The organism is Pseudomonas sp. LS-2 (assembly GCF_003605735.1).
Lineage (GTDB): Bacteria > Pseudomonadota > Gammaproteobacteria > Pseudomonadales > Pseudomonadaceae > Aquipseudomonas.
Genome location: NZ_QXTJ01000039.1, coordinates 537090 through 594207, shown reverse-complemented (window position 1 = coordinate 594207; position 57118 = coordinate 537090). Strand labels below are relative to the sequence as shown.

The following is a 57118-nucleotide window of genomic DNA, read 5'->3' as shown; positions in this document are numbered from 1 at the left end:
GTCACCTACGCCTTCGCACTGGAGCATCTCGCACTGTGGCGGCTCTCTGCCGAGAGCGCATGGGTCTGGCTGTTCGCTTTTATCTTTTACGACTTCTGCTACTACTGGCTGCATCGCATGGGGCATGAGCGCAACATCCTCTGGGCAGCGCATTCGGTGCATCACCAGAGCGAGGACTACAACCTCTCCACGGCATTGCGTCAGACCAGTACCGGTTTTCTTCTGAGCTGGATCTTCTACCTGCCGCTGGCGCTGATCGGCGTGCCATTGGCGGTATTCGTCGCGGTGGCATCGCTCAATCTGCTTTATCAGTTCTGGGTGCATACCCGACACATTCCCAAGCTTGGCTGGTTCGAGTGGTTCTTCGTCACGCCGTCCAATCACCGAGCGCACCATGCGCAGAACCTTGTCTACATGGATCGCAATTACGGCGGGGTGTTCATTGTTTGGGACCGGCTGTTTGGCACCTTTCAGGAAGAGCTGGACAGCGAGCCGCCGATCTTCGGCGTAACAACGCCCTTGAGAAGCTGGAATCCGCTGTGGGCCAATCTTCAGTTCTACGCACAACTTGCTGCGGATGCGCGGCACGCCGACTCAAGGTGGGACAAGCTGCGGATCTGGTTCATGCCCACTGGCTGGCGACCTGCCGACGTGGCGCTGCGATACCCGATCAACAAGCCTGATCCTGGCCAGTTCCGAAAATTCGAGGTGCCACTGAGCCTGACGCAGCAGATGTATGTCGGCGTGCAATTTTCGCTTTACACCTTGCTGGGCAGCTATTTGCTGTCGAACGGGGAGATTCTGCCGTGGCCGGCGCTGATACTGGGATGGGGTTGGGTCGCGTCGGGCTTGTTCGTGTTTGGTATGGCACTGGAGAACAGGCCGTCAGCGTTGAGGCTTGAGGGCGTGAGGCTGGCCGCGAATCTGCCGCTGGTGGCGCTGGCCCCGATAGCCGGTTTGTGGCCGGCGAACTCACTGGTGTGGGCTGCCTTGCTGGTCTACACCCTGCTGAGCACAATTGCGGTGTATTGCGCTCGAGGGCACTTCACTCGTCTGGCCGGTCCTTGACCTCGACATTGACCGGTAAAGCGAGCTTCGCTTGCCGGGCAATGCGTGCATTTTTGATCCTGCGCCGGATCCACAACAGAACGCCAATTACCAGCAACGCGCCGAGCACCCACAGCTCGTACTTCTTGACGTTGCCCAGCAGGCCTTCCAGAACCGCGCCGAATTTGTAGGCAGCAGCGCCCAGCGCCGCCGCCCACACCGCTGCGCCGATGCCATTGAGCAGCAAGTACCGCCCTGGTGGGTAACCGGAAAGCCCGATCGCCACAGGCATCACGGTTCGCAGGCCATAGACGAAACGGAAGCTCAGCACCCAGATGTCCGGGTGCCGGCGAATGTGCTCCAGCGCGCGATCGCCCATCATTTGCCAGCGCGGTTTGCGTGCCAGAAGCTTGCGGCCGTGTTTACGCCCCATGAAGTACCAGAGCTGGTCGCCAGCGTAGCTGCCGAAGAAGGCAACGACCACGACCAGATTGATGTCCATGTACCCACGAAACGCAAGAAATCCAGCGAGCACCAAGATGGTCTCACCTTCAAAAAAGGTCCCGAGGAAAAGGGCGAAGTAGCCAAATTCTTGTAAAAAATGCTGGAGCATCATTTGGGTGCTGGCGAAATGAACGCGCAGCCTAACTCGCCCAAGGCATTCAGGAAAGTGTGGAAATGTGTCTCGGCGTTAAAGTTTCCTACAAGGCGAAGGGATTCGTCGTCTAGGAAGCGGCTTTGCGTCCTGCGTCATTTGTCGAAAATGATACTGTCACGCAAGCGTCATAATGCAGGCTTATAAATGTCACGCTTGCCCGTCTGCATGGGCTCGGGAGCATTCCGTGCGCGTTGCCCTCACTTTTCGATCACGGTCTTTCCAACGGTCAGACCGCTCCGATCCCCCCTGTCGAACGGTCCGAGATGACTCGCCGTTGGCACACCCTTCGTTTTTTCGTGATTTGCCTCCTGCCCTTGTCGTGATGGGTGCCACCACGCTTGCCATCACGCGATGCATTGATTCGGACTTGCAGGACGCTGAGAAATGCGTAGCGTGGGGAGTCAAAGCGCGTACAGCATCGTGTCTCGGGTCTGTCAGAAAATTCGCTCACCACAGTCCGGGCGTTCGTCGACACAACAACGTGTCTGGCGTGACTGTCTCAGGGTGCTGGACGTCACCACTGTTGTGGCGCACACGGCATGCCGACTTCATTCGCCGTTCGCGCGGCCCAACTGTTACAAGGGCAATACCCTTACAGGATTATTCATGAGTACCGAAGGAATTATCGAATCTGCAGTTGAAGCTGAGCCTCAGGCCCTGACCCAGGAAATCACCGCCATGGTCGAGCCGACCATCGAAGTGGTGCCGGCCCTCGAGCCGCATCACCCCGTTGCGCCGGCCATCGTGATTCCCAACCTGGATGACAGCAGCCTTTACATCCATCGAGAACTGTCGCAACTGCAGTTCAACATTCGCGTGCTGGAACAGGCGCTGGATGAATCCTATCCGTTGCTCGAGCGGCTCAAGTTCCTGCTGATCTTCTCCAGCAATCTGGACGAGTTCTTCGAAATTCGTGTCGCCGGCCTCAAGAAGCAGATCACCTTCGCCCGTGAACAAGCAGGCGCAGACGGGCTTCAACCGCATCAGGCGCTGGCGCGCATCAGTGAGCTGGTACATGGTCATGTCGACCGCCAGTACGCCATCCTCAACGACATCCTGCTGCCGGAGCTCGAAAAACATCAGGTGCGCTTCATCCGCCGTCGCAACTGGACCACCAAGCTGAAAACCTGGGTGCGTCGCTACTTCCGCGACGAGATCGCGCCGATCATCACCCCGATTGGTCTGGACCCGACCCACCCGTTCCCGCTGCTGGTGAACAAGTCGCTGAACTTCATTGTGGAGCTGGAAGGTATCGACGCCTTCGGTCGTGACTCAGGCCTGGCGATCATTCCTGCACCGCGCCTGCTGCCACGTATCATCAAGGTGCCGGAAGACGTCGGCGGCCCTGGCGACAACTATGTGTTCTTGTCGTCGATGATTCACGCCCATGCCGATGACCTGTTCCAGGGCATGAAGGTCAAGGGCTGCTATCAGTTCCGTCTGACCCGTAACGCCGACCTCGCGCTGGATTCAGAAGATGTGGAAGACCTTGCCCGTGCACTGCGTGGCGAGTTGTTCTCCCGCCGCTACGGTGATGCTGTGCGCCTGGAAGTGGCGGATACCTGCCCCAAACACCTCTCCGACTATTTGCTCAAGCAATTCAACCTGAGTGAGACCGAGTTGTATCAGGTCAACGGTCCGGTCAACCTGACCCGCCTGTTCAGCATTACCAGCCTGGACAGTCATCCAGAGCTGCAATACGCGCCGTTCACTCCGGCCATCCCGAAGCTTCTGCAGAACAGCGAAAACATCTTCAACGTGATCAGCAAGCAGGACATCCTGCTGCTGCACCCGTTCGAGTCGTTCACTCCTGTGGTCGATCTGCTGCGCCAGGCCGCGAAAGACCCGCACGTCCTGGCGGTGCGCCAGACGCTGTATCGCAGCGGTGCCAACTCGGAAATCGTCGACGCGCTGGTCGATGCCGCGCGCAACGGCAAGGAAGTGACGGCTGTCATCGAATTGCGTGCGCGGTTCGACGAAGAGTCCAACCTGCAACTGGCCAGCCGTCTGCAAGCGGCGGGTGCGGTGGTGATCTATGGCGTCGTCGGGTTCAAGACCCACGCCAAGATGATGCTGATCCTGCGTCGCGAAGCGGGCGAGATCGTGCGTTACGCCCATTTGGGCACCGGTAACTACCATGCCGGCAACGCGCGCCTGTACACCGACTACAGCCTTCTGACCTCCGATGACGCGCTGTGCGAGGACGTCGGCAAGCTGTTCAGTCAGTTGATCGGCATGGGCAAGACGCTGCGCATGAAAAAGCTGCTGCATGCGCCGTTTACCCTGAAAAAGGGCATGCTCGACATGATCGCCCGTGAAACCCAGTTCGCGGCCGAAGGCAAGCCGGCGCACATCATCGCCAAGTTCAACTCACTGACCGATCCGAAGATCATCCGGGCGCTGTACAAGGCCAGTCAGACCGGGGTGAAGATCGATCTGGTGGTCCGCGGCATGTGCTGCCTGCGTCCGGGCGTACCGGGCGTGTCGCACAACATTCAGGTTCGGTCGATCATCGGGCGTTTCCTGGAGCACACACGGGTTTTCTACTTCCTCAATGGCGGCGACGAGCAGATGTTCCTGTCCAGTGCCGACTGGATGGAGCGCAACCTCGACAAGCGCGTCGAAACTTGCTTCCCGGTCGAGGGCAAGAAGTTGATTCTGCGGGTGAAGAAGGAGCTGGAAGGGTATCTGACCGACAACACCCATAGCTGGCTGTTGCAGCCGGACGGGCGCTACATCCGCAGCACGCCGACCGGCAACCAGAACGCTCGCAATGTGCAGGCGGCGCTGCTGGAGAAGCTGAGCAATCCGGTCCTCAGCGTACGCTGAGGATGATCCCGACTCGGGTCAGCCAGTCGGCCTCCAGGCCGAAGTCGGCCTGAGTCAGCTGGTTGTTTTCCAGCCAGCCATCCGGGAACAGGATGTCGAGGTTGTTCCCATCGGCGGTCAACACAGGTTGCGGCATCTCCTGGGTGCCGCGAATGTGGTGGAACAGGATCGCAAAGCGCAACAGCACGCACAGACGAATCAGCTTCACCCCTTCATCGCCGAATTCGGCGAACTTGTCCTTGGGAATGTTGCGACGATGGCCACGCACCAGCAGCGCGAGCATCTGTTGGTCTTCGCGGGAGAAACCGGCCAGGTCGGAGTGCTCGATCAGATAGGCGCCGTGCTTGTGGTAGTGATAGTGGGCGATGTCCAGACCCACCTCATGCACCTTGGCAGCCCAGCTCAGCAGTTCGCGATACAGGTCGTCTTCCAGATCCCACGCCTTTGCTACCTGCTCCAGTGCTGAGAGTGCCTTGCGCTCGACCCGCGCAGCCTGTTCCAGGTCGACGTGATAACGGTCCATCAGCGAGCTGAGAGTGCGCTCACGCACGTCTTCGTGATGATGGCGACCCAGCAGGTCGTACAGCACGCCTTCACGCAGCGCGCCTTCGCAGTGATCCATGCGCTTGAGTTCCAGCGCGTCGAAGATCGCTTCGAGAATCGCCAGACCTGCCGGAAAAATGGCCCGGCGATCAGGTTTGAGGCCTTCGAAGTCGATCTTGTCCACTTCGCCCAGTTTCATCAGCTTGCGTTTGAGCCACGCCAGGCCTTCGGCGTTGACCTCGCCGGTGCCATGGCCGCCCGCTTTCAGGGCCAGGCCGATCGCGCGGATAGTGCCAGACGAACCGATGGCTTCATCCCAGCTCAGGCGATGCAGGGCATGCTCGATGCTCATGATCTCCAGCCGCGCCGCTGTATAGGCCTGGGCATAGCGCGCCGGGGTAATCTTGCCGTCTTTGAAATAGCGCTGCGTGAAGCTGACGCAGCCCATTTGCAGGCTCTCGCGCAGCAGCGGTTCGAAACGCTGCCCGATGATGAACTCGGTACTGCCGCCGCCGATGTCGGCGACCAAACGTTTGCCTGGCGTGTCGGCCAGGGTGTGCGAGACGCCGAGATAAATCAGACGCGCTTCTTCACGGCCGGAGATGACCTCGACCGGGTGGCCCAGGATTTCTTCGGCGCGATGGATGAATTCGTTGCGGTTGCGAGCTTCGCGCAGGGCGTTTGTGCCGACGATCCGCACGGCGCCGGGCGGCATACCGTTGATCAGTTGGGCGAAGCGCTTGAGGCAGTCGAGCCCGCGCTGCATGGATTCTTCGCTGAGCTTGCGCTCGTCGTCGATGCCGGCGGCCAGCTGCACCTTCTCGCCGAGACGCTCAAGAATGCGGATTTCACCTTGATTAGCTTTGGCAACAACCATGTGAAAGCTGTTGGAGCCCAGGTCGATCGCGGCGATCAGCGAGAGGTTTTTGGCTGTGGATGGCGGCATGGTCAAAGGTCTCGGTCGATAACCCCGACATCGTGCCACGATCCATCACTGCCGCCAAACGCGAAGACGTCAAAACCTGTAGGAGTGCGCTTGCTCGCGATTCGTCCGCTCAGGCGGTGCAGTGTCGACTAATCTACCGCCATCGCGAGCAAGCTCACTCCTACAGTGGCCTGCGATGTTCAGGCCTGCTCCACCGACCCAATGAAGTTCGCCAGCTCTGGCGTCTTCGGGTTGGCCATCAGTTCGCGCGGATCGCCCACTTCATGGACCTTGCCCTGATGCATGAACACCAGCTTGTCGCCGACTTCGCGGGCGAAACGCATCTCGTGGGTCACCATGATCAGCGTCATGCCGTCTTTGGCCAGCTCTCGAACCACGCTGAGCACTTCGTTGACCAGTTCAGGGTCCAGGGCCGAGGTGATCTCGTCGCAGAGCAGTACCTTCGGTGACATTGCCAGGGCGCGGGCAATCGCGACGCGTTGCTGCTGACCCCCTGACAAGCGATCAGGGAAGGCATCGAACTTCTCGCCCAGACCCACGCGGTTGAGCATTTCCTTCGCCAGCCTGGTCGCTTCGGCTTTCGAGACCTTCTTCACGACCTGTGGCGCGAGCATCACGTTCTCGCCGACAGTCAGGTGCGGGAACAGGTTGAACTGCTGGAAAACCATTCCGACTTTCTGTCGCAAGCTACGCAGGTCTGCGCGTGCAGCGTCCAGGTACTCGCCATCGACTTCGATTACGCCGTCGTTGATCGACTCCAGCCCATTGAGCGTGCGCAGCAGCGTGCTTTTGCCCGAGCCGCTACGGCCAATGATCGCCACGACCTGACCTTCCTCGACACTCAGGTCGATGCCTTTGAGAACGTGGTGGTCACCATAGTATTTGTGCAGGGCGGAAATTCTAAGCAGAGGCATGAAGTCTCCTTTCCAGGTAGCGCGCGCTGAGCGACAGCGGGTAGCAAAGCAGGAAGTAGCCCAGGGCGACGAAGCCATAGACCATGAAAGGCTGGAACGTGGCGTTGGCAAGCATGCCGCCGGTCTTGGTCAGCTCGGTGAAGCCGATGATCGAAGTCACCGCCGTGCCTTTGACCACTTGCACCGAGAAACCCACTGTCGGCGCGACCGCGATACGCAGCGCTTGCGGCAGGATCACGTAGCGCAGTTGCTCGAAAGGGGTCAGCGCCAGACTGGCCGAAGCCTCCCACTGACCGTTGGAAATCGATTCAACGCAGCCGCGCCAGATCTCGGCCAGATAGGCGCTGGTGAACAAGGTCAACGCCAGTGCCGCCGCCAGCCATGGCGAAATGTCCACACCCAGCAGCGCCACGCCAAAGAACACCAGAAACAGCTGCATCAGCAATGGCGTGCCTTGAAACAACTCGATGTGGCAACGAGCAAGCCGGCGAAACAAAGCCTTTTCAGAGATGCGCATCGTCATCACCAGCAGCCCGATTACGCCGCCGCCGATGAACGCCACCAGCGACAGCGCCAGCGTCCATTGCAGGCCCGTGAGCAAGTTGCGCACGATGTCCCAGAGAGTGAAATCCATCAGCGGCTCCTTGCGATGTAGCGACGACCGATCCAGGCCAGCAACTGACGAATCAGCAGCGCCATGCACAGATAAATCAGCGTGGTGATGATGTAGGTCTCGAACGCACGGAAGTTGCGCGACTGGATGAAGTTCGCGGCGAAGCTCAGTTCTTCGGTCGCGATTTGCGAACAGACCGCTGAGCCGAGCATGACAATGATGATCTGACTACTCAGCGCCGGCCAGACCTTGCCCAGCGCCGGGACCAGCACCACATGGCGGAACGTTTCGAAGCGCGTCATCGCCAGCGCAGCCGAGGCTTCCAGCTGCCCGCGAGAAATCGCCTGAATGCCGGCACGAATGATTTCTGTCGAGTAGGCTCCCAGGTTGATCACCATCGCCAGCACCGCCGCCTGCCATTCGGAAATCTGCAGCCCCAGTGACGGCAGGCCGAAGAAGATGAAGAACAGTTGTACGAGAAACGGCGTGTTGCGTATCAGCTCGACATAGACCCCGAAGATCGCCGAGAACGGCTGGATCTTCCAGGCTCTGACGATCGCGCCGACAATCCCGACGCTGACGCCGAGCAAGGTGCCGATAGCGGTCAGTTCCAGCGTGAACAGGGCGCCGCGCAGCAGCAGGTCAGCGTTTTGCAGGACTGGAATGAAGTCGAACTGATAAGCCATCTAAGCCTCGGATCGCATGCGGTGAACTGGGGAGCAACGATCAGAGATCGGCAGGCAGAGGCTGCTTGAGCCAGGTCTGCGAGTTCTTCTCCAGCGCACCGTCTTTCTTGGCGGCTTCAAGGATTTCATTGACCTTTGCCAGCAGCTCAGGCTGACCCTTGTTCACGCCGACGTAGACTGGCGAGTCCTTGAGTTTCACTTTCAGCGCCGGGATGCGCTTTGGGTTCTTCTCGCTGATCGCAACCATCACCACGTTGCCGCTGGCGATCAGGTCGGTCTGGTTGGCCAGGTAAGCAGCGATGGTCGAGTTGTTGTCTTCGAAGCGCTTGATAGTGGCTTCTTTCGGGGCCACGGCAGTCAGCTCGATGTCTTCGATGGCGCCGCGGGTCACGCTGATGGTCTTGCCCTTCAGGTCGTCAACGCCGTTGATCGCAGCATCAGGCGGACCGAACACCGCGAGGTAGAACGGCGCGTAAGCGCGAGAGAAGTCGATGACTTTCTCGCGATCCGGGTTTTTGCCCAGGCTTGAGATCACCAGGTCGACCTTGCCGGTGGTCAGGAATGGAATGCGGTTGGTGCTGTTGACCGGAGTCAGTTCAAGTTTGACCTTCAGTTGATCGGCGATCAGCTGCGCGGTGTCGATGTCCAGGCCGCGTGGCTTCATGTCCGGACCAACCGAGCCGAATGGCGGGAAGTCTTGCGGTACCGCGACTTTCAGAGTGCCGCGTGCGGTCACATCGTCCAGGCCGTTGGCATGGGCAGGGGCCTGGCCGAGCATGAGGCTGGCAAACAAGGCGGCGAGCAGAGCGCTGTAACGCTTGGTCATGTGACGTCTCCGAAATCAGGGCGAGTCGTGGGTGATGGCGAAGCTTCAGTGCACAGCTCATGCCAGCCGCTGATTCGCGACCACGAAATGCGGGTTGCAACCGGTATGCGGTCTAACTGGTCTGAACAGTTGGTGCATTGTTCGCCCCGCTTTGGCGCGCCTGGAAGGCCCGGCGCCCCGTGCTTGGGCGTCACTTGCCGAATCTTCGGGATGGCTATACAAGAGGATTTTTTCCACGGTTATTGCGCCTGAGTCGCCATGCATCCGAGCCCGATTGCAGTACCTGAAGCCGCCTTTCAAGCGATCCGAAAACTGATTGCCGACCAAGGCTATGGCCCCGGCGACAGCTTGCCTTCGCAGCGAGATCTGGCGGTGCGGCTGGGGGTCAGTCGAGCTTCATTGCGCGAAGCATTGTCTTCATTGAGTGCCCTCGGCGTGGTCAGCGTGCAGCCGGGGAAAGGTGTTTTCGTTCAGGCGATTTCTGAACCACAACAGAGCACGAGTGGTTTTTCCTGGCCGTATGCGGCCCACGCGTCGCCTTCAGAGACTTTTCAACTGCGCTATGCACTGGAAGGCTTCGCGGCAGGGCTTGCGGCCGTGACGCTGACCGCCGACGAGCGCGATGTGCTGGAAGACAACGTCGAAGCCATGCGCCTGGAGTTGAAGGCGGGTGATTTCGACTGCGCGGCAAAACTGGATTTCGATTTCCACCGACGAATTCTGGTCGCCAGCGGCAATCAGGCGATCCTCGGGATCATCACCGCCAGCGCCGACATCTTTCTGGAGAGCCAGAAATTGCCGTTCATTCGCGCCGGCAGGGCGATGGAAACCTGGCAAGAGCACCGCAAGATATTGCGCGCACTGGCACGCAACGCCTCGGGTCCTGCGCAGAAGGCCATGCAAGAACACATCAGAGGGGCTGCGTTGCGGACCGGAATCGTGTTCGTCGCGCCTGGAGCATAGCTGCTTCTGGCCGGAGGCCGTGGGAGCCCTGCTTGCAGGCGATCTGCCGGGTACTGGCAGTGAATACGGCTACCGCGTTGTGTCTGACCCAGCAAGGTCGCATGATTTTATTGCCGGTTTCCGGCAAATCGCTGGCAAGCCAAGCTCCCACGCCCTCTGGCCAGAAGCGGGCGCTAAGTGAAGTCGGGGTCACTTCAATAAAGCTAGTCATGTAGGTTCATAGCAAGAGACAATCGCCCGCGCCTTCCTGTCACGGCGTGACACAGTTATGATGGTCCACGTTTTTTTGCCTATGACCTCGGAGACATCTCATGAGTAGCGACCTTATCAAACACGTCAGCGACGCGAGCTTCGAAGCCGATGTCCTGAAGGCTAGCGGTCCTGTACTGGTTGATTACTGGGCTGAGTGGTGTGGCCCGTGCAAAATGATCGCTCCGGTTCTGGACGACATCGCCGGCACGTACGAAGGTAAGCTGACCATTGCCAAGCTGAATATCGACGAAAACCAGGAAACCCCGGCCAAGCACGGCGTTCGTGGCATTCCGACCCTGATGCTGTTTAAGGACGGTGAAGTCGCGGCGACCAAGGTCGGCGCACTGTCCAAGTCCCAGCTGCAAGCGTTTCTCGACGCCAACATCTGATGGCGCTAAAGCCCCGCAAATAGCGGGGCTTTTTTCTGGCGTTGCACTAGACGCTTGGAAAATCAAGTGGTACATTCGGCCCCGCAACGGCTTCTCCGTTGCCCCCTGCTAGCCGTCGCCGACGCTCTCCTTTCGATTTGTACGCGATCCTGTCGCCTTCTCTGCGGCGCGGCCTCATTAAGCCAAAAGCTTAATTTCCCCCTCCATACATGATTACGTCATTCCTATATGAACCTGACTGAACTCAAGCAAAAGCCTATTACCGATCTGCTCGAAATGGCCGAACAGATGGGCATAGAAAATATGGCCCGTTCGCGCAAGCAGGATGTGATCTTCTCCCTGCTGAAGAAGCACGCGAAAAGCGGCGAGGAAATCTCGGGTGATGGCGTGCTGGAGATCCTCCAGGATGGCTTCGGCTTCCTCCGCTCTGCAGACGCCTCTTACCTCGCCGGCCCAGACGACATCTACGTCTCGCCGAGCCAGATCCGCCGCTTCAACCTTCGCACCGGCGACACCATCGTTGGCAAGATCCGCCCTCCGAAGGAAGGCGAGCGTTACTTCGCACTGCTCAAGGTCGACACCATCAACTTCGACCGTCCAGAAAACGCGAAGAACAAGATTCTGTTCGAAAACCTGACGCCGCTGTTCCCGACCGTTCGCATGAAGATGGAAGCCGGTAACGGTTCCACCGAAGACCTCACCGGTCGCGTCATCGACCTGTGTGCCCCGATCGGCAAAGGTCAACGTGGTCTGATCGTTGCGCCGCCGAAGGCGGGCAAGACCATCATGCTGCAGAACATTGCGTCGAACATCACCCGCAACAACCCTGAAGTCCATCTGATCGTTCTGCTGATCGATGAGCGCCCGGAAGAAGTGACCGAAATGCAGCGCACCGTGCGCGGCGAAGTGGTTGCCTCCACCTTCGACGAACCACCAACCCGTCACGTGCAAGTCGCCGAAATGGTGATCGAGAAGGCCAAGCGCCTCGTCGAGCACAAGAAGGACGTGGTCATCCTGCTGGACTCCATCACCCGTCTGGCTCGCGCCTACAACACCGTGATTCCAAGCTCCGGCAAGGTATTGACCGGTGGTGTCGATGCCCACGCGCTGGAAAAACCAAAGCGCTTCTTCGGTGCCGCTCGTAACATCGAAGAAGGTGGCTCGCTGACCATCATCGCCACCGCACTGGTTGAAACCGGTTCGAAGATGGACGAAGTGATCTACGAAGAATTCAAAGGCACCGGCAACATGGAGCTGCCTCTGGATCGCAAGATCGCTGAAAAGCGCGTCTTCCCGGCCATCAACATCAACCGTTCCGGCACTCGCCGCGAAGAGTTGCTGACGGCCGACGATGAGTTGCAGCGCATGTGGATCCTGCGCAAGCTGCTGCATCCTATGGATGAAGTGGCTGCCATCGAGTTCCTGGTCGACAAGTTGAAGCAGACCAAGACCAACGATGAGTTCTTCCTGTCGATGAAGCGCAAGTAACTCGCTGAACGGCTGTAGAAAAGTGGTGTCCCTTGGGGCACCCTTTTTTTTGAAAATTTTTCTGTCGCAATGACTCGGGACAAGGAGCGTCATGCATACCTTTGGCAATCGTCGTGACATCGACGGGCTGCGGGCTCTGGCCGTTATTCCGGTGGTCTTGTACCACTTCGGCTTCGGCGCCTTCGGCGGCGGTTTCGTCGGCGTCGACGTGTTTTTTGTCATTTCCGGCTACCTGATCACCTCGATCATCTTTCGAGAAATCAGCGCGGGACGCTTCAGCTTCGTCGATTTCTGGGCGCGTCGTGCCCGTCGCATCATTCCCGCCCTGAGCGTGTTGATCCTCGCCGTGCTGCTGGTGGGGTGGATCATCATGCCCGCCAACGATTACTCGCAGCTCGGTCGGGCGGTGCGGTATCAGGCGATGTTCATCTCCAACATCCTGTTCATGCGCCAGGATGGCTATTTCAACCCGGCCTCGGACTTCAAGCCGCTGCTGCACACATGGTCGCTATCTGTTGAAGAGCAGTACTACATCCTGTTTCCGTTATTGATGGTGTTGTTGACCCGTTTTCTGCGGCATTGGCGCTGGATGTTGTTCGGTCTGCTGATCGTGTCGTTCGCGCTCAATGTCTGGGTGATCAAACGTCAGCCTGATGCAGCGTTCTTTCTGCTGCCAATGCGCGCATGGGAGTTGTTGTGTGGCGCGATGCTGGCGGTGATTCCAGTCTCCGGTCGCAAGCTGCCGTCATGGACGCATCAAGCGGTGAGCCTTGCCGGCCTTGCGGCAGTGTTGTACGCGATTTTCGGGTTCACCAAATACACGCCATTTCCCGGCTGGGCTGCGTTGTTGCCGGTATTGGGCGCGACGGCAATGATCTGGGCGCAAGGCCAGTCGCCCACGCTGGTCGGGCGGCTGCTAAGCCTGCGCGGGATGGTCGGCGTCGGTCTGATTTCCTATTCCTGGTACCTGTGGCATTGGCCGGTTTTCGTCTATGCCAACGCGATTTCCGTCGATGGCATGCAAGGGTGGGAGGCTGCCGGTTGGGTTGTGCTGAGTCTGGCGCTGGCCTGGTTGAGCTGGCGTCTGGTCGAGCTGCCGTTTCGTGAAAAGCGTTTTCTGGCGGGGCGCAAACCCGTCTTGGCTACGGGTTTGGCAGCGCTGCTGGTGATCGGTCTGGCCGGTCAGATTGTTCGAGAAGCCGATGGCGTGCCGGGCCGTTTGTCCGGACAGGCGATGCAATACGCACAGGCACGGGACTGGCAGCAGGGGCAGATGGATTGCCTGTTACAGCGCAACAGTAAAGACCTGTCCAAAGTTTGTCGTTTCGGTGGCGACGAGCAGACTCCGCCCGTTCAACTGGTATGGGGCGACAGTCACGCGGCCGCCTTGAAGCCCGCGATCGAGGCCGACGCCGAGCGTTACGGCATCCCGGTCTGGCTTGCCAGTCTGTCCGGTTGCCTCCCGGTTCTGGGGCATGAAACCCGTCAGCAGTGCCAGGATTTCAATCAGGCTACGCTGCAATCCATTCGCGAACACAAGATCCGCGATGTGGTGCTGGCGGCGCGCTGGAGTCTGTATCTGTATGGCGAAGAGGACGGCGACATGCAGCACGTTCTCTACCGCGAGGACAGTCGCCCCGTCGCTGAACAGGCAGTGGCCAAGGATCTGACGGCGATGGTTCACACCTTGCGAGAAGCGGGCGCGCGGGTGTGGATTTTCAAGGAAGTGCCTTTGCAGCGACAGGGCACCGTGGCGCGCCTGGCAAGCCTTGCGATGGTGGGGCGATCTGCCGAGCGACTGGGTCGCCCGATTGCCGAGCATCTGGCGCGTCAGCAGTTTCTGAACTCACTGTTCGATCAGTTGAGTGAGCAGGACCCCCAAGTGCGCATCATCGATCCGACTGCCCTGATGTGCCCGGCCGGTATTTGCCGCGCGGAGTTCGATGGATACTCGCAATACATGGACGAAAATCATCTGTCGGATAAGGGTGGAGAGCGCATGAAGCCCTTGCTGGCGCCGATCTTCCTCAGCGAAAACGCCAATCAAGGCGGATGATTGAGCGCTCGACAGCTGCTGTCGGCCGTCAGAGCAGGTAGGATGTGCATCTATTTGTTAAGTGGCCGGGTTAATGAAATTCAAGGATCTACGGGATTTCGTGCAGCAGCTTGAGCAGCGCGGAGAGTTGAAACGCATTCAGGTGCCCATTTCTCCTGTGCTGGAGATGACCGAGGTCTGCGATCGGACCCTGCGCAACAAGGGGCCGGCACTGCTGTTCGAAAACCCGACCGGCTTTGACATTCCGGTGCTCGGTAACCTGTTCGGTACCCCCGAGCGTGTCGCAATGGGCATGGGCGCCGAGTCCACTGAGGAATTGCGCGAAATCGGCAAGCTGCTCGCCTTCCTCAAAGAGCCCGAGCCACCGAAAGGCCTGAAAGACGCCTGGTCGAAGCTGCCTATCTTCAAAAAAGTCATCTCCATGGCGCCAAAGGTCGTCAAGGACGCGCCCTGCCAGGAAGTGGTCATCGAAGGCGATGATGTGGACCTTGGCATGCTGCCCGTACAGACCTGCTGGCCGGGGGATGTCGGTCCTTTGATCACCTGGGGACTGACCGTCACCAAAGGCCCGAATAAAGAACGGCAGAACCTGGGCATCTATCGCCAACAAGTTATCGGCCGCAACAAGGTCATCATGCGTTGGTTGAGCCATCGTGGTGGCGCGCTTGATTTCAAGGAATGGTGCGACAAGCATCCCGGCCAGCCTTTCCCGGTTTCGGTGGCCCTAGGCGCTGACCCTGCAACCATCCTCGGCGCTGTGACACCTGTGCCGGACAGCCTCTCCGAATACGCATTCGCGGGTCTGCTGCGCGGCAACCGCACTGAATTGATCAAATGCCGTGGCAACGATCTGCAGGTGCCATCCAGTGCCGAGATCGTTCTGGAAGGCGTGATTCATCCGGGCGAAATGGCCGATGAAGGCCCTTATGGCGATCACACCGGTTACTACAACGAAGTCGACAGCTTTCCGGTCTTTACTGTCGAGCGCATCACCCATCGGATCAAACCGATCTACCACAGCACCTACACGGGCCGTCCGCCAGATGAGCCGGCGATTCTTGGCGTCGCGCTGAACGAGGTGTTCGTGCCGATTCTGCAAAAGCAGTTCCCGGAAATCACCGACTTCTATCTGCCGCCTGAGGGCTGCTCGTATCGCATGGCCGTCGTGACCATGAAGAAGCAGTACCCCGGCCACGCCAAGCGCGTGATGCTCGGCGTCTGGTCGTTTTTGCGACAGTTCATGTACACCAAATTCGTTATCGTCACCGACGACGACATCAATGCCCGGGACTGGAACGACGTCATCTGGGCAATCACCACGCGCATGGACCCCAAGCGCGATACGGTGATGATCGACAATACGCCGATCGACTACCTGGACTTCGCCTCGCCGGTTTCAGGGCTGGGCTCGAAGATGGGGCTCGATGCCACGCATAAATGGCCGGGCGAGACCACCCGTGAATGGGGTCGCGCCATCGTCAAGGACGAAGCCGTCACTCGCCGGATCGACGACATCTGGAATCAGCTGGGAATAGATTGATGCGCGTAACCTTGCAGCCATCGGGCGCGGTACTTGAGACATTGCCTGGAGAGCGGATTCTGGACGCCGCACAGCGTCTGGGCTATGAGTGCCCGCAAAGCTGTCGCAATGGCAATTGCCATATCTGTTCGGCGCTTCTGGTCGAAGGCAGCGTCGTGCAGAACGGGCAGGTCCTGAGCCATGGCGAGATATACACCTGTCTGGCCGTGCCTGAGGAAGATTGCGTGGTGCTTTGGGACAGCGTGCTGCCTCTGGGAGAGTTGCCGGTGCGCAAGTTCGCCTGTCAGGTCACCGAGTGCGCGGACGTGGGCGGGGATGTCTGGCGGGTGATGCTGCGCGCCCCCGCTGGCAAGCCGCCGCGCTACCACGCCGGCCAATACCTGATGATCGCCCGCGATGATGGCGAGAAGTCGGCCTTCTCCATGGCGTCATCCCCTGAAAGCGGTCGGGATCTGGAATTCCACGTGCTCGCCCGCGAAGCCAGTGCGCAGAACCTGATTAAACAGTTGCAGCGTGACGGCATGGCCAGTGTCGAGCTGCCCTTTGGTGATACCCACCTCGGTGAGCTTCCCGACGGCCCGCTGGTATTGATCGCCGCCGGTACAGGGATGGGGCAGATGCACAGCCTGATCGAACATTGCCGCTCGAAGGGTTTCCCCTATCCGGTGCATCTTTACTGGGGAGTGCGTCGCCCCGAAGATTTCTACGAACTCAAGCATTGGGATGAGTGGAAAACGCTGCCCAATCTTCACCTGCACAAAATCGTCAGCGACCTGTGCGGTTGGGAAGGGCGTTGCGGCATGTTGCATGAAGCGGTTTGCGAAGACTTCGCCGATCTGAAGTCGATTCAGGTGTATGCCAGTGGTTCGCCCAACATGGTGTATGCCACGCTAGACGCGTTGGTCGTCGCGGGAATGGATGCGCACCAGATGCGCGCTGACGTGTTCGCCTACGCCCCACGCTCCTGAGGGATCTCTCGGGAAACCGACAAATGGTAGCGCGTCCGCACGCCACGTCCTGCCGGGCGGCGCGGGGCGTGGAGTGCAAATTGCATCGCAGATCGGGCCCAGGCTGCTTTTCTGACGTGACGGATCACGTCATGGTTGAGTCTGATAGGCATGCGGTCGTGACCTCAAAGCGCCTGAGCGGCACGGCCTGTTTTACATGTTATGAGCGCTACGCTGACCTTGATAAGGTCGGAAGGAAGCCTGATGGGGAATCAAATCAATAACTTGGTGGCGGCCGTCCATGATGGTTTAGGCCTGGCTTACCCGCCGGTCATCGATCTGGGGCCAAAACTGACACGCGAACAACTCCTCGCTTCCATGCATGCCACGATGTCCCGTCACGAGGGCGGTCCTGTATGGCTGTTTGCGTATGGATCATTGATCTGGCGCCCCGAATGCACCGCCGTAGAGCGTCAACGCGGGCGAGTGCATGGTTATCACCGCGGCCTCTATCTCTGGTCTCATGAGCATCGCGGCACGCCCGAGCAACCAGGGCTGGTCTTCGGTCTGGACCGGGGTGGCTCCTGCAGCGGATTCGCCTATCGGCTACCGGACGACAACCTCGACGAGTCACTGCTCGCCCTTTGGCAGCGGGAAATGCCGTATCCGTCCTACCGTCCTCATTGGCTCAGCTGCCGCCTTGAAGACGGCACCAAGGTGCAGGCTCTGGGTTTCGTGCTGGAGCGGCACCTGCCCAGCTACGCCGGAAATCTGCCCGACAGCGTCCTGACTCAGGTTCTGGCAAGCGCAGCCGGCCGATACGGCACCACCCAGGAATATGTCGAACAGACGATCCACGCGCTGCGCACCCATGCGATGCCTGATGTGACGCTGGAAGAGCGATTCAATCGCTGCCGGCCGGTATTTTTGGCGGTTTGAGGCGCGGCCCATGGCGTTATGCGCGCAGGCAGCTTAATTGTGGGCGACAGCAAGCTGGCGCCCACAGGGGCATGTGTTAAACCTGATATCTCGGTAAGCCACAAGTCCTGTAGCAGCGCGGCGCGCCGACGGTGGCGTTCTCATGATCGCTACCGCCGGCAAGCCGTGCTGCTACAGAGCGAAGGTCACGTCGTTACGCTGTCGCCTCACGCGACTGACTCGCCACCCGCGTATGCCGCAGTGTCGGTGCCAGGAACACGATGGACAGCAGGCAGGACGCCACTAGAATCACGAAGCCGCCATCCCAGCCGAAATGGTCCACGGTGTAGCCCATCAGCGCACTCGCCGCGACCGACCCGCCCAGATAACCGAACAGACCGGTAAAACCCGCCGCAGTCCCGGCCGCCTTCTTTGGGGCCAGTTCCAGAGCCTGCAAGCCGACCAGCATCACTGGCCCGTAGATCAGGAAGCCGATGGAAATCAGAGCGATCATGTCCACAGTCGGGTTGCCTGGCGGGTTGAGCCAGTAGACCAGCGTCGCGACGGTCACCAGCAACATAAACACAATGCCGGTCAGGCCACGATTGCCACGGAAGATCTTGTCCGACATCCAGCCGCACAGCAGCGTGCCCGGAATGCCCGCCCACTCATAGAAGAAATACGCCCACGAGGTCTTGTCGACGTCGAAATGCTTGGCTTCCTTCAGATAGGTCGGCGCCCAGTCGAGCACGCCATAACGTATGAGATAAACGAAGACGTTCGCCAGCGCGATGTACCAGAGCATTTTGTTGCGCAGGACGTATTTGACGAAGATTTCCTTGGCGCTGAATTCCTTTTCGTGGCTCGCGTCGTAACCTTCCGGGTAGTCGTTCTTGTATTCCTCGACCGGTGGCAAGCCGACCGATTGCGGGGTGTCGCGCATGGTGATGAACGCAAACAGCGCCACGAACAAGGCAACGGCCGCAGGCACATAGAATGCCGCGTGCCAGTCATTGGTCCAGCCCAGGCCCAGCAGAAACAAAGGGCCGATCAGGCCGCCGCCGACGTTGTGCGCCACGTTCCACACTGACACCACGCCGCCGCGCTCTTTCTGCGACCACCAGTGCACCATCGTCCGGCCACTTGGCGGCCAGCCCATGCCCTGCGCCCAGCCGTTGATGAACAGCAAGATAAACATGATGGTCACGCTCGACGTCGCCCAAGGCGAGAAACCAAACACGAACATCACCGCAGCGGAAACCAGCAGGCCAAACGGCAGGAAATAGCGCGGGTTGGAACGGTCGGACACCAGCCCCATCAGGAACTTGGACAGCCCGTAAGCAATGGCAATCGCAGAAATCGCCAGGCCCAACTCACCTCGGGTGTAACCCTCGTCAATCAGGTAAGGCATGGCGAGCGAGAAATTCTTGCGCAGCAGGTAGTAGCCCGCATAGCCGAAGAAAATACCAGCGAATATCTGCCAGCGAAGGCGGCGGTAGGTGCTGTCGACGCGCTCTTCAGGCAGCGGGGCCTGATGCGCGGCAGGACGGAAAAAGGCAAACATCGGAACACTCCAAGGGTTTTTATATTGTTATGCGAAACCGAATATTACATTTTCGTTACAGAAAATAGGAAGGCTTCTCAGCAAGGAAAGTTCCGTAATCAGGCCCTTTGGCGTGTTGGATTACGAACATGGCGTAAATGTGTATCGCGTTGTTAGACGTTTAGGATCCGTCCTACTTGATCATCAGAATCGGTCACCTTATGAAGCCCTTTCTGGGGCCATACCATCGCTGCCATCCGCCGGCAGGACTCGACCGTTCACCCAGGCGAGCAATGACTACCCCCCCTCTCACTACGTCCGCTGCAGTGGGTGCGCGGTAGCGAACGCATCACCATACTCAAGAAGGATTCCAGCTTTGAAAAAATGGATGTTTTGTTTTCTTTGCCTTTGGTGGGGAGCTGCGGCTGGCGAGGAGATAGAGTTGATCCTTGAGCAGGAAAAAGCCCCATCGTGGCCGCGATCACTTTACGAAGCGGGAACCTCAGGCTGGGTTCTTGCCCGCTTCAGCGTTCACTACGACGGCTCGATCACGGGTGTGAAAGTGATCGAAAGCTCCCATCCGAAGTTTGCCCGCTCTGTTGATCGAGTGATTCCAATGTGGAGGTTTAGGCCTTGGGCCGTCACCGCCGAAACGCCGGCAGTGATTGAGGTCACTCATGAGTACTATTTCACCCACTGGCGTGATGGACCCGACCCCATCGCCTGGCTGCGGCAGCGAGTGCGCCACCTTCGTTGCGCCAAGTTCAACAAGTCGCTGGCGACCTTCAACGCCAACCCTGTCGGGCGGCAGATGCCCGACATGGACGTCTTCCGGCACACATTCTCAGTAATAGCGAGGAGGGCGACCCATAAAAAGCTGACAGACGAGCGGCGATATTCCGTCGGAGAAACGCTTACCGCTGCGATCCCTCAAATCATCAGCCACTGCGAAGCCAATCCAGAAACGCGATACAGGGACGCCTTGCCGGAGCAGGTACGTGAACTTTTGTGAGTGATTCTGGCGTGGCCATGTGAGGCCGCGATGCCTGTTCGATTTCCAGGCAACTATTTTTTTTCTGAGGAAGTACTCATATGGCGTTGTGGGCTGGAGTCCGTGGGATCCCTGCACCAAGCTAGCGCCTCATGGAGTTCACGAGCAATTGTGGTGTCCGGTTTGGGAGAGCGATACAGCGATATACGGTCTCCATAGCCACCGTGTCGGGATAGAAACGCAGATCTTCGATCTGCGTTTCTAGGCTTCGTCGCTTAACGAGTCGCGTTCACGGGGACTTCCGGCATCCGCAAGTGAGGGGCTATAGCCGATGCGAACTCAGTTACAGCAACGTCAATGTTGCGCTTGAGCACCAGCGTTGCGCGTTCGATTTCAACCATGGCCGCCGGTCCTGGGATAAAAACAATCTCTTTCACGGGATGGGCGTTCGACGTTTCAGGCGCTGATCCTTCTGCAATAACTGCTGGGATCTGAGCCGCTTGCGATCCTGATGCTGGTTTCAGTTCCAAGGCCAGTCGCATTTCCTCCAAGGCAGCTTCCTCGGCCCTATGTTGTGCCAATGCTCGCGCTGCAGTTTCGGCTTGTTGCTGTGCGAGTTGGCGAGCTGCCAGTTGAGCCGCTTCCTCTGCTTGGCGTTGTGCCAGTTGGCGAGCAGCTTCCTCTGCCATACGTTGAGCATGCAGACGTGCTGCTTCTTCTGCCTGACGTTGGGCTAGCTGTCGAGCAGCTTCTTCAGCTTGGCGTTGGGCAATTTGACGCGCTGCTTCCTCTGCTTGTCGTTGAGCGTGTAGACGGGCGGCTTCGTGTATCTGCGCTATCACCGCTGAAAGCTGATGAACAAAGTTTTCGAGGTGCCATGCGCTCTCATAAGCAATGAACTGGTTTGTCATTGCCGCAATTTCTGGGGCTACACCAACTGGAGCGCCCAACCCACTGAATTCCTGCGCGGTCAGATGTTCGCTATGAGGAGCATACCCTGGCGGTAGTGTTGCCAATTTGACAGACCGCAGCCACCAGGCCACGTCCTTGTATCGAGTCGCGATCTGCAACTCCGACATGCCTGAAATCGGACCCAAGTGAGCAGCCACTTCTATCTGAAGTCGTTGAGGAAGCTGGTGAACCAATGTTGAATAATGCGTCATTTTAGAATTTCCCTATATTAAACCTGTGATTGAAATCTGTATGTGCTTAGGTTTTGGGCCTGACCCCGAATTGCCATGGGTTGGGCCCAATTTTTATCTCTTGAGTAATCGCTTCTTTGAGCCATTCGCGGACGGCTGAGGGTAGTAAAAAAAGTTAGTACTCTGTGTTTAAGGTGCTAGTAGTGTTCTGGTTTGAAACCGGGCTTGCCGTTGGTGGCTCGCCACTCTTTAACCTCTTTAACAATACCTTCGGGGGAGTTGTCAGATAACGGTTTCGGGTAATAGATCAAGTCAGAACCATAAGGGTGCTCGCTCATTTGATTGAACTGATAAACTGCCTCTCCGTGTTGGCGTTCGGTTCTGTATTCTGCCCTGCATATTTTTCTTACAAAGTCGAGAAAGTCAGACTCAGTAACTTCTTCAATTTTTTTGTCTTGCATTGCTGCTCCTAATCGCTACGTAGCTCATTGTGGATTTTTTTATGATTGAGTGGGGTGTTTATCACTAAATTGTCTAGGTCGTACACCGCTCCTTCTTTCCAAATGGGTGAGATGTGATGAATTTCATACCACACATTTTTCCCGTTTTGCTCAGCGTAAGGCGCGATCGGAGAATTTCCTTTTCGAATTAGCTGGATATTTTCTTCGGTCATGTATTTTGTAGCTTCAGGAAGTTTTGAGATTTCTCTCCAGATAGCTTTTTTCAAACTTCTGAACTCAGCATAGCTTCTGTCTTTCAGTGTGTCAGCTACTGCGGTCGGAATAGGCGACCCTAGCCCTTTGGATGCGGATAATTCCCAGTTTGGATCGGTAGCGCCTCCCATACCACTAACGATCCCAGGCAAATACCTGGGGCTCTTTAACATTACATATACAGGATCTAGCCCCGACTCCTCCGGGAAAACCAGAATGAAGTCGCCTTCGTCCTCAGCGTCGTAAGTCGGATAGTCCCCCAATGCTTCCGAAACAGGCGTTAACGGAGCTCCGAAATAGTGATCTACGTCCCGAGTATCACTCGGGAGGTTAGTGGAGCTATTCCCTGGGGTTACGGTAGGCGTCCAGACCAGACTTGGTTTCGTGTCGCCGTCACGAGTGAATTCGTACCTGTGCGTGCCAGGGTTATATATAAATGACCGAACACGAACTTTCGTACCGACAGAAACGCCATCAGCTGTGACCCATGCAGTGGCTAGCTCTTCCGCCGTTTCCTCAAAGGTCATACGATGGGTGACGTCAACGGTCCCCCTACGGCTCGCTATGAATCCCAGGTCTACATTACTGGCCACGCCCAGTTCTGCCGCCGCTGTAGCGAAAGTAGAAGGGCCGATCTCGCCGTCTGCTAAGTCCGTTGGGTACAGCAAAGCGAGGTGTGGTAGCGCTCTGCCCAAGACTTTGGCTGCTTGCTGGGTGAATAGCTTTTCGGCAATGGACTTGGCGATATCCTGCGCGGTGGGCGCGTTCTGTGGGGAAGTAGTTGGCCCCGCAACCACCTGCCAGAGTCGGCCTGATTCGGACGCTTGCTTTATCGAGATTTTCTCGTGCGCAACAGAGCTGTGTTGCAGCTGCCAAGATTCCTCGGCATAGGCTTTAGAAAGAAACTCGGACTTCTCAATGAGAAGTCGTTCAGCATCCACAAGTACCACTGCTTCCAGCGCATCGGCATACGCAGCCACCCACGCTTGATGGATGTGATGGGCTTGTTCCGCGGTAGTGCTGCGAGATAGCAAAATGGCTTTGTAGCGTTCGCCATTGATACTTAGAGGGTCGGCCCCCGTAAATGAATGAGCACTGCTTATCTTCAGCTTACGTAAGGCAGACTTTTGCGCAATCAAATAGTTGATCCGGGCCTTCTGCTGCAGAATCGCGTCCAGCAATGGCTGGCCCGTGCCTGAGGCGCTGGGCGCTAAAGATTCAATTTCTGACTGCAGACGTTCGGCTAGAGCCGATTTGACGTTGGCATGATGCTGGTCGAGACTCGCTTTTGCCGCAGGCTGGGCTTGCGAAAGCGATTCCACGGTCTGGTTGTGAGCACGCTGCACGCGCTCACGCTCTGCTTGTGCTTCGGCGGCAGCTCGAGCCTGGGCTTGTGCGTGTGCTCGGGCCTGTTCCTCTGCTTGCGCCTTGGCGTGGGCTTCAGCGGCGGCGCGTGCTTGCGCATCATGTTGGGCTTGCGCCGCCCGCGCTGCTTGAGCGGCCGCCTGAGCTTGCGCTTGGCTGTTGGCTTCTGCCTGTTGCCGAGCCTCTTGTTCCCGGCGGCGTTTGTCGGCTAGCCGCAAGCGTCGCCGTTTAGAGCCAGAGAGAGTGCCTGGGCGACCTCCTTCGCCACGGCCGCCGCCAGAACCCCCAAGCCCAATGGTCCAACCATCTCTCGAGCCAGGCACTCTGCCGGGAGATCCATATGGATCACGTTCTTTTTGACCCTCCCTGACATGAATGTTTTTCTCGTCATTGTCGCTCATACAGTTTCTCCTTTTTTGTCTGTATGGCGAGCACCTAATTCAAGTTTTTAAACTGGCGCAATCCGACACTGATATTTTTTCAGTGTTGGTTTGTAAGTTGGTGTGTAGAGATTTTAAAATGCTTTGATAATGATTGGGTTCGTGCGCGTTTACATATTCTCGTAATTAAAAGCCTCGCGAAGTTGCGAGGCTTTTAATTGTCTAACGTTACCTCACCCCAACTACCACCTTCCCAACCGCCTTCCTCTGCCCCAGCGAGTCAATCGCTTCCCCAGCCTGTTCCAGCGGATAAACCTTCGATACCAGCGGTTTCAACTTGCCTTCACCAAACCATGTGAACAACTGCTGAAAGTTCGCCGCATTGTCCTGCGGTTGTCTCTGCGCAAACGATCCCCAGAACACGCCAATCACGGATGCGCCTTTCAACAGCGCAAGGTTCACCGGCAACTCAGGAATGCGCCCGCTGGCGAAGCCGACGACGAGGAGGCGGCCGTTCCAGGCGATGGAGCGGATGGCCTGGTCGAAGAGATCACCGCCGACGGGGTCGTAGATGACGTCGACGCCGTTGCCGTGGGTGAGGCGTTTGAGTTCGTCCTTGAGGTTGCTGTCGCTGTAGTTGATCAGTTCGTCGGCGCCGGCGTTTTTTGCGACGTCGAGTTTTTCCGCGCTGCTGGCGGCGGCGATGACGCGGGCGCCCATGGCCTTGCCGATTTCTACCGCGGCCAGGCCTACGCCGCCTGACGCGCCGAGGACGAGCAGGGTTTCGCCAGGTTGCAGATTGGCACGCTGTTTCAGCGCGTGCATGGAGGTGCCGTAGGTCATGCTGAAAGCGGCGGCGGTTGTGAAGTCCATCGCTTCGGGGATCGGCAGGACGTTGTAGCCCGCGACAGCGATCTGTTCGGCAAAGCTGCCCCAGCCGGTCAACGCCATCACTCGGTCGCCCACTTTGAGGTGGCTGACTTTTTCGCCCACGGCCGAGACGACACCGGACGCTTCGCCGCCTGGAGAAAACGGGAAGGGTGGTTTGAATTGGTATTTGCCCTCGATGATCAGGGTATCAGGGAAGTTGACCCCGGCCGCGTGCACGTCCAGCAGGATTTCATTCTTCTTGGGTTCAGGCGTCGGAATGTCTTCCAGCACCAGGTTTTCGGCGGGGCCGAAGGCTTTGCAGAGCACGGCTTTCATCGGGGACTATTCCTTTTCCTGTGATGGCCGATAAGTGTAGGTAGAGAGGTTGTGGGGTCAATGAGCATGCCCCGGCCTGATAGGCGTGCATAAGCTCTAGTAAGCTATGGCGCGAACCGGATTGAGGAGTGGACTGTGAAAGCGTGGATTCTGATGTTGTTGGCGTTGTCGGCACCGGTTGTGGCGCTGGCCGAAGAGGGCGGCGAGAAGGAAGACCCGAACAAGGTTTCCTATGTAGCGCTGACCCCGCCGTTCGTAGGCAACTACGCGCTGGACGGCAGCCCGAAGCTGCACGTCTATAAGGCTGACGTAGCGTTGCGGGTCAAAGGCGCCGAGGCGCAGAAGCTGGTGAAGCAGAACGAGCCGCTGATTCGTAATCAGCTGGTTGCACTGTTCACTCAGCAGACGGTCGACAGCATGAGCAACGTCGATGCCAAGGAAAAGCTACGTCAGGAAGCGTTGAAGCAGACGCAGCAAGTGCTCAGCCAGGAAACCGGCCAGCCTGTGGTTGAAGACCTGCTGTTCAATAACTTTATTGCTCAGTAACGCCAGCTATGTAGCGACCGGCGGGTGAGTGTCTTGTCGCAGTCCGGCTTGCCGGCGGCAGCGATTTTGAAGACGCCGCTGCCGGTAAGCCGTGCTGCTACAGCGCGGCGCGATGGTGATCGACTTCAACATCCGGCGCCGTGATGGCGTGTTATCAAGTCCTCAGCTCAAAGCCAGCACTGCAGCCCATTGCTCGGCCGTCACCGGCATGACTGACAGTCGGCTGCCTTTGTGCACCAGTGGCAGTTGTTCCAGTGCGGCCTGTTGTTTCAGGTAACCCAGACTCAGCACTTTGGAGAAGGTTTGGACATGTGCGACGTCGATGGCGCTCCAGGGATTCTTGTCCTTGCTCGCCTTGGCGTCGAAGTAGTGGCTCTTGTTGTCCAGCGCGGTGGGATCTGGATAGGCGCTTTCGATGATCTTTGCGATACCCGCAATCCCGGGCTCTGGACAACTCGAGTGATAGAAAAAGAACTCGTCGCCTACTGCCATGGCTCGCAGGAAGTTGCGCGCCTGATAGTTGCGAACCCCGTCCCAACGGGCTTTTTCGAGTTTTTGCAGTCCGCTGATCGATAGCTCGTCGGGCTCGGATTTCATCAGCCAATAGGCCATTTTCTGGGGCTCCTGAACGGGGGCTGGGCAGGTTGTCCTACGCTTTCGTGACAAACCGACAGTCGGTTGACGCCAGTATTTGCGTGTTGGTTCACGTTACCGCAGAATGCCGGGATTTTCAGGGCTACACCGTTACGCGACCTACAGAAACAAGTCGCGAACGCTAGTTTTTGGTTTGCCAAAGGGGGGCAATCAATGCATCGCAAGCCGGATTTACTATGGATTTTGGTCATTTTGTTCGGCTTGGGCATTGTCACCACCGGATACGCGCAGGGGCTGTGGTCCGCCAAGGCCGATGCGCCGGTTGAAATCACCCAGCAACAACAGCAACAGCCTCGCCGCTGATTGAGCGCTGGCAGCCCGGCTTACCGGGCTGCTGCAAAAAATCGCTACGCCATCACGCCAAATACCAACGCTTGTCCGACACCGTTCCTTGCAGCGGTACATCCCAACTGGCGACAGCCAGCTTTTCGACTTTCTGACATTCGTGGGCCAGACCGAGCAACACCGGTTTCTGCCAGGCCTTTCGGCGTGCCTGATAGGCCAGGCTGCGATCGTAGAATCCGCCGCCCATGCCCAGCCGCCCGCCTTGATCATCGAAACCTACCAGCGGCATGAGAATCAGGTCCAGCGCCCAGATCTTGCATTGTTTTCTGGCATCGATGCGGGGTTCGGGAATCCGGAAACGGTTGGGCCTGAATCTTTCTCCCGGCCGCACGCGCTGAAACACCATTTTGGTTCGGGGCCAGGCGCTGAGTACCGGCAGATAAGTCTTTTTCCCACGACGTTGAGCCTCGCGCAGCAGCAAGCGCGGATCGATTTCGCCGTCCATCGGAAGGTACAGAGAAACATGCCTGGCACGGCGGAAAAGTGGATTTTGCGCGAGTTGACGGTACAGACCCTGTGCCGCCTGTCGCTGTTCTGCGCGACTGAGCGTGCGACGGGCCTTGCGTAGAAGACGACGCAATTGGGGGCGAGAAAGGGTTGAAGAATCGTTCAGGGAAGCGGCGCCAGAAGAGTTCATGCAGGCGGGTCCGTGCGATTTGGATGGGGGATCGAAACATCAGGCTGATTCACGATCGTCGCCCCATTTCCACCGCCAGACAGGACGTCTGGCAATGGTTTGAGAATTTGAGACTCCCCGACGAACCGCTGTCGGTGTAGCCCTTGAACCCGAAAGTTCAAGGTGGAGATTGCAGGAGGCTTTAAGGCTTTCCGTCGAGCGGACATGCACACCAACCCCAACGTGCAACCCCCGTGGTTGTGCGTATCGGCTCAGGGACATGACCGACTGGCAAGCACTCCAGGGAGCGGTGGCAAGTATACCGAATCATGTCGCAACAATCAGCCTTGTGCTTTTGGCTCATCCGTGGCAAGGACCAGGTCCACGCGGTCCAGAAGATCGCGCACCTGCTCGCGGGTCGAACCGCTGGTTTGTGCTTCGGGCAGTTCCTGCTTGTGCAACAGATCATGGGTAATGTTGAGCGCTGCCATCACCGCAATACGGTCAGCACCGATGACTTTGCCGCTGCTGCGGATTTCTCGCATCTTGCCGTCCAGATAACGCGCGGCGCTGACCAGATTGGTGCGCTCCTCCTGAGGGCAGATGATCGAATACTCTTTGTCGAGGATTTGCACGGTGATGCTGTTGCCATTACTCATGAGTCTTGCTCCAGGGCCTTGAGGCGCGAAATCATGGACTCGACCTTTTGCCGGGCGATTTCGTTCTTTTCGATGAGGTGAGCGCGTTCCTCGCGCCAGGTTTTTTCCTGAGCTAATAAGAGTCCGTTTTGACTTTTTAGTTGCTCGACACGATTGATCAATAACTCCAGTCGAGCCATCAGCGCTTGCAGGTCATTGTCTTCCATTGTTTTCCACTGATTACTTTCAGATGAGTGGTGCAGGAGCTGGCGTCTGGACTCGCCTTGAATATCGCCTGATAGCTTGGGCGCGTCTGCCGGTGCTACGATACAAGGCCTTCATTCTAGACATTGCGCCGCTTGGCGCCTAGTTGCCCATGCCTAATCAGAATTCCCCGTACAACGCATTCGCCACTTTGCTCGAAAGCAGTGGTCATCCAGTCTCTCCCGCCGAGCTGCACGGCCTGTTGCTAGGCCGCAGTTGCGCAGGCGCAGGCTTCGATGCAGACGACTGGATCGAGGACGCAAAGCTGCTCCTGGAGACCGAGCCTGAAGCCAACGTCCGTCAGGCGTTGATCGGCTTGCAGGAAATGGTGAAGAACGAACTGACCGGTGACGACATGACCGTCGTGCTGCTGTTGCCCGGCGACGATGAGTCGCTGACCGCCCGAACCACGGCGATGGGGCAATGGTGTCAGGGCTTTCTCAATGGCTTCGCTCGGGTCGGCGGCCAGTCGCTGAGCGAAGACGCCCGCGACGTGCTGCAGGATTTAGCGGCCATCGCGCAGATTCAGGACACTCTGGAAGAATCCGAAGACGGCGAGAGCGACTACATGGAAGTCATGGAGTACCTGCGCGTCGCGCCGCTGCTGCTGTTCACCGAGTTCAACAAGAAAGCAGAACCTGAAGCGAAGCCTTCTTTGCATTGATTGCATGTCGTTGCCGATCCGGTCATCTTCTTCAGGTCGATGACCGGCGCCCACCCGGAGGACCCTCCTTGCCCATGATTCATATCCCGAAAGCCGAATATGCCCGTCGCCGCAAAGCCTTGATGGAGCAGATGGAGCCCAACAGCATCGCCATTCTGCCGGCTGCTGCGGTGGCGATTCGAAATCGGGATGTCGAGCATGTGTACCGCCAGGACAGCGACTTCCAGTACCTGAGCGGCTTCCCCGAGCCAGAAGCGGTGATTGTGCTGATCCCCGGCCGCGAGTACGGCGAATACGTGTTGTTCTGCCGTGAGCGCAATCCCGAGCGTGAGTTGTGGGATGGTCTGCGCGCGGGTCAAGACGGGGCGATCAGGGATTTCGGCGCCGATGATGCATTTCCCATTACCGACATCGACGACATCCTGCCCGGCCTGATCGAAGGCCGGGATCGGGTGTATTCGTCGATGGGCAATAATCCCGAGTTCGACCGGCATGTGATGGAGTGGATCAACGTCATCCGCTCCAAGGCGCATCTGGGTGCGCAACCGCCGAAAGAGTTCGTTGCCCTGGATCATCTGCTGCACGACATGCGCCTGTATAAATCGGCGGCAGAAGTGAAAGTGATGCGCGAGGCCGCGCAGATTTCTGCAAGGGCCCACGTTCGTGCGATGCAGGCCAGCCGCGCCGGGTTGTACGAGTTCAGCCTGGAAGCCGAGCTGGATTACGAGTTCCGCAAAGGCGGGGCGAAGATGCCGGCCTACGGTTCGATCGTCGCCTCGGGCCGCAACGCGTGCATCCTGCATTACCAGGGGAACGACGCGCCGCTCAAGGACGGTGATCTGGTACTGATCGACGCCGGTTGCGAAATCGACTGCTACGCGAGCGATATCACACGCACGTTCCCGGTCAGTGGCAAGTTCTCGGCCGAGCAGAAAGCGATTTACGAACTGGTGCTCAAATCCCAGGAGGCAGCGTTCGCAGCCATCAAGCCCGGCAATCACTGGAACCAGGCCCATGAGGCAACGGTTCAGGTGATTACAGCAGGATTGGTGGAGCTGGGTTTATTGCGAGGCGAGGTCGATGAACTGATCGCCGCCGAAGCGTACAAAGCCTTTTACATGCACCGCGCCGGCCATTGGCTGGGCATGGATGTGCACGATGTTGGCGAGTACAAGGTCGGCGGAGAGTGGCGTGTGCTGGAAGTCGGCATGGCGCTGACCGTCGAACCGGGTATTTATGTCGCGCCGGACAATCAGAATGTCGCGAAGAAGTGGCGCGGGATTGGTGTACGAATCGAGGACGATGTCGTGGTGACCAAAAAAGGCTGTGAAATCCTGACCGGTGGCGTGCCAAAAACAGTCCCTGAAATCGAGGCCCTGATGGCCGCAGCGCGAACCGAGGCCGCATGAGCCGTTTCAATCTGGCGATTGTCGGCGGCGGGCTTGTGGGTGCCAGCCTGGCTTTGGCATTGCAGGCCGGCGCCAAGGCGCGGGGCTGGAAGATCGTCTTGATTGAGCCCTTCGCGCCAGGCGATACCTATCAGCCCAGCTATGACGCGCGCTCGTCAGCATTGTCCTTCGGTGCTCGTCAGATCTACGAACGCCTGGGGCTCTGGCAGCAGATCAGTCGTCGTGCCGAACCCATTCTGCAGATTCAGGTGTCCGACAAGGGACGCTTCGGCGCAGCGCGCCTGTCGGCGATGCAGGAGGGTGTGCCTGCTCTGGGCTATGTCGTTGAAAACGCCTGGCTCGGCCAATGTCTGTGGCAGGGTCTGGATAAAGACGTGATCAGTTGGCGTGTGCCCGCAGAAGTGAAACAGATGCAGGCGCTCGCTGACGGTTATCGACTGACCTTGAGCGATGAAACCCAACTGGATTGTGATCTGGCAGTGCTTGCCGATGGCGGTCGCTCCGGTCTGCGCGAGCAACTGGGTATCGGCGTGCGCGCAACGCCCTATGACCAGAGCGCGCTGATCGCCAACATCACCCCTGGGGAAGCCCATTGCGGTCAGGCGTTTGAGCGGTTCACCGATGAGGGGCCGATGGCATTGCTGCCTCTGCCGGACAATCGCTGCGCGTTGGTCTGGACCCGCAAGCCTGAAGAAGTGAAGCGTTTGATGGCGCTGGACGACCGCGTCTTCCTGAGTGAATTACAGGGCGTGTTCGGTTATCGCCTTGGCGCGTTGACGCAGGTCGGCGTGCGTCATATGTATCCGCTGTCCCTGATCGAAGCCGACGAGCAGGTGCGGTCGCATCTGGTTGTGTTGGGCAACGCCGCGCACAGCCTGCACCCGATTGCCGGTCAGGGATTCAACCTGTCGTTGCGCGACGCTGCGTCGCTGGCCGAGGCGTTGCTTGCCAGCGACTCAGTGCCGGGCGATCTGGCGACGTTGCAGGGTTATCGTGATCGGCAACGGCTGGATCAGAAGTTGACAGTGGGCTTCTCCGATCAGGTCACCCGGCTGTTCGGCAGCCAGCAACCGGTCATCACTGCGGGTCGCAACATAGGCTTGCTCGGACTGGACCTGCTGCCGTCGGCCAAAAGCTGGTTCGCTCGCCAGGCCATGGGGCTGGGAACGCGAGCCGATGTCTAATCCCTCTTTTCATACGTGGCCGTTGCCACAGGCGAGAATGATTTAAAGCATGGAAACGCGCGCAGATCTGCTGATTGTCGGGGCTGGAATGGTCGGTAGCGCACTGGCGCTGGCGCTGCAAAACAGCGGGCTGAACATCCTGGTGGTCGACGGTAGCCCGTTGAGCGTCAAGCCGTTCGATCAGAGCGCTGCTTTTGAGCCGCGGGTCAGCGCACTGTCTGCGGCCAGTCAGCGAATTCTTGAACGCTTGAATGTGTGGGACGGCATCGTCTCTCGCCGCGCAAGCCCCTACGGCGACATGCACGTGTGGGATGGCAGCGGCACGGGCAAGGTGCATTTTTCTGCATCGAGTGTTCATGCTCAGGTGCTTGGGCATATCGTCGAGAACCGAGTGGTGCAAGACGCCTTGATCGAGCGTCTGCACGACAGCGATATCGGCCTGTTGGCCAATGCGCGGCTGGAGCAGATGCGTCGCTCCGGCGATGACTGGCTGCTGACCCTGGCCGACGGTCGCACGTTGCGGGCGCCACTGGTGGTCGCTGCAGATGGTGCCAATTCCACGGTCCGGCGCATGACGGGGACGGCTACCCGCGAATGGGATTACATGCACCACGCCATCGTCACCAGCGTACGAACTGCCGAGTCCCACCGCAAAACAGCATGGCAGCGCTTCACCGATGACGGCCCGCTGGCTTTTCTGCCGCTTGAGCGTGAGGGCGAGCACTGGTGTTCAATCGTCTGGTCCGTCACGCCCACTGAGTCCGAGCGGCTGATGGAGCTGGCGGACGAGGCGTTCTGTCGCGAGCTCGAGAAAGCTTTCGAGGGGTGTCTGGGGCAGGTGATTTCAGCTGATCCGCGTCTGTGTGTGCCGCTGCGTCAGCGTCACGCCAAGCGCTATGTCGCTGAAGGTCTGGCGCTCATCGGCGATGCCGCACACACCATTCACCCGCTGGCCGGGCAGGGGGTCAATCTCGGGTTTCTCGATGCCGCCGTACTCGCCGAAGTGCTGCACAGCGCGGCAGAGCGTGGCGAGCGCCTGGCCGATCAGAAAGTGCTGAGCCGATACGAGCGCCGCCGGATGCCGCATAACCTGGCATTGATGGCGGCGATGGAAGGTTTCGAGCGGCTGTTCCAGGCCGATCCGCTGCCTGTCCGCTGGCTGCGTAACACCGGTTTGAAGATGGTCGATCAGTCCTCAGAGGCCAAGGCAATGTTCGTGCGCCAGGCACTGGGCCTGACTGGAGACTTGCCGGAGCTGGCGAAGCTCTGAGGTAGCAGTCTTCGCCGCCTCAGCAGGATTTTCGGGTGCCATCCTGCAACATCTGGTAACTGCTCTGTCCGGACTTCGGTTGAGATGCCAGATGCGATTCACTACCATTTCGCCTCATTTTCGCAAACGAGATTTCAGCATGCAGGCGAGCAAGCGTCTTCTGGCTGCCCTGGCATTGACCGTGCTCGGCAGTACCGCCCAGGCCGCTGATGAAGTGGTGGTGTATTCCTCCCGTATCGACGAACTGATCAAGCCGGTTTTCGATGCCTACACCGCCAAGACCGGAGTGAAGGTCAAGTTCATCACCGACAAGGAAGCGCCGTTGATGCAGCGCATCAAGGCCGAGGGGCAGAACGCAACCGCCGACCTGCTGCTGACCGTCGACGCCGGTAATCTCTGGCAGGCCGAGCAGATGGGTATCCTGCAACCCTTCACCTCGCCGGTCATCGATGCGAACATCCCTGCACAATATCGCTCCTCGACCCACAGCTGGACTGGCCTGAGCCTGCGTGCGCGGACCATCGCCTACTCCACCGACCGGGTCAAACCGGAAGAATTGACCACCTACGAAGCGCTGGCCGACAAGCAATGGGAAGGTCGTCTGTGCCTGCGCACCGCGAAAAAGGTCTACAACCAGTCGCTGACCGCCACGCTGATCGAAACCCACGGCGCCGAGGCTGCGGAAAAGATTCTCAAGGGCTGGGTCAACAATCTGTCCACTGACGTGTTCTCCGACGACATCGCGGTCCTTGAGGCGATCAACGCCGGGCAATGCGATGTCGGTATCGTCAACACCTACTACTACGGTCGCTTGCACAAGCAGAACCCCGATCTGGCCGTGCGGCTGTTTTGGCCGAACCAGTCGGATCGCGGGGTACACGTAAACTTGTCCGGCATTGGCCTGACCAAGTACGCACCGCATCCCGAGGCTGCCAAAGCGCTGGTCGAATGGATGACCGGGCCGGATGCGCAGACGATCTTCTCGGGCACCAATCAGGAATTCCCGGCCAACCCCAAAGTTGCACCCTCTGAAGAGGTGGCGAGCTGGGGGGCTTTCAAGGCTGACACGATTCCCGTGGAGATTGCGGGACGACGTCAGGCCGAAGCGATTCGCATGATGGATCGTGTTGGCTGGAATTGATTACACACGCCGCTTCCACTCTGTAGGAGCGCGCTTGCCCGCGATGGCGATAGATCAGTAACGAATATTTCGCCTGATTTATCGCCATCGCGGGCAAGCGCGCTCCTACGGGGATTCCCAACTGTATGAGTAATCCCCCTTGGCCCATCCCGCCCAGCGTCGCTGGTATCCCCTGGTTTTTGCCATCGCCGCGTTGGTGCTCCTGCCCCTGAGCGTCCTGCTCTTCTCGTGGCAGACCATCGATCATGAAATCTGGTCCCACCTGTTGGAAACGCAAATGCCGCGCCTGCTGGGCAATACCCTGACGTTGGTGGTCGGCGTGGGGGTGGGTGTGACGATTCTGGGCGTGAGCCTGGCGTGGCTCACGGCACTGTGTGAATTCCCCGGACGGCGCTGGCTGGACTGGGCACTGATGTTGCCGTTCGCCATTCCCGCCTACGTGCTCGCGTTCGTGTTCGTTGGCCTGTTGGACTTCGCAGGTCCGCTGCAAACCCTGATGCGCGAGTGGTTCGGTACAGGCATCCGCTTCCCCCGCGTGCGCTCGACCGGCGGCGTCATCATCGTTCTGGTGTTGGTCTTCTATCCCTATGTCTATCTGCTGGCGCGCACGGCGTTTCTAGCCCAGGGCAAGGGCCTGATGGAAGCGGCGCGGATTCTCGGGCAGTCGCCGTGGCAGGCGTTCTGGCGCGTCGCGTTGCCAATGGCCAGACCTGCCGTTGGGGCAGGGGTTGCGTTGGCGCTGATGGAAACCCTGGCGGATTTTGGCGCTGTGTCAGTGTTCAATTTCGACACTTTTACCACCGCGATCTACAAGACCTGGTATGGCTTTTTCAGCCTGTCGAGTGCGGCGCAACTGGCCAGTCTGTTGCTGTTGGCGGTGATGCTCCTGCTGTACGGCGAACATCGAGCTCGAGGCGCGAGCCGTGCCAGCAACGAGCGGCCACGGGTCAAGGCGCTGTATCACTTGCAGGGCATCAAGGCGTTTGCGGCCACTTCCTGGTGTGGTCTGGTGTTCGCCTGCGCGTTCGTGGTGCCGTTGCTGCAATTAATCGTGTGGGTCTGGCAGCGTGGTCGCTTCGATCTGGATGAACGCTACACCGGCCTGATCCTGCACACCCTCTATCTCGGAGGGATCGCCGCACTGGTTACGGTGAGTGTGGCAATGATTCTGGTGTTTGCCCGTCGACTGGCGCCGACCCGTGCCATTCGTTCGGGCGTGAGCCTTGCAAACATTGGCTATGCGCTGCCGGGATCGGTGTTGGCGGTGTCGATCATGCTGGCGTTCAGTTACCTGGATCGAGAACTGGTGGTGCCATTGTCCAGTTGGCTGGGTGGCGCGGGCAGGCCGCTGCTGCTCGGGAGTCTGGCTGCATTGATTCTGGCGTATCTGGTTCGCTTCATCGCCGTGGCCTATGGACCCCTTGAAAATAGCCTGTCGCGAATTCGTCCTTCATTGCCCGAAGCGGCTCGCAGTCTGGGGGTCAGCGGGCCACGTTTGTTTTTCAGGATTTATCTGCCGCTGCTGATCCCGGGCACTCTTAGCGCCGCCTTGTTGGTGTTCGTCGATGTACTCAAGGAAATGCCGGCCACGCTGCTGATGCGCCCGTTTGGCTGGGACACTCTGGCGGTTCGGATCTTCGAAATGACCAGCGAAGGCGAGTGGGCGCGTGCCGCTTTGCCGGCGCTGACGTTGGTGATGGTCGGTTTACTACCGGTAATTGGCCTAATCAGACGTTCGGCCAGACCGATAGGCTAGGTGCGGGGTCATAACCTTGCGGCTACAATGCGCCGCAATCGATACGGTCTGTCAGACAATTCCGCAAATTTGCAAAGGTTTCACACCCCGAGTCACGGGGGATTTGCCGTTGTTTTGAGCGACTGTGTCTTCGCCACGCCCGGAAGGAGAAACCCATGGGACAGCGTACGCCCCTCTTTGACCTGCACCTCGCGCTCGGCGCGAAGCTGGTTGATTTTGGTGGTTGGGATATGCCATTGCACTACGGTTCACAAGTCGAAGAGCACCATCAGGTGCGCCGCGACTGTGGGATTTTCGATGTGTCGCACATGCATGTCCTCGACGTTTCAGGCAGTCAGGCCAAGTCCTGGTTGCAACATCTGCTGGCGAATGACGTCGGCCGATTGCAGCAAACGGGCCGCGCGCTCTACAGCGCGATGCTCGACACTCAAGGCGGCATCGTCGACGACATGATCGTCTACCTGACCGACGAGGGTTATCGATTGGTGGTCAACGCGGCCACCGGCGCCAAGGATCTGGCCTGGATGAATGCCCATCTCTGCGGTTTCGACGTGCGCCTGACTCATCGTTCCGAGTTGGCGATGCTCGCCATACAGGGGCCGCACGCCCGACAGAAGATCGCCGAACTGGTCACCCAGGCTCGCGCCGAACTTATCCACACCCTCCGTCCCTTCGAAGGTCAGCAGGAAGGCAACTGGTTCATTGCCCGCACCGGTTACACGGGGGAGGACGGTCTGGAAATCATCTTGCCTGCCGAACAAGCCTGCAGTTTTTTCAATGACATGGTGGGGGCCGGCATCTCGCCGATAGGGCTGGGTGCGCGTGACACCCTGCGTCTGGAAGCCGGCATGAATCTGTATGGCCAGGAAATCGACGAACAGGTGTCACCGCTGATCTCCAACATGGGGTGGACAATTGCGTGGGCGCCCGAAGACCGTGAATTCATAGGACGTGCAGCCCTGCAGGCTGAACGTGCGACAGGTATTGCCTCGAAGCTTGTAGGACTGGTCCTAGAAGAGCGAGGTGTTCTTCGCGCTCATCAGGTCGTCCGAATAGCGGAAGTTGGCGAAGGAGAGATCACCAGTGGTAGTTTCTCTCCTACGCTAAGCAAGTCGATTGCATTGGCGCGTGTGCCGATGGCGACCGCCGACCGTGCCGAGGTGGAAATTCGCGGCAAGTGGTACCCGGTCCGCGTGGTTCAGCCGACGTTCGTGCGTCATGGCAAGGCTCTGATTTAGAAGTGATTTAAAAAGCCAACCCTGGCGGGGTTTCTCCGCTGACCTGATGATGTAGAGAGGATAAAAACATGAGTGACATTCCCGCCGAACTGCGTTTTGCCGAGAGCCACGAGTGGGCAAAGCAAGAGGGTGATCTGATCGTTGTCGGTATTTCCGATCACGCGCAAGAAGCGCTGGGCGATGTGGTGTTCGTTGAGCTGCCGGAAATCGGCAAGGTCTTCGCCGCAGGCGATGCCGCCGGTGTGGTTGAGTCGGTGAAAGCCGCTTCCGATATCTACTCGCCGGTTGCCGGTGAAGTGGTCGAAGTCAATCAAGCGCTGGGCGATGCGCCGGAAGAACTGAACAACGCTCCGTACACTTCCTGGATCTTCAAGGTCAAACCAAGCAACGCGGCTGGCGACCTGGCCACACTGCTGGACGCTGCCGGTTACAAGGCTGCGATCGGCGAATAAGTCAGTACCCCTGTAGCAGCAAGGCTTGCCGGCAGTGACACATTCAAAGGCGCCGCCGCCGGCAAGCCGTGCTGCTACAGGGAGACCATCAATTACGATTTCGTCCGATACCGCGCGCGCCAGCCCGTCGTCCACACGGACCTTCGCACCTCCGTTCCCGATCCGTTGCGATTGGCCTGGATATCAGACATCGCCCGCATTCACAGCGAAGAACGCACCAGGAACAGTGGGAAACTATCTTCACGCCGAAAGAAAAATGCCGCTCGTAAGAGCGGCATTTTTCCAGCGTATGAAGTTTATTCTTCGGCCACGAGATTCTTCGCCAGAATCGCATTGGCCAGATCCATGTCCGAGGCTTTCAGGCCCGGATTGTCCTTGCGCACCTGATCCATAGCCGCTTCCAGATACGGGCCACGAATCGCGCCATTGCTGGCGACGTAGCTGCCGGCGTCATCCTGGGCCGCGACGATCAACTTGTGATGCCGGAAGGTCAGGTAGGTGGAGCCGGTGGTGGCGCCCGATGAAATGATGTCGCGCAGGAAGCCGTCGGCCATTGCTGAACCGATCGGCAGGGAAAGCAGAGCTAATGTGGCTACAGCAAGTTTTAGACGCATGACGGGGGTACTCCGACTTTGGTTGTTCTGAAATGATTTGATACGTCGCAGGCCGATCTAGTTCCATGCCCGCCCTTGCTCACACCACTTCCACCTTCAGAATGGCCCCGTCCTGGGCGATCACGCGGACCTGATTTCCCGCTGCTGTGTCTGGCCCCACCACCATCCAGACGCCGTCGCCAACCTTGATTTTTCCGCGTCCGCCGACGATGGCATCATGGACGACAAAGTTTCTGCCAATCAACTCCGAGCCGCGCATGTTCAAGCCGGGCTGATCGGATTTGCGCAACACGCTGCGCTGACGTCGCCACCAGTAGAGCGCGGTCAGCACCGACATAACGGCGAACAGTAGAAACTGCATTTCCCAGGACATGGCCGGGATGATGTACGTGAGAATGCCGACTCCCGCAGCAGCCACCCCGATCCAGAGCAGATAGCCGCCCGCGCCGAACACTTCAAGGATCAACAGTACGGTGCCCAGGCCCAGCCAATCCCAGAACGACAGGTCTTGCAGGTAGTCCCACATGGTCAGACTCGCTTGCCGGTATCGGGCCGGGTCTTGTCGAGCGGCCCTTTGTCGAAGGTGGCTTTGACGATTTCGCCGATGCCTCCAATAGCGCCGATCATCTGACTGGCCTCCAGCGGCATCAGGATGACTTTGCTGTTATTGGCCGAAGCCAGTTTGCCCAAGGCGTCGATGTACTTCTGCGCCACGAAATAGTTGATGGCCTGCACGTCACCGGCAGCGATTGCTTCGGACACCACCTGCGTTGCGCGGGCTTCGGCTTCGGCCTGACGCTCTCGCGCTTCGGATTCCAGAAACGCCGCCTGACGCTCGCCCTCTGCTTCCAGAATCTGTGCCTGCTTCTTGCCTTCGGCGGTCAGAATCGCCGAGGCGCGCGAGCCCTCGGCTTCCAGGATTTGCGCACGTTTGATCCGTTCGGCTTTCATTTGTCCTGACATGGCCGCCATCAGGTCAGCAGGCGGGCTGATGTCCTTGATTTCGATGCGCGTGATCTTGATGCCCCATGGCGCAGTAGCTTCATCAATGATGCGCAGCAAACGCTCGTTGATGCCGTCGCGCTGGCTGAGCATGGCATCCAGTTCCATGGAGCCAAGCACGGTGCGGATGTTGGTCTGCAGCAGATTGCGAATCGCGTGTTGCAGATTGTTCACTTCATAGGCCGCCTGAGCGCAATTGACCACCTGATAGAAGCACACTGCGTCGATCTGCACGGTGGCGTTATCGGAAGTGATGACCTCCTGCGGCGGGATGTCGAGTACGGTTTCCATCATGTTGATCTTGTGCCCTATACGGTCCATCACCGGCACGATGATGTTCAGCCCGGGCTTCAACGTGTTGGTATAGCGACCGAAGCGTTCGACGGTCCATTGGTACCCTTGGGGCACGACCTTGAAACCCATGAACACGATGGCGATCGCCAACGCGACGAACAGTAAAACCACACTACCGATTTGCATAACCTGTCCCTGTTGGTGGGTGCTGATGAATGAACGATCCGGCAGAGCGTACGTTTACCAGAACTCGCACTGTGAATATTTCTTGTATCAAAAAAGCTCATCCGTTCCGAAGCCGTTCCTCGAATCTGTAGCAGTCCGGCTTGCCGGCGGTGACGTCCTTCAAACCGCCACCGCCGGCATGCCGGACTGCTACAGAGGGGCTAAGGCGAGAGCCTCGTTAAAGAATAGCTCGCGCATCAGGTTGAAGATCGTGGTCTTCACAGCCGTGTCGAGCGAAGTCCATACAAGGCCGGTGGCTGTCCGGTAATCACCTAACTCCAGCGGCCGCGCAATCACCCCTGGTGGCAGTGCCCTTGCGGCATTGATCGGCAGCAATCCAATGCCCAACCCGGCCGCCACCAGCGCCAGCATCGTGGTGAATTCGCCCAGTTCGTCTGCCACGTCCAGCTTGCCGCCTTGCTCGGTGATCGCTCTGAGCAGACTGTCGTGAAAGCCCGCTGCATAACGCCGTGCCAGCATCAGTACAGGCAAATGTGCGAGCGCCTTGGCCTCGATGATGGGTTGTCCAGCGAGGGGATGATCGGCAGGCAGTGCGACGATGACCGATTCGTGCAGTACAACCTGTGTCTGGACCCCGGCATGGGGGGCGGGCAGGCGCATCAGGCCGAAGTCCAGTTGCCCGCTCTTCAGCGCCTGAACCTGATCGGGCCCCGGCATGTCCTTGAGCTCCAGCTCGATGCCGGGGAAGCGCTGGTGGGCCTCTCGAATCAGCGTTGGCAGCAACTCTGGCAGCACCGAGGAAACAAACCCAAGTCGAATTCGCCCGGTTTCTCCACGTCCCAACCCGCGCGCTACATCGGCAGAGTGTTGCGCCTGATGCAGCGTTGCCTGCGCCTCCTTGAGAAACAACCGACCTACGTCCGTGAGCGTCACGCAGTGACGATTTCGATCCAGCAGCCGAACGCCGAGCCACGCCTCCAGCGCTTTGATCTGCATGCTCAGAGCGGGCTGCACGATCGCGAGACGTTGTGCGGCACGCCCGAAATGCAGTTCCTCGGCCAGGGTGACAAAGGCCCGCAAATGCTTGAGCTCCAAGGAGGCCTCCGTAGTGATCAAAAATCGTGATCAACCTATCATGAATGACCATTGGACGATGAGCGTCGTCCGCGCTGAAGTACGTGCTCGTCAAGATACTGGGCTTTGGTGCGGTTTATCACGATGGATGATCCGACGTCGGCCGCAGAAGAGAGGGGAGTTCATATGGCTGTTCTGGAAAGCTTCCGCCTGGACGGAAGAACTGCACTGATCACCGGCTCTAGCGCAGGGATCGGCCTTGCCATCGCCCGAGGGTTGGCGGAGGCGGGCGCCAGGGTCGTGCTCAACGGGCGAACGGCAGACACGCTGCAATCAGCGGCGGCAGTGTTGGCCGCCGAGGGCCATGACGTCCACGCTCAATGCTTCGATGTCACCGACAGCGCGGCGGTCAGCGCCGCCGTGCAGGACATCGAGCAACGCGTGGGACCGCTGGAAATTCTGGTCAACAATGCCGGCATTCAGCGTCGCGGACCGCTGGCCGATTTCAACGAAGCGGACTGGCACGAGTTGATGCGGTCCAATCTCGACAGCGCCTTTTTCGTCGGTCAGGCCGTGGCTCGTTGCATGATTCCTCGCGGCCGTGGGCGCATCATCAACATCTGCTCCGTCCAGAGTGAGCTCGGTCGTCCTGGAATAGCACCGTATACCGCAAGCAAGGGCGCGTTGAAGATGCTGACCAAAGGCATGGCGATCGACTGGGGCCCCCATGGTCTAAACGTCAATGGCATCGGACCTGGCTATTTCAAGACCGAGTTGAACGCCGCACTGGTGGCCAATCCCGAATTCAGCGACTGGCTGGTCCAGCGTACGCCGAGCCGCCGCTGGGGCGAAGTGTCTGAACTCAAGGGCGCCGCAGTCTTCCTGGCCTCCGATGCTGCGAGCTTCGTCAACGGCCACATCCTTTACGTCGACGGCGCCATCACGGCGTCGCTGTAATCCGGAGAACCTTCATGCAAGCCATCGTCTGCCACGCCCCTAAAGACCTTCGCGTCGAACCCGAGGCACACGTTCCTGCGCTGGCCGCCGGCCAGTTGCGCGTGCGGGTTGCGAGGGGCGGTATCTGCGGCTCCGATCTGCACTACTACCAGCACGGCGGTTTCGGCGCCGTTCGCCTGAAGGAACCGATGGTGCTGGGTCATGAAATCTCTGCCGTGATCGAAGAAGTCGGCGACCCGCAACAGGGTTTCAGTGTCGGTCAGCGTATTTCGGTTTCACCGTCACGTCCTTGTGGCGGTTGCAAGTTCTGTCACCAAGGCATGCCCAATCATTGCCTGAACATGCGGTTCTACGGCAGCGCGATGCCATTTCCGCACATTCAGGGCGCGTTTCGCGAAACGCTGGTGATCGATGCCAGTCAGGCGCATGTGTTGGCGCCGACGACCACGCTGGCCGAGGGTGCACTGGCCGAACCGCTGTCGGTCGGACTGCATGCGATCCAGCGCGCTGGCGGTGTGTTCGGCAAGCGGGTGCTGGTAACGGGCTGCGGCCCGATTGGCAATCTGTTGATTGGCAGTTTGAAAGCGGCGGGGGCATTGCAGATCGTCGCTGCAGACTTGAGTGACAGTGCGCTTGTGTGTGCTCGTCGCATGGGCGCCAGCGAAACCCACAACCTTAAAAACGAGCCTCAAGCGTTGGCGCGCTACACCGTTGAGAAAGGGCATTTCGACGTGATGTTCGAAGCGTCCGGCAGTGCCCAGGCGCTGCGCGATGGCCTGACCTGCGTTCGTCCCCGCGGGATCGTGGTGACCGTCGGGCTCGGTGGTGATGTCTCGATTCCCCTGAATCTGGTGGTGGGCAAGGAAATCGATTTGCGTGGCACGTTCCGCTTTCATCCCGAATTCGCACAGGCGGTGGATCTACTCAATCGTAAGGTGATCGACGTCACGCCGGTGATTTCCCACACCTTTCCATTCAATGAAGCGGTGCAGGCGTTCGAGTTGGCGGGGGACAAGCAGCAGGCGATGAAGGTAGTGCTGGATTTTGGGGTGAAGGATTTGTAAGTCGAAGTCGGACCGCTACAGGGGAATTTCCACAAACGCTGGAGCATGTAGGAGCGAGCTTGCCCGCGATGGCGGAGTGTCAGGCGAATAATTCGTCCTGACCCACCGCCTCGCGGGCAAGCGCGCTCCTACAACAGACCGGTAATGCGTCCCTCACCGCTGCTCACTCTGCGGCGTCACCCGCAGGACTTCCTCGACCGTCGTCAAGCCCGCCGCGACTTTCTGTGCGCCCGACAGGCGCAGACTGCGCATGCCATCCTTGAAGCCCTGCCGACGCAGGGCCGTGAGGTCCAGGTCCGCCGTGATCAGCGATTTCACCGCATCGGACATCAGCATGATCTCGTACACGCCGGCGCGTCCGCGATAGCCGGTATCCCGGCATTCCGCGCAACCCACTGCCTGATGCGCACCGCTGGGCACGGGCGCCTGCCAAGGCCGCGTCAGGGTCTGCCAGTCGGCTTCGTCGATCTCCATCGGCGCCTTGCAATGCGAACATAGCGTACGCACCAGACGCTGCGCCATCACCCCGAGAATGGTCGCCTTGAGCAAATAATGCGGTACTCCCAATTCCAGTAGTCGGCTGATCGCGCTAGGCGCATCGTTGGTGTGCAGCGTCGAGAGCACCAAGTGACCGGTGAGTGCTGCCTGGATCGCCATTTCAGCGGTCGCCAGGTCACGAATCTCCCCGATCATGATGATGTCCGGATCCTGCCGCATCAGTGCACGCACGCCGCTTGCGAAGGTCAGGTCGATGTTGTGCTGCACCTGCATCTGATTGAACGCAGGCTCCACCATTTCGATCGGGTCCTCGATGGTGCAGAGGTTCACCTCCGAGGTCGCCAGCTTTTTCAGAGTGGTGTACAGCGTGGTGGTCTTGCCGGAACCGGTCGGTCCCGTCACCAGAATGATGCCGTTGGGTTGATGGGTCATGCCTTCCCAGCGGCGCAGGTCATCGCCTGAGAAACCCAGTTGGTCGAAATCCTTGAGCAGCACTTCCGGGTCGAAGATCCGCATCACCATCTTCTCGCCGAATGCTGTGGGCAAGGTCGACAGACGCAACTCCACTTCACCACCATCGGGGGTCTTGGTCTTGACCCGACCGTCCTGAGGCTTGCGCTTCTCGGCTACGTTCATGCGCCCCAGGCTTTTCAGGCGGCTGGTGACTGCCATGGTGACCTGGGGCGGGAATTGATAAACGTTGTGCAACACGCCGTCGATGCGAAAACGCACGGTTCCCGCCTCTCGACGAGGCTCGATGTGAATGTCGCTGGCCCGCTGCTGATAGGCGTACTGGAAGAGCCAGTCGACGATGTTGACGATATGCGCATCGTTGGCGTCCGGCTCCTGATCGCTGGCGCCGAGCTTGAGCAACTGCTCGAAATTGCCCATGTTGCTGACTTTTTGATCAGTTGCACTGGCACCACTCACCGATTTCGCCAGTCGGTAGAACTCGACGGCCAGTTTTTGCACGTCAACCGGATTGGCGACCACGCGCTTGATCGGCATCTTCAGCACATGCATCAGATCGGCTTCCCACGCCTTGACGTAGGGCTGGGCGCTGGCGATGGTCACCGCATCGCGGTCCACTGCAACCGCCAGTATCTTGTGACGCTGGGCGAAAGCATAAGACATCAGGGGCGTAACGGCCGCCACGTTGATCTTCAGCGGGTCAATGCGCATATACGGCTGACCTGCTTGCTCGGCCAGCCAGGCGGTGAGGGTTTCCAGGTCGAGCTTCTTGCCCGCGCGGTTGTGATTATCGAACTGCTGAGCGGAAATGAATTCGAGCGGATGGATTTGCAGATTTTGTGCGGTACGGCGCAGGGTCAATGCGTATTCGGCATTGTCCTGATCGAGGTAGCCCTGCGTGACGAGATCACGCAGGATTTCATTCAGATCCAGCCAGCGGTCCTGGGATGATGAGGCGAGGACAGACATGCAGGCTCCTTCGGACGAGACGGCTTACTTCGTGAGTAAGCAAGAGTAGTCCCAAGCGTGCCAGTTGTTGCGTCCTGCAGGTAGTGAAGCATTGCCAATATTTTCCACGTAATCAACCGACCGCCAGCGAGACGGGCTCGGATAGGACGTGGAAATCGCCGATCGGTTCCAGATCCACTGTGCAGACACTGATCAAATTGCGCATTTTTTCACCAATCACCTGGGCGCGATGCCAGGTCATGCCATCGACTTCCACCTCGATCATCAACATGCCTTCCTGTTGTAACACGCTGACTTGCTGCGGGATCAGGTACTGCATCGCGAACAGGTTCAGCACCCGGCAAATCAAGTCTGGCTCGGCTTCGGCAAGAATCTGAAAGCGTGACCGGCAATGGGCGTTGCTGACAGACCAGGCGTCGGGGCGAAGCGGGGCAGAGCAGACTGATTCGATATGCGACATGCTGAACTCTCCTGTTTTCGTCGGCCGCATTCAGTGCGGCGGCGAGCTGTTTGAGTAAGAGAGAGTTTTACATGGGAAAAAAGAAATTTCTGATCCATGATCGAGTGGTTTACTCTTTTTTCGACTTGTTGATGCTGGATATCCATTTTTCAGGAATAACTTATGCAAATCGAATTGGATACCTATGATCGCAGGATCCTCGCGTTGCTCCAGGAGGACGCTTCGTTGTCCAGCGCGCAGATCGCCGAGCAGGTCGGGCTTTCCCAATCGCCTTGCTGGCGCAGGATTCAGCGGTTGAAAGATGAAGGCGTGATTCGGCGACAGGTGACGCTGCTTGATCGCAAGAAGATCGGGCTCAATACGCAGATCTTCGCCGAGGTGAAACTGAACGCCCACGGCCGCTCCAACTTCACGGAATTCACTGAGGCAATTCGCGGATTTCCGGAGGTATTGGAGTGTTATGTGTTGATGGGGTCGGTGGATTTTCTGCTGCGCATCGTCACGCCGGACATCGAAGCGTATGAGCGGTTCTTCTTCGAGAAACTGTCGCTGGTGCCAGGGATTCAGGAGGTCAATTCGACCGTTGCTCTGTCGGAAATCAAATCGACGACGAGTTTGCCGATCGTTCGCTGAGCGCATCCATTGTGCGCCGAATGGGATCTGTAAATCACATCCGTATCCCTGTAGCAGTCCGGCTTACCGGCGGTAGCGATCTCAAGGGCGCCATCGCCGAAGAGCCAGACTGCTACAGGTAATGCAGCGCTGCTTAAATCTTCAGCAAGGTCTTCCACGCCCGGCTTTGCAGCACGGTGATGGTCTGCTGCACGCGGGCTTCGAGGATCTCGTCGGTGATATCCAGGTGCGCCAGCTCTTCAAGCTTGTTCATCTCGCCGTACAGACGATCCAGCTCCGGCAGTTCCAGTGTCTGACGCGCGTAATGCAGCCAGACCTGAATACGCTCGATGCGCGGGAGTTGTTCGGCCAGATCCTCAGGCTGTTGCTGATAACGCGCCAGATTCAACGCGGTGGCTTCGTCGCCAAGGAAGCGCGGCACCCAACTGCTGAGCATCGCATTGCCCTGACGATTGCCACGGTTGTTACGCTCGACAGTCCAGCTGCGCTCCATCAGCCAGCGCGAGGTGGTCAGCGAGAACAGGCCCCAGCGCGGGTCTTCAAGCTCTTCGATGAACTGCTCGTGAGCGGCAGCCCGGACATCGCCATCTTCCTTGCCGGCCTGAACCAGCGTCCGCCAGTCTTCGAGCAGTGCGTCCAGCGCAGCGCGCAGGTCGTGGGTGGTGGCCCTTGGCGCAGCCTGACCGAGACTGCCGGTCAATGCACGCAACTCGGCGAGGACTTCGACCCATTCCTGCAACAGGCTCCAGTGGCCGTTGAAACGGTATTGCTCGGCCAGGCGCTGACTGCTGCCCAGTAGATACCAGGCCAGGGCGCTGTAAGCGTCGTCGACGGAGGTCTCGGCGTGCATTTCCGGAACCGGCAATTTGACCGAGTAGCTGCTGGCGTCGAACAGGCGATAGCCACGCTCGGCCTTGCTGATGTCGCAAGGCATCAACGGCAGCTTTTCCGCCAGTTCGGCGGCCAGCTCCAGCAATGCGGCAGGCTCGCCTTCACGCAGTTCCAGCTCCAGTTCGCAAATTTCTTCTTTCTGTTTGCCGACGATGACGTTGCCCAGATCCAGTGCAGCCTCGATCACTACCTTGGACTTGCCGCGACCCCAGGCAATTTCGGCCTTTTCACGGACGAAATCGGTGGTGAACAGTGGCTTGATGGTTTTCTTGTCCAAGTCCGCCAGTTGCTCGGGCCAGCATTCGCCGTCGAGCTTTTTGAGGTCCAGCTTGGCCTTGGGCACATCCCAGTTGTACTCGTTGCGCTCGGACAAGCCTGCCACGCTCTGGCCTCGGGTCTTGAGCGTCTGGATGATCGCGTCGCCATCACGGCGCAGGCGCAGGGCGACCTTGGCGTGAGCGAGTTCGCGTTCGGGGGTGTCGAAGTACTGGTTGAACAGCTCCAGCCGCTCCCAGCCACTTTTGTTGCGCTTTTTCAGCAACGGATGCTCGCGCAGGGCAATGAGGGTTTCGCGGCTGACGCGGAGTTTGATTTCGGTTTCTTTCTGCATGGCCGGGAATCCAGGCGCTCTATCGCTGATAAACGGGGGGCGCAGCCGGAATCGACACAGCTGCGTGGGTCGTGCAGTGTACAGGACATCACCCTGGACGGTTTATTCCTGCTGTCGAATCACCCTATGATGGTTCGCGTGTCGTACCTGTACCGAGGAGTCGCCCATGCCGTTACCGTCCATGAAAGACCAGTTCGCGGCCCTGATCGCCGCACCTTCGGTGAGTTGTACGCAACCTTCGCTGGATCAATCCAATCGCGGGGTCATCGATCTGCTCGCCGGTTGGCTTGGCGACCTGGGTTTTGCCTGCGACATCCAGCAGGTCAGTCCCGGCAAGTTCAATCTGGTGGCGACTTACGGCACAGGGCCCGGCGGTCTGGTGCTGTCCGGCCATAGCGACACCGTTCCCTACGACGATGCACTGTGGAAAACCGATCCCCTGAAGTTGACGGAGGTCGACGGCAGGTGGGTAGGACTTGGCAGTTGCGACATGAAGGGGTTTTTCGCACTGGCCATCGAGGCCTTGCAGCCCTTGCTGGATAAACCTTTCAAGCAGCCGTTGATCATTCTGGCGACCTGCGACGAAGAAAGCTCGATGTCCGGTGCCAAAGCTCTGGCCGCTGCTGGCGGTACCCTCGGCAGGGCGGCGGTGATTGGCGAACCCACTGGCTTGAAGCCGATTCGCCTGCACAAAGGCGTGATGATGGAGCGAATCGAGATTCTCGGACGCAGTGGCCATTCGTCTGACCCAAGCCTTGGCCACAGCGCCCTGGAGGCCATGTACGACGCTATTGGTGCGCTTAAGAATCTGCGTCAACAGTGGCAGGAAAAATACCGCAATCCGCAGTTCAGCGTCCCGGCGCCCACCATGAACTTCGGCTGCATTCATGGCGGCGATAACCCCAATCGAATTTGCGGTCAGTGTTCGCTGGAGTTTGACCTGCGGCGGTTGCCGGGTATGGACCCGGAGATGCTGCGCTCGGCGATTCGGCAGAAGTTGCAACCGCTGGCAGAGTTGCACCAGGTGAAGATCGATTACGCGCCGTTGTTCTCTGAAGTCGCACCCTTCGAACAGAGCGCCGATGCGGAACTGGTTCGCGTTGCCGAGCGTCTGACAGGTCATACGGCTGAAGCAGTGGCATTTGGCACCGAAGCGCCTTATCTTCAGCGCCTTGGTTGCGAGACGATTGTGCTGGGACCCGGCGACATTGCCTGTGCGCACCAGCCGGGCGAGTATCTCGAAATGTCACGTTTACAACCTACAGTGCGTCTATTGCGTCAGTTGATCGAACATTACTGCCTGACTCCCGAATGAGTCGGCGTCAGCCCAGAAGGAGAGTACGCGTGTTGCGATGCCTGTTCCGACGATAAAGCTCATGCCGTTGTGAGTGCTTTCATCCTTCGTCCATTTCTTGCAGGCTCTTTCGGATATGCCCGATTACGTCAATTGGCTCCGCCACGCGTCTCCCTACATCAATGCCCACCGGGATTGCACCTTCATCGTCATGCTCCCGGGCGACGGCGTTGAGCATCCCAATTTCGGCAACATCGTCCACGACCTCGTGCTGTTACACAGCCTGGGTGTTCGTCTGGTGCTGGTCCACGGATCCCGTCCGCAGATCGAAAGCCGCCTGGAAGCGCGGGGGATCACCCCGCATTTCCACCGCGAACTGCGGGTAACCGACTCTGGCACCCTCGAATGCGTAATCGATGCCGTGGGTGCACTGCGCATCGCTATCGAAGCGCGCCTGTCGATGGACATGGCCGCCTCGCCGATGCAGGGTTCGCGGCTGCGTGTGACCGGCGGCAACTTCGTGACAGCGCGCCCCATTGGCGTGCTCGAAGGCGTCGATTATCAGCACACTGGCGAAGTGCGGCGGATCGACCGCAAGGGTATCAATCGTCTGCTCGACGAGCGTTCGATCGTGCTGCTGTCGCCGCTGGGCTACTCGCCTACCGGTGAAATTTTCAACCTCGCCTGCGAAGACGTCGCCACCCGCGCCGCCATCGACCTGGGTGCGGAAAAATTGCTGTTGTTCGGCGCCGAGTCCGGTCTGCTCGACGAGCAAGGCCGGCTGGTCCGTGAACTGCGCCCGCAGCAGGTCCCGGCGCACCTTCAGCGGCTGGGCAACAACTATCAGGCCGAATTGCTGGATGCGGCTGCGCAGGCTTGTCGTGGCGGTGTAGCCCGCAGTCACATCGTCAGTTACGCCGAAGATGGTGCACTGCTGTCCGAGCTGTTCACCCGGGCCGGTGGCGGCACGCTGGTCGCTCAGGAACAGTTCGAACTGGTTCGCGAGGCGTCGATCGGTGACGTTGGGGGCTTGATCGACCTGATTACGCCGCTGGAAGAGCAGGGCATTCTGGTGCGCCGTTCCCGTGAGGTACTGGAGCGCGAAATCGAGCAGTTCAGTGTGGTCGAGCGCGAAGGGCTGATCATTGCCTGCGCGGCGTTGTACCCGATTGCCGATTCCGAGGCGGGCGAGCTGGCGTGTCTGGCGGTGAATCCGGAGTACCGTCACGGCGGGCGCGGGGATGAGCTGCTGGAGCGCATCGAGGAGCGCGCGCGGGCGCAGGGCTTGAAGACGTTGTTCGTACTCACGACGCGCACGGCCCACTGGTTTCGTGAGCGCGGTTTTGAGCCAAGCAGCGTCGACCGCCTGCCGAGTGCGCGAGCATCGCTTTACAACTATCAGCGTAATTCCAAGATTTTCGAGAAGGCGATCTGAGCCGGGGGTTTTCCGGCTTTTGATTCTGGCCGGAGGCCGTGGGAGCCTGGCTTGCCAGCGATCTGCCGGGCACCGGCAGCCAACCCGGTCAACGCGCAGCATCTTATGGAAGTGTCGGCAGATCTTGCTGCCGGTGCCCGGCAGATCGCCTGCAAGCAGGGCTCCCACGGCCCTGGGCCAGAATCAAAAGCAGAAGGCGCCGTGTCAGTAAATGGCGCGGCGCCTTTTGATCAGTTACTGATCGCCAGAATGCTCGCCTGATAAGCGCCGACGAAGGTATCGAAATCCACGGGCTCTTCGGTCTGTTCCATTTCGGACTGCTGAGCCAGCGACTCGCGCGCTTTGGTTTCAAAGTTCGCTTGATCTTCAGTGCTCAGCGGGCGGCTGCGGAAGTAATCGGCGTGCACCTGAGCCTGACGCATCGAGAACGCGGTGAAGCCTTCCTTGTGTTCGGTCATGGCTGCCAGCACTTGGGCCGACGGCGTCAGCGATGAATCGGCCACTTTCGCACGCTGAACGACCAGCGACTTGGCGTGCTCGTCGATACCTTGGCTCCGATCCAGCAGATCGACGATAGGCGCGATCTTGTCCAGCAACTCATTGGCCCATTCTTTCAGGTCAATGGTCGTGGTGTTACGGCTCAGTTGCAGTCCAGGGCGACGACCTTCCTTGACCACGGTCAAGAAATTGCTGCTGGCGTTGCCGCATTCGCAGTCGGCCAGTTGGGGGCTTTCCTGCAAGGCGCAGAACAGAATGAACGCATCGATGAAACGCGACTGCTGCAGATCGATACCGACGGGCAGGAACGGGTTGATGTCCAGGCAGCGCACTTCTACATACTGCACGCCACGGGCCATCAGCGCCTGAATCGGACGCTCGCCCGAGTAGGTGACGCGCTTGGGACGAATCGTCGAGTAGTACTCGTTCTCGATCTGCAGCACGTTGGTGTTGAGCTGAATCCACTCGCCATCTTTATGCGTGCCGATCTCGACGTAGGGCGCGTAAGGCGTTGCCACCGCTTTGCGCAAGCTGTCAGTGTAAGTCAACAGATCGTTGTAACACGGGGTCAGATCGGCTTGTGCGTTGCTCTGATAACCCAGGTCGCTCATCCGCAGGCTGGTGGCATAGGGTAGATACAGCGTGTCAGCGTCGAACTGTTCGAGCTGGTGCGAGCGGCCGCGCAGGAAGCTGGCGTCCAGCGCTGGCGAGGCGCCGAACAGGTACATCAGCAGCCAGCTGTAGCGGCGGAAATTGCGGATCAGGCCAATGTAGCTTTCGGACTGGAAATCGCGGTCGCTGCCTTCGAAGGCTTCGGTCTGCTTGAGCACGGGCCAGATCGCTTCCGGCAACGAAAAATTGTAGTGAATGCCGGCAATGCATTGCATCGTCTTGCCATAACGCAGGGCCAGGCCCTGGCGATACACATACTTGAGCTTCCCGATGTTCGAGGTGCCGTAATAGGCAATCGGGATGTCTTCTTCGGCCGGCAGAGGGCACGGCATCGAAGGACTCCAGATGTACTCGCTGCCCAGCTTGCTGTAGGCGAAGCGATGGATCTTCTCCAGGCTGTCCAGTGTTTCGGCCGGATTGTTCAGCGCCGGAGTGATGAACTCCAGCAGCGACTCGGAATAATCGGTGGTGATCTGCTCGTTGGTCAGTGCAGATCCCAAAGCCTCGGGGTGCGGGGTCTGGGCCAGGCGACCTTCGCCTGTAACGCGCAGGCATTCACGCTCGATACCGTGCAAGCACTTCTCCAGAAGGGAGAGGTGTGAGTGCTCGCCGAGCAAGGCCAGGCGGCGGTTGAGAAGTTCGCTCAAGTTGGATTCCTTCACGCGTCAGTCGGCCCTATATGGGGGCGATATGGCGGTCTACAAGGGTGAAGAAAGGAACTGGCGTTTTCGCCTCGTTTTTGGTCCTAACGCCGATGCCCGTCGCTAATCATTCCCACAAGGCGGTCATGTACGAACTGCCAGAAAATTTCGACACTGATACACAGTGTCGAAACTAACTCATATCCCTGTCTGACAGCTAGACGATCGCGAACGTGCCTTGTGCTTTTGCGACCAGTTTGTCGTCCTGGCGCACTTCGGCTTCGACCACCAGCGTACGGCGCCCGGCATGCAGCACAGTGCCGATGCAGGTGACTTCGCCGTCCGCAACGCCACGCACGTAGTTGATCTTGCATTCCACGGTCACGCTCTGCTTGTCGAAACCGTGGGAGCTGGAGCACGCCAGCCCCATGGCGATATCGACCAGACTGAACAGCGCGCCGCCATGCATGACGTTGCCGCGATTGCGCAGGTGTGGCTCCAGCGCCAGCGTGACTTCAGCGACGCCGTCGCCCAATCGCACCAGCTTGCAGCCCAGGGTTTTGAAATAGGCACTCTCGGTCAGGCCTTGCGGAATATCCATCAGCGCTTCTTCAGTTGCTTGGCGTTGGCGAACAGCGAAGCCATGGCGTTGTTGGCCGGCGCTGCCGTTGCGGTTTCTTTGCGTGGCGCGCTGCTCTGCTGCTGGCGCGGGGCCGAGCCAGGGCGGGCACCACGGGCACCGTCGATTTTCTCGCCTGGCGTGTCACTCATACGCATCGACAGGCCCACGCGTTTGCGCGGGATGTCGACTTCCATGACCTTCACCTTGACCACATCACCGGCCTTCACCGCTTCGCGTGGATCCTTGATGAACTTCTCGGAAAGCGCAGAGATATGCACCAGACCATCCTGATGTACGCCAATGTCGACGAATGCGCCGAAGTTGGTCACGTTGGTCACGACGCCTTCGAGGATCATGCCCAATTGCAGGTCTTTGAGGTCTTCGACGCCATCCTGGAACTCGGCGGTCTTGAATTCCGGGCGCGGGTCACGGCCCGGCTTTTCGAGTTCTTGAATGATGTCGGTCACGGTCGGCAGACCGAAGGTCTCGTCGGTGAATTTCTTCGGATCCAGACGCTTGAGGAAGCCGGTATCGCCGATCAGCGAACGAATGTCGCGGTCGGTTTGAGCTGCAATACGCTGCACCAGCGGATAGGCCTCAGGGTGAACGGCAGACGAATCCAGCGGATTGTCGCCGTTCATCACGCGCAGGAAACCTGCGGCCTGTTCGAAGGTTTTTTCACCCAGACGCGCGACTTTCTTGAGCGCTGCGCGCGTTTTGAAAGCGCCGTTCTCGTCGCGATGGGTGACGATATTCTGCGCCAGCGTGGTGTTCAGGCCGGAAATGCGGGCCAGCAACGCGACCGAGGCGGTATTGACGTCCACGCCCACGGCGTTCACGCAGTCCTCGACCACGGCGTCCAGGCCGCGTGCCAGCTTGAGCTGGGACACATCGTGCTGGTACTGGCCGACCCCGATGGACTTGGGATCGATTTTCACCAGCTCGGCGAGTGGATCCTGCAGGCGGCGGGCGATGGACACCGCGCCACGGATCGACACGTCCAGTTCCGGGAATTCCTTGGCAGCCAGTTCGGATGCCGAGTACACCGAGGCACCGGCTTCCGAGACCATGACCTTGGTCATTTTCAGACCTGGGTACTTTTTGATCAGTTCGGCGGCAAGCTTGTCGGTTTCGCGGCTGGCGGTGCCATTACCGATGGCGATCAGATCGACCGAGTGCTTGGCGCAGAGCGCGGCCAACACGGCGATGGTCTGGTCCCACTGGTTTTTCGGAACGTGCGGGTAAACCGTGGCGTAGTCCAGCAGTTTGCCGGTTGCATCGACCACGGCGACCTTGCAGCCGGTCCGCAGGCCAGGGTCAAGACCCAGCGTGGCGCGTGGACCAGCAGGTGCGGCCAGCAGCAAGTCATGCAGATTGTGCGCGAAAACGTTGATCGCTTCGGTCTCGGCGCCGTCGCGCAGCTCGCCCAGCAGATCGGTTTCCAGATGGGAGTAGAGCTTGACCTTCCAGGTCCAGCGCACGACTTCGGCCAGCCATTTGTCCGCCGGGCGATTCTGATTCTGCAAGCCGAAACGCTCGCTGATCATCATTTCGCACGGGTGCAGCGTGCCCGGCAGTTCTTCGCCAACTTTCAGTGCAGAACTCAGGATGCCTTCGTTGCGACCACGGAAAATCGCGAGGGCGCGGTGCGACGGCATGCTCTTGAGCGGCTCGTCGTGTTCGAAGTAGTCACGGAACTTGGCGCCTTCTTCTTCCTTGCCAGCCACGACACGCGCGCTGATCACAGCTTCCTGCTTGAGGAAACTGCGCAGTTTCTCCAGCAGGGTAGCGTCTTCGGCGAAGCGCTCCATGAGGATGTACTTGGCGCCTTCGAGAACGGCCTTGACGTCGGCAAAGCCTTTTTCGGCGTTGACGAAGCGTGCGGCTTCGGTCTCGGGTGTCAGGCTCGGGTCGCCGAACAGGCCGTCGGCCAGCTCGCCGAGGCCGGCTTCCAGGGCGATCTGGCCCTTGGTGCGGCGTTTCTGTTTGTAGGGCAGGTACAAGTCTTCGAGGCGGGTCTTGGTGTCGGCGAGCTTGATGTCGCGCGCCAGTTCCGGGGTCAGCTTGCCTTGCTCTTCGATGCTGGCAAGGATGCTGATGCGGCGCTCATCGAGCTCGCGCAGGTAGCGCAGGCGCTCTTCCAGATGACGCAGTTGCGTGTCATCGAGGCTGCCAGTCACTTCTTTACGGTAGCGAGCGATGAAGGGCACCGTTGAGCCTTCATCCAGTAGCGCGACGGCCGCTTCGACCTGTTGCGGGCGGACACCGAGTTCCTCGGCGATGCGGCTGTTGATACTGTCCATAAAACCACCTGGCAAATGTGTGTGCAAAAAATCAGCTGCTGGCGAACCGCCGCAAGCAAGTGTTGCCTGACCTTGAGGGCGGCGCATTATACCCAGTGAACCCCGATTAGGGGATCGCCCTGTCAGTTGCCCGTAACGCCTCGTGCAATCATCGCCAGGCGATGCCCGAAGCCGCGAAGCAGAGCGCCAGTGGCAGTACAGGAAAAATCTGCTAACAATGCACACGGTGCGCATCACAGCAGCTACGCCATAATGCGCGCCGAGATCAAAGGAGCTTCCAATGAGCAGCACTGCACAAACGGCTGAAGGCGAAAAAATCCTCATCGTCGACGATGACCCGGGCCTGAGCAGCCTGTTAGAACGTTTTTTCACCAGCAAGGGCTATCGCGCCCGGGCCGTGGCCAACGTGGAGCAAATGGACCGGCTGTTGGCGCGCGAAGTATTTCACCTCGTGGTGCTCGATTTGATGCTGCCAGGCGAAGACGGCCTGTCCGCCTGCCGCAGACTGCGTGCGGCGAACAATCAGGTGCCGATCATCATGCTCACCGCCAAAGGCGATGAGCTGAGCCGCATCAAGGGGCTGGAACTCGGTGCAGACGATTACCTGGCCAAGCCTTTCAACCCCGATGAGTTGATGGCCCGCGTCAAAGCCGTGCTGCGTCGTCAGTCGGCCCCCGTGCCCGGCGCGCCTGCGAGCGAAGACGAAACCGTCACCTTCGGCGAGTACGAACTGTCTCTGGCGACTCGCGAGCTCAAGAAGGGCGATGAAGTGCACATGCTCACCACCGGTGAATTCGCTGTGCTCAAGGCTCTGGTGATGCACGCGCGCGAACCGCTCACCCGCGACAAACTGATGAACCTGGCCCGTGGCCGCGAATGGGATGCGCTGGAACGCTCGATCGACGTGCAGATCTCCCGTCTGCGCCGTCTGATCGAAGTGGACGCCGCCAAGCCGCGCTACATCCAGACGGTATGGGGCGTGGGTTATGTGTTCGTACCGGATGGTGCCAGCAAGCAGTAACAGCAAGTCGACAGATGCTTGCGGGGGCGCTTCGCAGGCCTGCATACGCCAGCCAGTCACCTCGATATACCGGAAGGTAGCGTCGGTGTGACTGGTTTTGCTGTCTATCGCCATCCGCGAAATCTTGCGAGCCCGCCTCGCTCCTGCAAAGTGTGTAGCTGCTGTTATGAAGACACCGCTCTGGTTCCCGCAAAGCTTTTTCTCCCGCACGCTCTGGCTGGTGCTTATCGTCGTCCTGTTTTCCAAGGCGCTGACCCTGGTTTATCTGTTGATGAACGAAGACGTACTGGTGGACCGCCAATACAGCCACGGTGTTGCCCTGACCTTGCGGGCCTATTGGGCCGCCGATGAAAGCGACAGGCAGACCATCGCCGACGCCGCCGGCCTGATCCGCGTGGTCGGTGGCGGAGTTCCGGAGGGCGAGCAGCACTGGCCTTATTCGGAAATCTACCAGCGGCAGATGCAGGCAGAGCTCGGCGCGGACACTGAAGTGAGGCTGCGAGTCCACGCCCCGCCAGCCTTGTGGGTTCGCGCGCCGAGTCTGGGCGATGGCTGGTTGAAGGTTCCTCTGTATCCACATCCTCTTCGCGGCCAGAAAATCTGGAGCGTGCTGGGATGGTTCCTGGCGATCGGTCTGCTTTCCACGGCGTCGGCGTGGATCTTCGTCAGCCAGCTCAATCAACCGCTCAAACGTCTTGTTTTTGCTGCCCGCCAGTTGGGGCAAGGTCGCAGCGTGCGCTTGCCAGTGAGCGATACACCGAGCGAAATGACCGAGGTGTATCGCGCGTTCAACCAGATGGCAGAAGACGTCGAACAGGCGGGGCAAGAGCGGGAGCTGATGCTTGCAGGCGTATCCCATGACCTGCGTACGCCGCTGACGCGACTGCGTCTGTCACTGGAGTTGATGCCAGTGGACAACGAGTTCATGGAAGGCATGGTGCGGGATATCGAGGACATGGATGCAATCCTCGATCAGTTTCTGGCGTTCATCCGCGACGGGCGTGACGAGGAGGTCGAGGAAGTTGATCTGGTCGATTTGGTCCACGAAGTCGTGGCGCCGTACAACAGCCCGGTCGAGCAGGTGCGGCTGTGCCTGGAGTCAATCCCACCCTTCCCCTTGCGTCGCGTTTCCATGAAGCGTCTGCTCAACAATCTCATCGGCAATGCAATGCACCACGCCGGCGACGGTGTCGAAGTTGCGGCGTATGTCTCCGGCGACAGCGGTGCTCCTTATGTCGTGCTCAGCGTTCTGGACCGTGGCATGGGTATCGACCCATCGGAACTGGAAGGCATCTTCAACCCGTTCACCCGCGGCGACCGTGCCCGCAGTGGAAAAGGGACGGGACTGGGCCTGGCAATCGTCAAGCGGATTGCTGCAATGCACGGCGGCAATGTCGAACTGCGCAACCGCTCTGGAGGCGGGCTTGAGGCGCGGGTGCGTTTGCCTCTCGGGCTGCTATTGCCCAGAGACGCGGATTAGCGGCACGACATGATCTTCTGTAGCAGTCCGGCTTGCTGGCGGCGGCGCCCTTGAAATCGCTCCGCCGGCAAGCCGGACTGCCACAGGTCATGCGTACGTCTCGTGAATCGTGACTGAATGAATCAACCCTTCCCCTTGGTCCGTGTCATATGCGGCCCGCCGTTTTTCTCGATGTACTGAATGATCATCCCGGCCACGTCTTTGCCGGTCGTGGTCTCGATGCCTTCCAGACCTGGGGACGAATTCACTTCCATCACCAACGGACCGTGATTGGAGCGCAGGATGTCCACACCCGCG

General features: G+C 59.0%; 51 protein-coding genes, 1 other RNA gene and 2 pseudogenes (1 of these 54 running past the window's edge). 27 read left to right on the top strand and 27 right to left on the bottom strand.

What is annotated here, in order from left to right:
* A pseudogene (locus D3M70_RS23960) lies at positions 1-1068 on the top strand (sterol desaturase family protein); it begins 171 nt to the left of the window's first position.
* On the opposite strand, the gene D3M70_RS23955 reads toward D3M70_RS23960, so the two are convergent.
* Positions 1046-1663 carry a DedA family protein gene (locus tag D3M70_RS23955; protein WP_256659960.1) on the bottom strand — a complete coding sequence of 206 codons (618 nt, stop codon included), beginning with the start codon at positions 1661-1663 and terminating at the stop codon, positions 1046-1048. The pseudogene D3M70_RS23960 and the gene D3M70_RS23955 sit on opposite strands and share 23 nt — an antisense overlap.
* 648 nt (positions 1664-2311) lie before the next feature.
* Here D3M70_RS23955 and ppk1 point away from each other — a divergent pair.
* Entirely contained in the window at positions 2312-4534 is a 2223-nt protein-coding gene (ppk1, locus tag D3M70_RS23950; protein ID WP_120128080.1) for a polyphosphate kinase 1, read from the top strand.
* Here ppk1 and ppx read toward each other — a convergent pair.
* The 5 genes from ppx to D3M70_RS23925 all read right to left on the bottom strand — a co-directional run bounded on the left by ppx (position 4521) and on the right by D3M70_RS23925 (position 9062).
* The gene (ppx, locus tag D3M70_RS23945; protein WP_120128079.1) at positions 4521-6023 is read right to left on the bottom strand and encodes an exopolyphosphatase; all 1503 of its coding nucleotides are present in this window, start codon (positions 6021-6023) and stop codon (positions 4521-4523) included. The genes ppk1 and ppx overlap by 14 nt on opposite strands.
* 179 nt (positions 6024-6202) lie before the next feature.
* Positions 6203-6937 (bottom strand): amino acid ABC transporter ATP-binding protein, encoded by a 735-nt coding sequence (locus D3M70_RS23940; protein ID WP_062379619.1) that lies wholly within the window; start codon positions 6935-6937, stop codon positions 6203-6205.
* Positions 6924-7574: an amino acid ABC transporter permease gene (locus D3M70_RS23935; RefSeq protein WP_165869885.1), complete on the bottom strand. Its 651-nt coding sequence runs from the start codon at positions 7572-7574 to the stop codon at positions 6924-6926. Before D3M70_RS23935 ends, D3M70_RS23940 begins: the two co-directional genes overlap by 14 nt.
* Entirely contained in the window at positions 7571-8236 is a 666-nt protein-coding gene (locus D3M70_RS23930; protein WP_120128077.1) for an amino acid ABC transporter permease, read from the bottom strand. The genes D3M70_RS23935 and D3M70_RS23930 overlap by 4 nt, the downstream gene beginning before the upstream one ends.
* 40 nt (positions 8237-8276) lie before the next feature.
* Complete coding sequence (locus D3M70_RS23925; RefSeq protein WP_120128076.1) at positions 8277-9062, bottom strand: transporter substrate-binding domain-containing protein; 786 nt, start codon at positions 9060-9062, stop codon at positions 8277-8279.
* Positions 9063-9320: 258 nt separating this feature from the next.
* Between D3M70_RS23925 and D3M70_RS23920 the strand changes: the two genes are divergently transcribed.
* The 7 genes from D3M70_RS23920 to D3M70_RS23890 all read left to right on the top strand — a co-directional run bounded on the left by D3M70_RS23920 (position 9321) and on the right by D3M70_RS23890 (position 17636).
* Positions 9321-10025: a FadR/GntR family transcriptional regulator gene (locus D3M70_RS23920; RefSeq protein ID WP_120128075.1), complete on the top strand. Its 705-nt coding sequence runs from the start codon at positions 9321-9323 to the stop codon at positions 10023-10025.
* A 311-nt stretch (positions 10026-10336) separates the two neighbouring features.
* Positions 10337-10666, top strand: coding sequence for a thioredoxin TrxA (gene trxA, locus D3M70_RS23915; RefSeq protein ID WP_081564805.1), 330 nt, complete (start codon positions 10337-10339; stop codon positions 10664-10666).
* A 228-nt stretch (positions 10667-10894) separates the two neighbouring features.
* A complete protein-coding gene (gene rho, locus D3M70_RS23910) occupies positions 10895-12154 on the top strand; it encodes a transcription termination factor Rho (RefSeq protein WP_027979976.1) in 1260 nt (419 codons plus the stop codon).
* A gap of 91 nt (positions 12155-12245) precedes the next feature.
* On the top strand, positions 12246-14210 hold the full coding sequence (locus D3M70_RS23905) for an acyltransferase family protein (RefSeq protein WP_120128074.1): 1965 nt from the start codon (positions 12246-12248) through the stop codon (positions 14208-14210).
* 73 nt (positions 14211-14283) lie between these two features.
* Positions 14284-15750, top strand: coding sequence for a 4-hydroxy-3-polyprenylbenzoate decarboxylase (gene ubiD, locus D3M70_RS23900; protein WP_120128073.1), 1467 nt, complete (start codon positions 14284-14286; stop codon positions 15748-15750).
* The gene (locus tag D3M70_RS23895; protein WP_120128072.1) at positions 15750-16718 is read left to right on the top strand and encodes a CDP-6-deoxy-delta-3,4-glucoseen reductase; all 969 of its coding nucleotides are present in this window, start codon (positions 15750-15752) and stop codon (positions 16716-16718) included. Before ubiD ends, D3M70_RS23895 begins: the two co-directional genes overlap by 1 nt.
* 243 nt (positions 16719-16961) lie before the next feature.
* Complete coding sequence (locus D3M70_RS23890; protein WP_120128071.1) at positions 16962-17636, top strand: gamma-glutamylcyclotransferase; 675 nt, start codon at positions 16962-16964, stop codon at positions 17634-17636.
* 193 nt (positions 17637-17829) lie between these two features.
* Here the strand turns inward: D3M70_RS23890 and glpT are convergent, their stop codons facing one another.
* Positions 17830-19179: a glycerol-3-phosphate transporter gene (glpT, locus tag D3M70_RS23885; RefSeq protein WP_120128070.1), complete on the bottom strand. Its 1350-nt coding sequence runs from the start codon at positions 19177-19179 to the stop codon at positions 17830-17832.
* Between the two features lie 355 nt (positions 19180-19534).
* On the opposite strand from glpT, the gene D3M70_RS23880 reads away from it, so the two are divergent.
* Positions 19535-20170, top strand: coding sequence for an energy transducer TonB (locus D3M70_RS23880; protein ID WP_120128069.1), 636 nt, complete (start codon positions 19535-19537; stop codon positions 20168-20170).
* A gap of 254 nt (positions 20171-20424) precedes the next feature.
* Here the strand turns inward: D3M70_RS23880 and D3M70_RS23875 are convergent, their stop codons facing one another.
* The 4 genes from D3M70_RS23875 to D3M70_RS23860 all read right to left on the bottom strand — a co-directional run bounded on the left by D3M70_RS23875 (position 20425) and on the right by D3M70_RS23860 (position 24955).
* A complete protein-coding gene (locus D3M70_RS23875) occupies positions 20425-21312 on the bottom strand; it encodes a hypothetical protein (protein WP_120128068.1) in 888 nt (295 codons plus the stop codon).
* Between the two features lie 176 nt (positions 21313-21488).
* Complete coding sequence (locus D3M70_RS23870; RefSeq protein ID WP_120128067.1) at positions 21489-21752, bottom strand: bacteriocin immunity protein; 264 nt, start codon at positions 21750-21752, stop codon at positions 21489-21491.
* 8 nt (positions 21753-21760) lie between these two features.
* Entirely contained in the window at positions 21761-23770 is a 2010-nt protein-coding gene (locus tag D3M70_RS23865) for an S-type pyocin domain-containing protein (RefSeq protein WP_120128066.1), read from the bottom strand.
* 207 nt (positions 23771-23977) lie between these two features.
* Positions 23978-24955 (bottom strand): NADPH:quinone oxidoreductase family protein, encoded by a 978-nt coding sequence (locus D3M70_RS23860; protein ID WP_120128065.1) that lies wholly within the window; start codon positions 24953-24955, stop codon positions 23978-23980.
* Between the two features lie 135 nt (positions 24956-25090).
* On the opposite strand from D3M70_RS23860, the gene D3M70_RS23855 reads away from it, so the two are divergent.
* Positions 25091-25501, top strand: a complete 411-nt coding sequence (locus tag D3M70_RS23855; protein WP_120128064.1) for a flagellar basal body-associated protein FliL — start codon at positions 25091-25093, stop codon at positions 25499-25501.
* A 162-nt stretch (positions 25502-25663) separates the two neighbouring features.
* Here the strand turns inward: D3M70_RS23855 and D3M70_RS23850 are convergent, their stop codons facing one another.
* Complete coding sequence (locus tag D3M70_RS23850) at positions 25664-26113, bottom strand: EVE domain-containing protein (RefSeq protein WP_120128063.1); 450 nt, start codon at positions 26111-26113, stop codon at positions 25664-25666.
* Positions 26114-26308: 195 nt separating this feature from the next.
* Here D3M70_RS23850 and D3M70_RS23845 point away from each other — a divergent pair, with 195 nt between their 5' ends.
* Positions 26309-26458 (top strand): hypothetical protein, encoded by a 150-nt coding sequence (locus D3M70_RS23845; protein WP_120128062.1) that lies wholly within the window; start codon positions 26309-26311, stop codon positions 26456-26458.
* 52 nt (positions 26459-26510) lie between these two features.
* Here the strand turns inward: D3M70_RS23845 and D3M70_RS23840 are convergent, their stop codons facing one another.
* The 4 genes from D3M70_RS23840 to D3M70_RS23825 all read right to left on the bottom strand — a co-directional run bounded on the left by D3M70_RS23840 (position 26511) and on the right by D3M70_RS23825 (position 27981).
* On the bottom strand, positions 26511-27137 hold the full coding sequence (locus D3M70_RS23840) for a 5-formyltetrahydrofolate cyclo-ligase (RefSeq protein ID WP_375233021.1): 627 nt from the start codon (positions 27135-27137) through the stop codon (positions 26511-26513).
* 110 nt (positions 27138-27247) lie between these two features.
* Positions 27248-27426: non-coding RNA, 6S RNA (gene ssrS / locus D3M70_RS23835), on the bottom strand.
* 31 nt (positions 27427-27457) lie between these two features.
* Positions 27458-27775: a cell division protein ZapA gene (locus D3M70_RS23830; protein WP_093465947.1), complete on the bottom strand. Its 318-nt coding sequence runs from the start codon at positions 27773-27775 to the stop codon at positions 27458-27460.
* Positions 27772-27981 carry a TIGR02449 family protein gene (locus tag D3M70_RS23825; protein ID WP_062379587.1) on the bottom strand — a complete coding sequence of 70 codons (210 nt, stop codon included), beginning with the start codon at positions 27979-27981 and terminating at the stop codon, positions 27772-27774. Before D3M70_RS23825 ends, D3M70_RS23830 begins: the two co-directional genes overlap by 4 nt.
* A gap of 149 nt (positions 27982-28130) precedes the next feature.
* Between D3M70_RS23825 and D3M70_RS23820 the strand changes: the two genes are divergently transcribed.
* The 8 genes from D3M70_RS23820 to gcvH all read left to right on the top strand — a co-directional run bounded on the left by D3M70_RS23820 (position 28131) and on the right by gcvH (position 37132).
* Positions 28131-28682 carry a YecA family protein gene (locus tag D3M70_RS23820; protein ID WP_120128061.1) on the top strand — a complete coding sequence of 184 codons (552 nt, stop codon included), beginning with the start codon at positions 28131-28133 and terminating at the stop codon, positions 28680-28682.
* A 74-nt stretch (positions 28683-28756) separates the two neighbouring features.
* The gene (gene pepP / locus D3M70_RS23815; protein WP_120128060.1) at positions 28757-30091 is read left to right on the top strand and encodes a Xaa-Pro aminopeptidase; all 1335 of its coding nucleotides are present in this window, start codon (positions 28757-28759) and stop codon (positions 30089-30091) included.
* On the top strand, positions 30088-31275 hold the full coding sequence (ubiH, locus tag D3M70_RS23810; RefSeq protein ID WP_120128059.1) for a 2-octaprenyl-6-methoxyphenyl hydroxylase: 1188 nt from the start codon (positions 30088-30090) through the stop codon (positions 31273-31275). Before pepP ends, ubiH begins: the two co-directional genes overlap by 4 nt.
* 49 nt (positions 31276-31324) lie before the next feature.
* Positions 31325-32545 (top strand): 2-octaprenyl-3-methyl-6-methoxy-1,4-benzoquinol hydroxylase, encoded by a 1221-nt coding sequence (locus D3M70_RS23805; protein ID WP_120128058.1) that lies wholly within the window; start codon positions 31325-31327, stop codon positions 32543-32545.
* A gap of 139 nt (positions 32546-32684) precedes the next feature.
* A complete protein-coding gene (locus D3M70_RS23800; RefSeq protein ID WP_120128414.1) occupies positions 32685-33686 on the top strand; it encodes an extracellular solute-binding protein in 1002 nt (333 codons plus the stop codon).
* A gap of 139 nt (positions 33687-33825) precedes the next feature.
* On the top strand, positions 33826-35442 hold the full coding sequence (locus D3M70_RS23795; protein WP_120128057.1) for an iron ABC transporter permease: 1617 nt from the start codon (positions 33826-33828) through the stop codon (positions 35440-35442).
* Positions 35443-35597: 155 nt separating this feature from the next.
* A complete protein-coding gene (gene gcvT, locus D3M70_RS23790; protein ID WP_120128056.1) occupies positions 35598-36680 on the top strand; it encodes a glycine cleavage system aminomethyltransferase GcvT in 1083 nt (360 codons plus the stop codon).
* 68 nt (positions 36681-36748) lie between these two features.
* The gene (gene gcvH / locus D3M70_RS23785; protein WP_120128055.1) at positions 36749-37132 is read left to right on the top strand and encodes a glycine cleavage system protein GcvH; all 384 of its coding nucleotides are present in this window, start codon (positions 36749-36751) and stop codon (positions 37130-37132) included.
* Positions 37133-37428: 296 nt separating this feature from the next.
* Here gcvH and D3M70_RS23780 read toward each other — a convergent pair whose 3' ends face one another.
* The 4 genes from D3M70_RS23780 to D3M70_RS23765 form a co-directional block, all read right to left on the bottom strand.
* Complete coding sequence (locus tag D3M70_RS23780; RefSeq protein ID WP_120128054.1) at positions 37429-37746, bottom strand: DUF2388 domain-containing protein; 318 nt, start codon at positions 37744-37746, stop codon at positions 37429-37431.
* Positions 37747-37825: 79 nt separating this feature from the next.
* The gene (locus D3M70_RS23775; RefSeq protein ID WP_120128053.1) at positions 37826-38272 is read right to left on the bottom strand and encodes an NfeD family protein; all 447 of its coding nucleotides are present in this window, start codon (positions 38270-38272) and stop codon (positions 37826-37828) included.
* A 2-nt stretch (positions 38273-38274) separates the two neighbouring features.
* On the bottom strand, positions 38275-39228 hold the full coding sequence (locus D3M70_RS23770; protein WP_120128052.1) for an SPFH domain-containing protein: 954 nt from the start codon (positions 39226-39228) through the stop codon (positions 38275-38277).
* A 189-nt stretch (positions 39229-39417) separates the two neighbouring features.
* Positions 39418-40323, bottom strand: coding sequence for a LysR family transcriptional regulator (locus D3M70_RS23765; protein WP_120128051.1), 906 nt, complete (start codon positions 40321-40323; stop codon positions 39418-39420).
* Positions 40324-40488: 165 nt separating this feature from the next.
* On the opposite strand from D3M70_RS23765, the gene D3M70_RS23760 reads away from it, so the two are divergent.
* Both D3M70_RS23760 and D3M70_RS23755 read left to right on the top strand, forming a co-directional pair.
* Complete coding sequence (locus D3M70_RS23760) at positions 40489-41259, top strand: glucose 1-dehydrogenase (protein ID WP_120128050.1); 771 nt, start codon at positions 40489-40491, stop codon at positions 41257-41259.
* A 14-nt stretch (positions 41260-41273) separates the two neighbouring features.
* Entirely contained in the window at positions 41274-42323 is a 1050-nt protein-coding gene (locus D3M70_RS23755; protein WP_120128049.1) for an L-idonate 5-dehydrogenase, read from the top strand.
* Positions 42324-42476: 153 nt separating this feature from the next.
* Here the strand turns inward: D3M70_RS23755 and D3M70_RS23750 are convergent, their stop codons facing one another.
* Together D3M70_RS23750 and D3M70_RS23745 are read right to left on the bottom strand one after the other, a co-directional pair.
* A complete protein-coding gene (locus D3M70_RS23750; protein WP_120128048.1) occupies positions 42477-44261 on the bottom strand; it encodes a GspE/PulE family protein in 1785 nt (594 codons plus the stop codon).
* 112 nt (positions 44262-44373) lie between these two features.
* Positions 44374-44721, bottom strand: coding sequence for a hypothetical protein (locus D3M70_RS23745; protein ID WP_120128047.1), 348 nt, complete (start codon positions 44719-44721; stop codon positions 44374-44376).
* 162 nt (positions 44722-44883) lie between these two features.
* On the opposite strand from D3M70_RS23745, the gene D3M70_RS23740 reads away from it, so the two are divergent.
* A complete protein-coding gene (locus tag D3M70_RS23740) occupies positions 44884-45354 on the top strand; it encodes an Lrp/AsnC family transcriptional regulator (protein WP_120128046.1) in 471 nt (156 codons plus the stop codon).
* A gap of 133 nt (positions 45355-45487) precedes the next feature.
* On the opposite strand, the gene D3M70_RS23735 is transcribed toward D3M70_RS23740, so the two are convergent.
* Positions 45488-46855: an inorganic triphosphatase gene (locus tag D3M70_RS23735; RefSeq protein WP_120128045.1), complete on the bottom strand. Its 1368-nt coding sequence runs from the start codon at positions 46853-46855 to the stop codon at positions 45488-45490.
* A gap of 166 nt (positions 46856-47021) precedes the next feature.
* Between D3M70_RS23735 and argE the strand changes: the two genes are divergently transcribed.
* A complete protein-coding gene (gene argE, locus D3M70_RS23730; RefSeq protein ID WP_120128044.1) occupies positions 47022-48170 on the top strand; it encodes an acetylornithine deacetylase in 1149 nt (382 codons plus the stop codon).
* Positions 48171-48285: 115 nt separating this feature from the next.
* Positions 48286-49584, top strand: coding sequence for an amino-acid N-acetyltransferase (argA, locus tag D3M70_RS23725; RefSeq protein WP_120128043.1), 1299 nt, complete (start codon positions 48286-48288; stop codon positions 49582-49584).
* Between the two features lie 230 nt (positions 49585-49814).
* On the opposite strand, the gene gshA is transcribed toward argA, so the two are convergent.
* From gshA to D3M70_RS23710, 3 genes are all read right to left on the bottom strand, one after another.
* Complete coding sequence (gene gshA / locus D3M70_RS23720) at positions 49815-51401, bottom strand: glutamate--cysteine ligase (RefSeq protein ID WP_165869870.1); 1587 nt, start codon at positions 51399-51401, stop codon at positions 49815-49817.
* Positions 51402-51612: 211 nt separating this feature from the next.
* Positions 51613-51996, bottom strand: a complete 384-nt coding sequence (locus D3M70_RS23715) for a PaaI family thioesterase (RefSeq protein WP_120128041.1) — start codon at positions 51994-51996, stop codon at positions 51613-51615.
* On the bottom strand, positions 51996-54320 hold the full coding sequence (locus D3M70_RS23710; protein WP_120128040.1) for a Tex family protein: 2325 nt from the start codon (positions 54318-54320) through the stop codon (positions 51996-51998). The genes D3M70_RS23715 and D3M70_RS23710 overlap by 1 nt, the downstream gene beginning before the upstream one ends.
* Before the next feature lie 280 nt (positions 54321-54600).
* On the opposite strand from D3M70_RS23710, the gene ompR reads away from it, so the two are divergent.
* Both ompR and D3M70_RS23700 read left to right on the top strand, forming a co-directional pair.
* Positions 54601-55341: a two-component system response regulator OmpR gene (ompR, locus tag D3M70_RS23705; protein WP_120128039.1), complete on the top strand. Its 741-nt coding sequence runs from the start codon at positions 54601-54603 to the stop codon at positions 55339-55341.
* 166 nt (positions 55342-55507) lie between these two features.
* The gene (locus D3M70_RS23700; protein WP_120128038.1) at positions 55508-56821 is read left to right on the top strand and encodes an ATP-binding protein; all 1314 of its coding nucleotides are present in this window, start codon (positions 55508-55510) and stop codon (positions 56819-56821) included.
* A gap of 122 nt (positions 56822-56943) precedes the next feature.
* Here the strand turns inward: D3M70_RS23700 and D3M70_RS33630 are convergent.
* Positions 56944-57118: pseudogene (locus D3M70_RS33630) on the bottom strand (30S ribosomal protein S6--L-glutamate ligase); the annotation flags it as partial.

Excerpts from the sequence above, each read along its gene's own strand:
- argE (WP_120128044.1), top strand. The coding sequence starts at position 47,022 with ATGCCGTTACCGTCCATGAAAGACCAGTTCGCGGCCCTGATCGCCGCA.
- D3M70_RS23780 (WP_120128054.1), bottom strand. The coding sequence starts at position 37,746 with ATGCGTCTAAAACTTGCTGTAGCCACATTAGCTCTGCTTTCCCTGCCG.
- D3M70_RS23770 (WP_120128052.1), bottom strand. The coding sequence starts at position 39,228 with ATGCAAATCGGTAGTGTGGTTTTACTGTTCGTCGCGTTGGCGATCGCC.
- D3M70_RS23700 (WP_120128038.1), top strand. The coding sequence starts at position 55,508 with ATGAAGACACCGCTCTGGTTCCCGCAAAGCTTTTTCTCCCGCACGCTC.
- D3M70_RS23890 (WP_120128071.1), top strand. The coding sequence starts at position 16,962 with ATGGGGAATCAAATCAATAACTTGGTGGCGGCCGTCCATGATGGTTTA.
- D3M70_RS23840 (WP_375233021.1), bottom strand. The coding sequence starts at position 27,137 with ATGAACTCTTCTGGCGCCGCTTCCCTGAACGATTCTTCAACCCTTTCT.
- D3M70_RS23800 (WP_120128414.1), top strand. The coding sequence starts at position 32,685 with ATGCAGGCGAGCAAGCGTCTTCTGGCTGCCCTGGCATTGACCGTGCTC.
- D3M70_RS23750 (WP_120128048.1), bottom strand. The coding sequence starts at position 44,261 with ATGTCTGTCCTCGCCTCATCATCCCAGGACCGCTGGCTGGATCTGAAT.
- D3M70_RS23865 (WP_120128066.1), bottom strand. The coding sequence starts at position 23,770 with ATGAGCGACAATGACGAGAAAAACATTCATGTCAGGGAGGGTCAAAAA.
- D3M70_RS23870 (WP_120128067.1), bottom strand. The coding sequence starts at position 21,752 with ATGCAAGACAAAAAAATTGAAGAAGTTACTGAGTCTGACTTTCTCGAC.
- trxA (WP_081564805.1), top strand. The coding sequence starts at position 10,337 with ATGAGTAGCGACCTTATCAAACACGTCAGCGACGCGAGCTTCGAAGCC.
- D3M70_RS23845 (WP_120128062.1), top strand. The coding sequence starts at position 26,309 with ATGCATCGCAAGCCGGATTTACTATGGATTTTGGTCATTTTGTTCGGC.
- D3M70_RS23745 (WP_120128047.1), bottom strand. The coding sequence starts at position 44,721 with ATGTCGCATATCGAATCAGTCTGCTCTGCCCCGCTTCGCCCCGACGCC.
- D3M70_RS23710 (WP_120128040.1), bottom strand. The coding sequence starts at position 54,320 with ATGGACAGTATCAACAGCCGCATCGCCGAGGAACTCGGTGTCCGCCCG.
- D3M70_RS23920 (WP_120128075.1), top strand. The coding sequence starts at position 9,321 with ATGCATCCGAGCCCGATTGCAGTACCTGAAGCCGCCTTTCAAGCGATC.
- ompR (WP_120128039.1), top strand. The coding sequence starts at position 54,601 with ATGAGCAGCACTGCACAAACGGCTGAAGGCGAAAAAATCCTCATCGTC.
- ubiH (WP_120128059.1), top strand. The coding sequence starts at position 30,088 with ATGAGCCGTTTCAATCTGGCGATTGTCGGCGGCGGGCTTGTGGGTGCC.
- gcvH (WP_120128055.1), top strand. The coding sequence starts at position 36,749 with ATGAGTGACATTCCCGCCGAACTGCGTTTTGCCGAGAGCCACGAGTGG.
- D3M70_RS23760 (WP_120128050.1), top strand. The coding sequence starts at position 40,489 with ATGGCTGTTCTGGAAAGCTTCCGCCTGGACGGAAGAACTGCACTGATC.
- gcvT (WP_120128056.1), top strand. The coding sequence starts at position 35,598 with ATGGGACAGCGTACGCCCCTCTTTGACCTGCACCTCGCGCTCGGCGCG.
- D3M70_RS23805 (WP_120128058.1), top strand. The coding sequence starts at position 31,325 with ATGGAAACGCGCGCAGATCTGCTGATTGTCGGGGCTGGAATGGTCGGT.
- D3M70_RS23895 (WP_120128072.1), top strand. The coding sequence starts at position 15,750 with ATGCGCGTAACCTTGCAGCCATCGGGCGCGGTACTTGAGACATTGCCT.
- rho (WP_027979976.1), top strand. The coding sequence starts at position 10,895 with ATGAACCTGACTGAACTCAAGCAAAAGCCTATTACCGATCTGCTCGAA.
- ppx (WP_120128079.1), bottom strand. The coding sequence starts at position 6,023 with ATGCCGCCATCCACAGCCAAAAACCTCTCGCTGATCGCCGCGATCGAC.
- D3M70_RS23875 (WP_120128068.1), bottom strand. The coding sequence starts at position 21,312 with ATGACGCATTATTCAACATTGGTTCACCAGCTTCCTCAACGACTTCAG.
- D3M70_RS23860 (WP_120128065.1), bottom strand. The coding sequence starts at position 24,955 with ATGAAAGCCGTGCTCTGCAAAGCCTTCGGCCCCGCCGAAAACCTGGTG.
- D3M70_RS23930 (WP_120128077.1), bottom strand. The coding sequence starts at position 8,236 with ATGGCTTATCAGTTCGACTTCATTCCAGTCCTGCAAAACGCTGACCTG.
- D3M70_RS23825 (WP_062379587.1), bottom strand. The coding sequence starts at position 27,981 with ATGGAAGACAATGACCTGCAAGCGCTGATGGCTCGACTGGAGTTATTG.
- D3M70_RS23755 (WP_120128049.1), top strand. The coding sequence starts at position 41,274 with ATGCAAGCCATCGTCTGCCACGCCCCTAAAGACCTTCGCGTCGAACCC.
- glpT (WP_120128070.1), bottom strand. The coding sequence starts at position 19,179 with ATGTTTGCCTTTTTCCGTCCTGCCGCGCATCAGGCCCCGCTGCCTGAA.
- pepP (WP_120128060.1), top strand. The coding sequence starts at position 28,757 with ATGATTCATATCCCGAAAGCCGAATATGCCCGTCGCCGCAAAGCCTTG.
- ppk1 (WP_120128080.1), top strand. The coding sequence starts at position 2,312 with ATGAGTACCGAAGGAATTATCGAATCTGCAGTTGAAGCTGAGCCTCAG.
- D3M70_RS23715 (WP_120128041.1), bottom strand. The coding sequence starts at position 51,996 with ATGGATATTCCGCAAGGCCTGACCGAGAGTGCCTATTTCAAAACCCTG.
- D3M70_RS23925 (WP_120128076.1), bottom strand. The coding sequence starts at position 9,062 with ATGACCAAGCGTTACAGCGCTCTGCTCGCCGCCTTGTTTGCCAGCCTC.
- D3M70_RS23775 (WP_120128053.1), bottom strand. The coding sequence starts at position 38,272 with ATGTGGGACTACCTGCAAGACCTGTCGTTCTGGGATTGGCTGGGCCTG.
- D3M70_RS23820 (WP_120128061.1), top strand. The coding sequence starts at position 28,131 with ATGCCTAATCAGAATTCCCCGTACAACGCATTCGCCACTTTGCTCGAA.
- D3M70_RS23905 (WP_120128074.1), top strand. The coding sequence starts at position 12,246 with ATGCATACCTTTGGCAATCGTCGTGACATCGACGGGCTGCGGGCTCTG.
- D3M70_RS23940 (WP_062379619.1), bottom strand. The coding sequence starts at position 6,937 with ATGCCTCTGCTTAGAATTTCCGCCCTGCACAAATACTATGGTGACCAC.
- D3M70_RS23955 (WP_256659960.1), bottom strand. The coding sequence starts at position 1,663 with ATGATGCTCCAGCATTTTTTACAAGAATTTGGCTACTTCGCCCTTTTC.
- D3M70_RS23830 (WP_093465947.1), bottom strand. The coding sequence starts at position 27,775 with ATGAGTAATGGCAACAGCATCACCGTGCAAATCCTCGACAAAGAGTAT.
- D3M70_RS23850 (WP_120128063.1), bottom strand. The coding sequence starts at position 26,113 with ATGGCCTATTGGCTGATGAAATCCGAGCCCGACGAGCTATCGATCAGC.
- argA (WP_120128043.1), top strand. The coding sequence starts at position 48,286 with ATGCCCGATTACGTCAATTGGCTCCGCCACGCGTCTCCCTACATCAAT.
- D3M70_RS23740 (WP_120128046.1), top strand. The coding sequence starts at position 44,884 with ATGCAAATCGAATTGGATACCTATGATCGCAGGATCCTCGCGTTGCTC.
- ubiD (WP_120128073.1), top strand. The coding sequence starts at position 14,284 with ATGAAATTCAAGGATCTACGGGATTTCGTGCAGCAGCTTGAGCAGCGC.
- D3M70_RS23735 (WP_120128045.1), bottom strand. The coding sequence starts at position 46,855 with ATGCAGAAAGAAACCGAAATCAAACTCCGCGTCAGCCGCGAAACCCTC.